The sequence below is a fragment of the Microcoleus sp. AR_TQ3_B6 genome (assembly GCF_036702785.1).
Lineage (GTDB): Bacteria > Cyanobacteriota > Cyanobacteriia > Cyanobacteriales > Microcoleaceae > Microcoleus.
Window position 1 is genome coordinate 4,145 of sequence record NZ_JAUBVJ010000052.1, and the last position, 42,922, is coordinate 47,066.

28 protein-coding genes are annotated in these 42,922 nt (G+C 46.0%); 19 read left to right on the forward strand and 9 right to left on the reverse strand.

Annotated elements, in window-relative coordinates; translation table 11 throughout:
- Positions 1–6: 6 nt before the first annotated feature.
- Positions 7–771, reverse strand: coding sequence for an aldolase/citrate lyase family protein (locus QUB56_RS22605; protein ID WP_332958298.1), 765 nt, complete (start codon positions 769–771; stop codon positions 7–9).
- Positions 772–860: 89 nt separating this feature from the next.
- Positions 861–1,343: a hypothetical protein gene (locus tag QUB56_RS22610; RefSeq protein ID WP_332958299.1), complete on the reverse strand. Its 483-nt coding sequence runs from the start codon at positions 1,341–1,343 to the stop codon at positions 861–863.
- Positions 1,344–1,535: 192 nt separating this feature from the next.
- Here QUB56_RS22610 and QUB56_RS22615 point away from each other — a divergent pair, with 192 nt between their 5' ends.
- The 12 genes from QUB56_RS22615 (at position 1,536) to QUB56_RS22670 (ending at position 27,259) form a co-directional block, all read left to right on the forward strand.
- Entirely contained in the window at positions 1,536–3,653 is a 2,118-nt protein-coding gene (locus tag QUB56_RS22615; protein ID WP_332958301.1) for an FAD-dependent oxidoreductase, read from the forward strand.
- Between the two features lie 742 nt (positions 3,654–4,395).
- Positions 4,396–5,667, forward strand: coding sequence for an RNA-guided endonuclease IscB (gene iscB, locus QUB56_RS22620; protein ID WP_332958302.1), 1,272 nt, complete (start codon positions 4,396–4,398; stop codon positions 5,665–5,667).
- Positions 5,668–5,756: 89 nt separating this feature from the next.
- Positions 5,757–11,573, forward strand: coding sequence for a HAMP domain-containing protein (locus tag QUB56_RS22625; protein WP_332958303.1), 5,817 nt, complete (start codon positions 5,757–5,759; stop codon positions 11,571–11,573).
- Entirely contained in the window at positions 11,554–11,715 is a 162-nt protein-coding gene (locus tag QUB56_RS22630) for a hypothetical protein (protein ID WP_332958305.1), read from the forward strand. The genes QUB56_RS22625 and QUB56_RS22630 overlap by 20 nt, the downstream gene beginning before the upstream one ends.
- Before the next feature lie 203 nt (positions 11,716–11,918).
- A complete protein-coding gene (locus tag QUB56_RS22635) occupies positions 11,919–12,746 on the forward strand; it encodes a protein-glutamate O-methyltransferase CheR (RefSeq protein WP_332958307.1) in 828 nt (275 codons plus the stop codon).
- Positions 12,700–13,425 carry a chemotaxis protein CheB gene (locus tag QUB56_RS22640; protein WP_332958310.1) on the forward strand — a complete coding sequence of 242 codons (726 nt, stop codon included), beginning with the start codon at positions 12,700–12,702 and terminating at the stop codon, positions 13,423–13,425. The genes QUB56_RS22635 and QUB56_RS22640 overlap by 47 nt, the downstream gene beginning before the upstream one ends.
- Before the next feature lie 7 nt (positions 13,426–13,432).
- The gene (locus QUB56_RS22645) at positions 13,433–15,475 is read left to right on the forward strand and encodes a response regulator (RefSeq protein ID WP_332958311.1); all 2,043 of its coding nucleotides are present in this window, start codon (positions 13,433–13,435) and stop codon (positions 15,473–15,475) included.
- Positions 15,476–15,992: 517 nt separating this feature from the next.
- Positions 15,993–16,820, forward strand: coding sequence for a type I methionyl aminopeptidase (map, locus tag QUB56_RS22650; RefSeq protein ID WP_332958313.1), 828 nt, complete (start codon positions 15,993–15,995; stop codon positions 16,818–16,820).
- Positions 16,821–17,145: 325 nt separating this feature from the next.
- Complete coding sequence (locus QUB56_RS22655) at positions 17,146–17,838, forward strand: response regulator transcription factor (RefSeq protein ID WP_332958315.1); 693 nt, start codon at positions 17,146–17,148, stop codon at positions 17,836–17,838.
- Positions 17,839–18,570: 732 nt separating this feature from the next.
- Positions 18,571–18,930, forward strand: coding sequence for a hypothetical protein (locus QUB56_RS22660; protein ID WP_332958316.1), 360 nt, complete (start codon positions 18,571–18,573; stop codon positions 18,928–18,930).
- 523 nt (positions 18,931–19,453) lie between these two features.
- Positions 19,454–24,667 (forward strand): nSTAND1 domain-containing NTPase, encoded by a 5,214-nt coding sequence (locus QUB56_RS22665; RefSeq protein ID WP_332958317.1) that lies wholly within the window; start codon positions 19,454–19,456, stop codon positions 24,665–24,667.
- Between the two features lie 318 nt (positions 24,668–24,985).
- Positions 24,986–27,259, forward strand: a complete 2,274-nt coding sequence (locus QUB56_RS22670; RefSeq protein WP_332958319.1) for an FdhF/YdeP family oxidoreductase — start codon at positions 24,986–24,988, stop codon at positions 27,257–27,259.
- A gap of 82 nt (positions 27,260–27,341) precedes the next feature.
- Here the strand turns inward: QUB56_RS22670 and QUB56_RS22675 are convergent, their stop codons facing one another.
- From QUB56_RS22675 to QUB56_RS22690, 4 genes are all read right to left on the reverse strand, one after another.
- Entirely contained in the window at positions 27,342–28,913 is a 1,572-nt protein-coding gene (locus tag QUB56_RS22675; protein ID WP_332958320.1) for a M10 family metallopeptidase, read from the reverse strand.
- Between the two features lie 168 nt (positions 28,914–29,081).
- Positions 29,082–29,294: a hypothetical protein gene (locus QUB56_RS22680; RefSeq protein ID WP_332958321.1), complete on the reverse strand. Its 213-nt coding sequence runs from the start codon at positions 29,292–29,294 to the stop codon at positions 29,082–29,084.
- A 273-nt stretch (positions 29,295–29,567) separates the two neighbouring features.
- Complete coding sequence (locus tag QUB56_RS22685) at positions 29,568–29,672, reverse strand: hypothetical protein (protein WP_332958323.1); 105 nt, start codon at positions 29,670–29,672, stop codon at positions 29,568–29,570.
- Between the two features lie 43 nt (positions 29,673–29,715).
- Positions 29,716–30,192: a glycosyltransferase gene (locus tag QUB56_RS22690; RefSeq protein ID WP_332958325.1), complete on the reverse strand. Its 477-nt coding sequence runs from the start codon at positions 30,190–30,192 to the stop codon at positions 29,716–29,718.
- A gap of 789 nt (positions 30,193–30,981) precedes the next feature.
- On the opposite strand from QUB56_RS22690, the gene QUB56_RS22695 reads away from it, so the two are divergent.
- Entirely contained in the window at positions 30,982–33,483 is a 2,502-nt protein-coding gene (locus tag QUB56_RS22695) for a protein kinase domain-containing protein (RefSeq protein WP_332958326.1), read from the forward strand.
- A 14-nt stretch (positions 33,484–33,497) separates the two neighbouring features.
- Here QUB56_RS22695 and QUB56_RS22700 read toward each other — a convergent pair whose 3' ends face one another.
- Positions 33,498–34,910: a hypothetical protein gene (locus tag QUB56_RS22700; RefSeq protein WP_332958327.1), complete on the reverse strand. Its 1,413-nt coding sequence runs from the start codon at positions 34,908–34,910 to the stop codon at positions 33,498–33,500.
- 178 nt (positions 34,911–35,088) lie between these two features.
- Between QUB56_RS22700 and QUB56_RS22705 the strand changes: the two genes are divergently transcribed.
- Positions 35,089–36,117 carry a hypothetical protein gene (locus tag QUB56_RS22705; protein WP_332958329.1) on the forward strand — a complete coding sequence of 343 codons (1,029 nt, stop codon included), beginning with the start codon at positions 35,089–35,091 and terminating at the stop codon, positions 36,115–36,117.
- Positions 36,118–36,690: 573 nt separating this feature from the next.
- On the opposite strand, the gene QUB56_RS22710 is transcribed toward QUB56_RS22705, so the two are convergent.
- Positions 36,691–37,008 carry a TMEM14 family protein gene (locus QUB56_RS22710; RefSeq protein WP_332958330.1) on the reverse strand — a complete coding sequence of 106 codons (318 nt, stop codon included), beginning with the start codon at positions 37,006–37,008 and terminating at the stop codon, positions 36,691–36,693.
- Positions 37,009–37,134: 126 nt separating this feature from the next.
- Between QUB56_RS22710 and QUB56_RS22715 the strand changes: the two genes are divergently transcribed.
- The 4 genes from QUB56_RS22715 to QUB56_RS22730 all read left to right on the forward strand — a co-directional run bounded on the left by QUB56_RS22715 (position 37,135) and on the right by QUB56_RS22730 (position 40,784).
- Positions 37,135–38,439 carry an ATP-binding protein gene (locus QUB56_RS22715; protein WP_332958331.1) on the forward strand — a complete coding sequence of 435 codons (1,305 nt, stop codon included), beginning with the start codon at positions 37,135–37,137 and terminating at the stop codon, positions 38,437–38,439.
- 235 nt (positions 38,440–38,674) lie between these two features.
- Positions 38,675–39,121 carry a tellurite resistance TerB family protein gene (locus QUB56_RS22720; protein WP_332958332.1) on the forward strand — a complete coding sequence of 149 codons (447 nt, stop codon included), beginning with the start codon at positions 38,675–38,677 and terminating at the stop codon, positions 39,119–39,121.
- 177 nt (positions 39,122–39,298) lie between these two features.
- Positions 39,299–39,715 carry a thioesterase family protein gene (locus QUB56_RS22725; protein WP_332958347.1) on the forward strand — a complete coding sequence of 139 codons (417 nt, stop codon included), beginning with the start codon at positions 39,299–39,301 and terminating at the stop codon, positions 39,713–39,715.
- A gap of 97 nt (positions 39,716–39,812) precedes the next feature.
- The gene (locus tag QUB56_RS22730; protein WP_332958334.1) at positions 39,813–40,784 is read left to right on the forward strand and encodes a putative 2-dehydropantoate 2-reductase; all 972 of its coding nucleotides are present in this window, start codon (positions 39,813–39,815) and stop codon (positions 40,782–40,784) included.
- Positions 40,785–41,027: 243 nt separating this feature from the next.
- On the opposite strand, the gene QUB56_RS22735 is transcribed toward QUB56_RS22730, so the two are convergent.
- On the reverse strand, positions 41,028–42,473 hold the full coding sequence (locus QUB56_RS22735) for a 2-succinylbenzoate--CoA ligase (RefSeq protein ID WP_332958348.1): 1,446 nt from the start codon (positions 42,471–42,473) through the stop codon (positions 41,028–41,030).
- A 176-nt stretch (positions 42,474–42,649) separates the two neighbouring features.
- Here QUB56_RS22735 and QUB56_RS22740 point away from each other — a divergent pair, with 176 nt between their 5' ends.
- Positions 42,650–42,778, forward strand: coding sequence for a hypothetical protein (locus tag QUB56_RS22740; protein ID WP_332958335.1), 129 nt, complete (start codon positions 42,650–42,652; stop codon positions 42,776–42,778).
- Positions 42,779–42,922 lie beyond the last annotated feature (144 nt).

Below are 42,922 nucleotides of genomic sequence, written 5' to 3' on the forward strand. Positions count from 1 at the left end.
TAAAATCTAAAATCGATGGACCGCTTTCACCAGCGACTGACAGGCATGGAGGAAAACGGCAACATCGACCCCAAGTGCGACGTACTGAACGCCAGCATCAATCCACTGCTTGGCGATTTCGGGGTTATCCGCAAAAGTACCCGCAGCTTTGCCTGCTTTGCGGATGGTTTGCACTGCTTCCTGCATCATGTCGATGACTCGGGGGTCGCGGACTTGGCCGGGAATTCCGAGAGACTGTGAAAGATCGTAAGGTCCCAGAAAAATCACGTCAACCTGCGGCACACTAACAATTTCTGCCAGGTTGTCGATGCCGCCTTTGCCTTCGACATGAATCACAACTAAGGATTCTTCGTTAAGTTGGTCGGTGATATTTGTACCTGCTGCGGTGTAAAGTCCGGCCCGCGTAGCGAAGGAAAGGCCTCGCGTGCCCAGAGGACTGTATTTAGCGCTTTTGACAGCGGTTTCGGCATCGATTTTGCTTTCAATTTGAGGTACTTGAACGCCTGCAGAGCCGATGTCGAGAGCTCGTTGAATTTGCGGCCCGTCGTTTTTGCGGACGCGAACAATTGGTGCAATTCCGCTGCAGTCGGCGGCGCGACACAAATCTTCAGCAGCCAGCGGGTGTAGGGGACCGTGTTCCATGTCGATAACCGCAAAGTCGAATCCAGCGTGACCGCATATTTCCATGAAAGCGGGATAAGCGCAGTTGATAAATAAACCGAGGACTGTTTCGCCTTGTTTAATTTTTTGTTTGAGTTGGTTTTGACGCATAATTTTAATTTTTTTTTACCGCCGATGAATACCGATGAACCCAGATTGTTCTTAATTATACAGCTCAAATACTGCTGTTATAAATTACTTTAGGTTAACAGAATAGACAAAAATTTTGTAGCTGCTTTTGCTTCGATTTTAAATGGAATCAAGCACAAAAGCCAGCCAAAAATAAACATTCCTAATATTGGTAAAAATATTGCTCCCACGGAGGGTTCGACTAACCAAGCAAATAAAGAAAACAGTCCTATACTGCCAGTTGTCCACAGCCAAAGAATCAGAAATGCTATGACTAGTTTAGGTAAATTCATGCGAATTTTGATGGAACACCCGAAGGGTTGAGGATAGATAACTCCTTGTATAATTGGGAAAATTAAATGGCGACCGATGATGATGCGATTGATTTTGAAGGTATTGCCAGAAATTGTTCCTTCATAAAGTTTGGCAGGTGGGGGAACCAAGGGTATAATTATTCTAAAAAGTTTGGGGAAAGTGACAACTTCGTCCAACCTGCGCAAAACTTCCGAACAAGTTAAACTGGTGGTAATTGTTAAACTTTCAAAAGGAATCAATAACCTAAAAAATTTTCCTATTTTGAGCATAAGGTTGAGCCGACTGTTCAATAGTTGTTGCTGGTATTAATGCCTCTTGTCTAAAAAATTTTTGCCCTGACATCACCGCGAAATACCAGTATACTGCAAAATAAACATTTGGATGGGATGAGTGTTTTTCGCGCTATGTCAAAATTAATTCCACAATCTCCGATGAAAGTTCGACGGTATCTATTTTCGCTCAAAGGTCGATCGCTCGTTAGCCTCACCCTCAGCATAATTTCCGCGATGGGGAGCATTTCGCCAGTATTTGCCGCACCTGGGCGTAATCCAGACAATGCAGAAACTTGCGACATTCTAGTAGCAGGCGGCGGGCTCGCAGGTGCTGCTACCGCTTACGAAGGTTTGCTGGCGGGGCGCACAGTTTGCCTCACAGAAATTACTGACTGGGTAGGCGGTCAAATTTCCTCCCAGGGAACTTCCGCACTCGATGAAAGAGAGACTCAGCGATCGCTCTTATTTTACCCCCGCGGCTACCTAGAATTGCGGCGGCGGATCAAGGAACATTACGGCAGGCTAAATCCCGGAGGCTGTTGGGTTAGCTATTCGTGTTTCATGCCCTACGACGGTCACAAAATTCTATTTAACATCTTGCAGGATGCGGCTAAAACAGGCAAAGGCACGCTGAAATGGTTTCCCAATACGGTTATAAAAGAACTAGCAATTACTCCTGCTGTGGCGGGGAATACGGTAGGGGGTCAACAAATTAAAAGTGCGATCGCCATTCAACACAAACCTGCAGCCAACACCGGGCCAATCAACACCGAAACACTTTCTCAGACTATCGAAGATGCCTATCGCTACGAAAATTCTGCGCGATTTAACAAAACTATTATTCGGTTTATTCCTAAAGGATCTGGAACCCCCCCTAACCCCAGAAGAGGGGGGAATTCCACAAATTCCCCCGGTTTACAAGGAGGAGCTAGGGGGGGTGCTGATTGGTACGTTGTAGATGCCACAGAAACAGGCGAATTGATCGGACTTGCCGATGTTCCCTACCGCCTCGGAATTGACCCGCGTTCCCCTCTGGAACCTTCCTCCGCCAGCCCCAGCGGCGACCCTTACTGCACTCAAGGTTTTACCTACACCTTCGCGATGGAGGCAACGAAGGAACCGCAGCAGCATCAAGTGCCGTCTTTTTATCAACAATACGCTCCTTACTACAGTTACGAATTGCAGAGATTGGCGAGCTTTCCCTTAGTTTTCAGCTACCGCCAAATCAGAACCGTGAGGCCCGGAAAGCGACCTTCAGACCCCAAGCAATTCCCGATTTATCCGGGGGATATTTCGATGCAAAACTGGACTTGGGGCAATGACTACCGTCCCGGCAATTCTCAAGATAATTTAATTTACACTCGCGAGCAGTTGGCAGCAGACGGTCAACTGCAACCGGGGGGATGGATGGGCGGTTTGCGAACGGAAACTTTGCGCAGGGGCGAGGAAAATGCTAAAGGATTTTTCTACTGGCTGGTAACAGGAACTACTGACTCGCAGCTAGGAGAGGGAGTGAAAAAGCCTGATCCAAACAATCGTTTTTTGAGCGGGTTAAATTCGCCGATGGGGACGGTGCACGGACTTTCTAAATATCCTTATATGCGGGAGGGCAGGCGCATTATTGGGCGGCCGAGTTTCAATCAGCCTCAAGGCTTTACGGTGTGGGAAGTTGATATGTCTCGCACTGACTTTAAGGCTGATTTTTACCGCGAGAATTTGTCCGAGGAAGAGTATCGCAATTTGTGGTTGGCTGTGGGTGGTTTGAATGCGCCGGCTTTGGCTGTGGGAAGTCAATCTGTTGAGGAGACAAAATCGCGATCGCGCGCTACGATTTATCCTGATTCTGTGGGTATTGGTCATTATGCGATCGACTTTCACCCCTGCATGACCAACAGCCCGCCGGAAGCACCGGGAAATACCGAACGCGAAGGCACTCGCAAAGGTCAAGGGCAAGCTTATCCGTTCCAAATCCCCTTGCGGGCAATGATTCCTCAGAAAATTGACAATATGTTAGTTGCGGGTAAAAGTATAGCTGTTAGCCACACAGCGGCCGCTGCTTATCGAGTGCATTCTTTTGAATGGTCTGCAGGTGCGGCGGCGGGAGTTACGGCTGCTTTTTCCCTAGAAAAGGGGATTATACCTTATGAATTAGTGGACGAATTGCCGTCCCGCGAGCCGAACTTGGAAGTGTTGCAGTTGCGGTTGCAACAAAATGCCAATCCGATCGCATTTCCGGGTACTTCTATTTTCAATAGTTCGTGGCAAAATTGGAAATAATCGCACTTGTTAATCTGTAGGGTACCCGAACGGCCGCGCACCTTACCCCATAAACTGCTGCGGGATGTCGTCCGCGACAGGCGCACTCCGGGCTTCCGACTTTCCCAATGGTTTAACAAGGTTTTTTGACTTACCTGTGGTGTCTCCCATTATTCCAGACTCCAATTTGACACCTCAAGAGGGTAATTGCAATAGCCGACTTTTTGTAATCCGGGGGAAGGGAAACTTTTTATGCGATCGTACATCAAAGCTGTTGTGGAGTAAGCATCCTGTAGCGCTTGACTTTATTTTCGCTCCAGGTATAATGTAAAACCCATTACCATAATAGACACCAATTTGTCATCCACCTTTTGACAGAAGCAATCTAAGCTGTTACGCATTTAAACTTTATATTCTAGCAACCGAGGACGCTTGCACTACCCGGGATTCACGATTACCCAACAACCTATTTAGATGCTTAACAGCTTACCACTAATTTAGTCAGATAATAGCAATACCATCCGCTCGGTAAAACCAACAAGCGAGTTGGACATTTATTGACAACTCTACCGAACGTGCAGACTAAGCGAAAGCTACGATTTTTGAGTCATGACACCAACGAATGAACGCCAGTTTGTTGCTCTGTCGATTGTCATTAAGGCACGGATTAACGGTTTATAAATCCGCGTGTGGCAGTCCAAACAAGCTCTTAAATCATTGTCGAGGCAAACTTTACTTAGTAATAAAGTTGATTGAATAAATCATGTCAAACCACGTATTTCTCATAGACAGTAATAAGACACCGCTCAATCCAGTTCATCCAGCACAAGCTCGCAAGTTACTCGATTCCGGGAAAGCCGCTGTGTTTCAGTGTTATCCATTCACGTTGATTTTGAAGCGAGTCATTGAAAATCCAAATGTATATCCGTTAACACTCAAAATAGACCCTGGTTCAAAGTTGACTGGCATTGCGTTAGTTACGAATCAAGGCAATGTTGTCTGGGGAATGGAGTTGCAGCATCGCGGACAACAAATTAAGGACGCTCTCTTGCATCGTAGAGCGGTACGTAGAGCGCGCAGGAACCGCAATACTCGTTATCGCCAAGCACGATGCCTCAATCGTAAAAGACCAGATGGGTGGGTAGCTCCATCTTTAAGACACCGCATTTTGACAATAGAAACTTGGGTAAAACGACTGCAAAAGTTTGCACCACTTGATTCAATTGCTCAAGAACTTGTTAAGTTCGACACTCAAGCAATCCAGAATCCAGAAATCTCGGGGATTGAATACCAGCAAGGAACTTTGAAAGGTTATGAGTGCCGTGAGTACCTGTTGGAAAAATGGAATCGTCAATGCGCTTATTGTGGTGTCAAGGACGTTCCGCTCGAAATTGAACATATCCAACCAAAATCACAAGGTGGTTCAGACCGTATTTCTAATCTTTGCTTGGCTTGCCACAAGTGCAATCAACGCAAAGGAAATAGAGATATAAAGGACTTCCTCAAAGGTAAGTCAGATGTGTTGAACCGCGTTTTGAAACAAGCCAAAACGACCTTAAAGGATGCGACATCAGTTAACTCAATTCGCTGGGCATTGTTCAATACTTTGAAGTCTTTTGGATTGCCTGTGAGCAACGGGACTGGTGCTCAAACAAAGTTCAATCGGATGCGATTTTCGTTGCCAAAAGCTCATTGGATTGATGCGGCTTGCGTTGGCGTGGTCAATGCCATCAAACTTGTTACAACCAAGATTCTCAAGGTAAAAGCAACAGGTTTTGGTGGTCGGCAGCGATGTCAAACAGACAAGTTTGGCTATCCGCAAAAACATCGCCCGTTGCGTCCAATTCTGGGATTCTGTACAGGCGATATAGTTCGCGCTAATGTTCAAAAAGGTAAGTACAAAGGTACTTTTACCGCACGAGTCTGTCCCATGTCGCATGGTTACGGAGAATTTGTGATCGACAAAAAACGGAGGTCAATCAAACTGGACTACTTAACATCCATTCATCGAAAGGACGGATATGAGTACGCTTAATACTTGCCCAAACAGTAAGCAATGTACAGAGATATCAAACAATTCAGCTACAGTTTCTTACCCCTTCAAACTCGCCAAAGGTAACGGTCATGTCAACTGCACAGATAACAAAGCCCAATTCAAGTAATGGTTATGCCAAACAGTTACTCAGAACCTTAGTAGCTGTCAAAAAAGGGGACTTTTCAGTTCGGATGCCCATAGACCAGACCGGTCTAGCGGGGAAAATTGCTGACGAACTTAACGACATTATCGAGCTCAATCAGAAAATGGCCGCCGAACTCGAGCGCATCGGCACAGTTGTCGGTAAAGAAGGCAAAATCGCCCAGCGGGCCACCATCGGCAACGCCGAGGGGTCATGGGGAGCTAGCGTAAATTCTGTCAACACCTTAATTACAGATTTAGTACAACCAACCTCTGAAACCGCCAGAGTAATTCGGGCCGTAGCAAAAGGAGATTTATCGCAAACCATCGCCCTAGAAATAGAAGACAGACCCCTCAAAGGAGAATTCCTCCAAACAGCCCAAATTGTTAACACAATGGTAGACCAGTTGAGTTCCTTTGCGTCGGAAGTAACCCGGGTGGCTAGGGAAGTAGGAACCGAAGGGAAATTAGGCGTGCAAGCCCAAGTGCGGGGAGTGGCAGGAACCTGGAAAGATTTAACGGATTCAGTTAACTCAATGGCGGGCAATCTTACGGCCCAAGTCCGCAACATTGCGGAAGTGACAACGGCGGTGGCAAATGGCGATTTATCCAAGAAAATTACAGTAGATGTTAAAGGCGAAATTCTCGAACTGAAAAACACGATTAACATCATGGTGGATCAGTTGAGTTCCTTCGCATCAGAAGTAACCCGGGTGGCGAGAGAAGTAGGAACCGAAGGGAAATTAGGCGTACAAGCTGAAGTGCGGGGAGTGGCAGGAACCTGGAAAGATTTAACGGATTCAGTTAACTCGATGGCCGGCAATCTTACCGCACAGGTGCGGAACATTGCCGACGTGACGACGGCTGTGGCAAATGGTGACTTATCTAAAAAAATTACAGTAGATGTTAAAGGGGAAATTCTCGAACTGAAAAACACGATTAACATCATGGTGGATCAGTTAAATTCCTTTGCGTCGGAAGTAACGCGGGTGGCGAGAGAAGTAGGTTCCGAAGGCAAACTCGGCGGTCAAGCAGAAGTTAAAGGAGTTGCAGGAACTTGGAAGGATTTAACGGATAGCGTTAACTTCATGGCAGGCAGTTTGACAGCACAAGTCCGCAACATCGCTGAAGTAACAACCGCTGTGGCAAAGGGCGATTTATCCAAGAAAATTACAGTAGATGTTAAAGGGGAAATTCTCGAACTGAAAAACACCGTCAACACGATGGTTGACCAGTTAAATTCCTTCGCTTCGGAAGTAACCAGGGTTGCTAGGGAAGTGGGAACCGAAGGGAAATTAGGCGTACAAGCAGAAGTGCAGGAGGTAGCAGGAACCTGGAAAGATTTAACGGATTCAGTTAACTCAATGGCCGGGAATTTAACCGCACAAGTCCGCAACATTGCTGAGGTGACGACGGCGGTTGCTAACGGTGACTTATCTAAAAAAATTACAGTACAGGTTAAAGGCGAAATTTTAGAACTGAAAAACACCATTAACGTGATGGTGGATCAGCTTAATTCCTTTGCATCTGAAGTAACCAGGGTTGCTAGGGAAGTGGGCTCGGAAGGTAAACTCGGCGGTCAAGCGGATGTTCGAGGCGTAGCAGGAACTTGGAAGGATTTAACGGATTCAGTTAATTTTATGGCGGGTAGTTTGACAGAGCAAGTACGGAATATTGCTGCTGTTACGACTGCTGTGGCTAATGGCGACTTGTCGAAGAAAATTACGGTCGATGTTAAAGGTGAAATTCTGGAGTTAAAAAATACCGTCAACACGATGGTGGATCAGTTAAATTCCTTTGCTTCGGAAGTAACTAGGGTTGCTAGGGAAGTGGGAACCGAAGGGAAATTAGGCGTGCAAGCGGAAGTTAAAGGAGTTGCAGGAACCTGGAAAGATTTAACGGATTCAGTTAACTCGATGGCGGGCAATCTTACCGCCCAAGTGCGGAACATTGCGGAAGTGACAACGGCGGTGGCAAATGGCGACTTGTCGAAGAAAATTACAGTAGATGTTAAAGGGGAAATTCTCGAACTGAAAAACACGATTAACATCATGGTGGATCAGTTGAGTTCCTTCGCATCTGAAGTAACCAGAGTTGCGAGAGAAGTGGGAACGGAAGGTAAATTAGGCGTGCAAGCTTACGTGCGGGGTGTAGGGGGAACTTGGAAAGATTTAACTGATAATGTTAACTTGATGGCCGGGAATTTGACGGCGCAGGTGCGGAATATTGCGGAAGTGACGAAAGCGGTGGCAAATGGCGATTTGTCTAAGAAAATCACCGTCGATGTTAAAGGCGAAATTCTGGAGTTGAAAGATACTATTAACGTGATGGTGGATCAGCTTAATTCCTTCGCTTCTGAGGTGACGCGGGTGGCGCGGGAGGTGGGAACTGAGGGTAAGTTGGGCGGTCAAGCTGACGTGAAAGGAGTTGCGGGAACTTGGAAAGATTTAACCGACAATGTAAACTCGATGGCGGGGAATTTGACAGCGCAAGTGCGGGGTATTGCTAAGGTTGTGACGGCGGTGGCGAATGGCGATTTGAAGCGCAAATTAATGCTGGAAGCTAAGGGAGAAATTGCGACTCTGGCAGATACGATTAACGAGATGATTGATACGCTGGCGACGTTTGCCGATCAAGTTACTACTGTGGCGCGGGAGGTGGGAATTGAAGGGAAATTAGGAGGCCAGGCGAGGGTTCCGGGCGCGGCGGGGACGTGGCGAGATTTGACGGATAATGTGAATGAGTTGGCGGCGAATTTGACTACTCAACTGCGGGCGATCGCCGAAGTGGCAATTGCTGTTACCAGAGGGGATTTAACGAGGTCTATTTCCGTCGCGACTGAAGGAGAAGTTGCCATTGTTAAGGACAACATTAACCAGATGATTGCCAATCTCCGGGAGACGACGCAGAAGAATACTGAGCAAGATTGGCTGAAAACAAACCTCGCTAAGTTCACTCGAATGCTACAAGGTCAGCGGGATTTAGAAACTGTTTCTAAACTAATTCTCTCAGAATTGACGCCGCTGGTTTCTGCTCAGCATGGCGTATTCTTTATGATGGAAGGTGTGGAGCACGATCCGTTCCTCAAACTGTTAAGTACCTACGCATACCGCGAACGCAAACAGTTAGGAAATAGATTCCATTTAGGCGAAGGTTTGGTAGGACAGTGCGCCCTGGAAAAGGAACGAATTCTGTTGACGGAAGTGCCGGATAACTACGTTAAAATTGGCTCGGGGCTGGGAGAATCTACGCCGCTGAATGTCGTGGTTTTACCCGTACTATTTGAGGGACAAGTGACGGCAGTAATTGAGTTAGCTTCGTTCCGCCGCTTCAGCGAAATACACTTGACATTTCTCGACCAACTTACAGAAAGTATCGCGATTGTTTTAAATACAATTGCGGCGAGTATGCGGACGGAAGAGTTGCTGAAACAGTCGCAGTCTTTGGCCGAAGAGTTGCAAACTCAGCAAAAGGAATTAACGGAAACTAACAAGCGTCTCGAACAACAAGCGCAGTCGCTCCGCACTTCAGAGGAACTGTTGAAGAGGCAGCAGGAAGAGTTGCAGCAGACGAATGAAGAACTAGAAGAACAAGCTGAATTGCTAGCGCTGCAAAATAAGGAAGTTGAGCGGAAAAACCGAGATATCGAACAGGCGAGGGGTCTGCTGGAAGAAAGAGCTGAACAGTTGGCTCTAACTTCCAAGTATAAGTCGGAGTTTCTGGCAAATATGTCTCACGAGTTGCGAACTCCGCTGAATTCGCTGTTGATTCTGGCTCGATTGCTTTCTGACAATACTGAGGGTAATTTGACTCAGAAGCAAGTTGAATACACGCGCACAATTTACTCGGCGGGAACCGATTTGTTAGGGCTGATTAATGACATCTTGGATCTCGCTAAGATTGAATCAGGTACGATGTCGGTGGAAATTGAGCAAGTGTTGTTTGCCGACTTGCGAGAGCATTTGGATCGAACTTTCCGCCAAATCGCTCAGGATAAGAAGTTGAGTTTTAAAATCGACCTTGAGGTTGGGCTGCCAAAAGGTCTCTATACTGATGCTAAACGGCTGCAACAAGTTTTGAAGAATCTCCTCTCTAATGCGTTTAAGTTTACAGAGCGGGGTGAGGTGAAATTGCGTGTCGAAGTGGTGCGGGAAGGGTGGAGTTTAGAGATAGACAGTTTAACGAGTTCCGCTACTGTTTTGGCTTTCTCAGTTAGCGATACGGGGATTGGGATTTCGGCTGAAAAACACAGGGTTATTTTTGAGGCTTTCCAACAAGCTGATGGTAGCACTAGCCGCAAATACGGGGGCACGGGTTTGGGTTTGTCAATTAGTAGAGAAATCGCTAATCTGTTAGGCGGAGAAATTAAATTGACAAGTCGCCCTGGTGAGGGTAGTAAGTTCACGCTTTATCTGCCCCAAACTTACCAGGAATCGCGAATAATGAATGATAAGGACTCGGGAACGGGCAAGCAAACGCCTCAATTGCCTGCTGCTATTTCTTCCCCACCTCCGGCGCCGAATTTCAACTTGCCGATCGCCCCTTATCCATCACCTATTATCGCTGATGACCGGGAAGATGTCGATCCGGGCGATCGGGTGCTGTTGATTATTGAAGATGATGTGAACTTCGCTCGGATTCTTTTGGATATGGCGCGGGAACAGGGTTTTAAAGGTTTAGTGGCTTTGCGGAGCGATATCGGTTTGGCGATGGCGCGAGAGTTCAAGCCAACTGCGATTATGCTGGATCTAAATTTGCCTGTGATGGATGGCTGGACAGTGCTCGATCGCTTGAAGCATGACCCAACTACGCGCCACATTCCGGTTCACATTGTATCAGTTGAAGAAGGGCGGCAGCGCAGTTTGCAGTTAGGGGCGATCGCGTACTTACAAAAGCCTGTCAGTCGCGAAGCTTTGAGCAAAGCTTTGAGTGATATTAAGGGTTTTGTGGAGCGGCCAGTGAAGAATTTGCTAGTTGTGGAAGACGACGAAACGCAGCGCCTCAGTATTGTGGATTTAATCGGCAATCACGATGTTTCTACCACGGCTGTGGGGAGCGGTGCAGAGGCGCTAGAAACTTTGAGGTTAGGGCGTTTTGACTGCGTGGTACTCGATTTGGGACTGCCAGATATGACTGGTTTTGAACTGATCGATCAGATTAAGCAAGAGGCAAGTTTGAAAACTCTGCCGATTATTATTTATACGGGCAAAGAGTTGACGAGAGCCGAAGAAACTCAACTGAAGCGCATGGCGGAAACCATCATTGTTAAAGATGTGCGGTCCCCTGAACGTTTGTTAGATGAAACAGCTTTGTTCCTGCACCGAGTCCAAGCAGATTTGCCGCAACCGAAGCGCGAAATGCTAGAGCAATTGTATCAAACAGATGCGACGCTCGCTGGCAAAAAAGTCTTGATTGTTGACGATGATATGCGGAATATTTTCGCGCTGACGAGTCTGCTGGAACGCCATAAAATGGAAGTTGTGTATGCTGAAAACGGCAGACAGGGCATTACTACATTGCAAACTACGCCTGGGATAAATATTGTGTTGATGGACGTGATGATGCCAGAGATGGACGGTTACGAAACAATGCAAGCAATTCGTAATATGCCTCAATTCGCTTCCATGCCAATGATTGCTCTGACTGCGAAAGCTATGAAGGGCGATCGGGAAAAATGTATCGAAGCTGGGGCGTCAGATTACATTACCAAACCTGTTGATACGGAACAGTTGCTCTCGCTGCTGCGTGTTTGGCTTTATCGATAATCGAAAGAAGGAAGAAGTAAGAAGTAAGAAGGAAGAAGGAAGAAGGAAGAAGGAAGAAGGAAGAAGGAAGAAGGAAGAAGGAAGAAGGAAGAAGGAAGAAGGAAGAAGTAAGAAGGAAGAAGGAAGAAGTAAGAAGGAATAAGTAAGGAGTAAGAAGTAAGAAGGAAGAAGGAAGAAGGAATAAGTAAGAAGGAAGAAGGAAGAAGGAAGAAGGAAGAAAGAGCAATTATGAAAGAACCAAGGCCCAAGTCCCAATACTTCGGCTACGCGAGCGTACTTCCAAGTCCCAATTACCCAATCCCAATTACCAATTACCAATGACCCATTACCAATTACCAATTAAAAATGCCCGAAACCCATGAACTTGAAACAATCGAAATTAAACTGCTACTAGAGGGAATATTTCGCTATTACGGATTTGATTTTCGCAATTATGCTCTTGCCTCTCTCAAGCGCCGCATTTGGAACACTATTCGCTCGGAACAGCTCACCACTGTCTCGGCACTTCAGGACAAGCTACTCCACAATCCTGCCTACCTAGACCGTTTCCTGCTGGACATTTCTGTGAATGTAACGGCGATGTTTCGCGATCCCACCTTTTACCTTAGTTTCAGAAATAAAGTGGTGCCAATGCTGCGTACTTATCCTTTTATTCGGATTTGGCACGCTGGATGTTCAACGGGAGAAGAAGTCTATTCTATGGCAATATTGCTGCAAGAAGAAGGACTTTATGACCGCTGTAGGATTTACGCTACTGACATGAATGAATTAGTTTTGAAAACAGCAAAAAATGGTATTTTCCCGCTGAAATCCATGCAAGAATATACGCAACTATACCACCAAGCAGGAGGCAAAAAAGCGTTTTCTGAATATTATACTGCTGCCTATGAAAATGCGATTTTTCGCTCTTCTCTTAAAGAGAATATTGTCTTTGCTCACCACAACTTAGCAACGGATACTTCTTTTAATGAATTTAATGTTATTTTGTGCCGGAATGTGATGATTTATTTCAATTCACACCTCCAAGCTCGGGTACACAAGCTTTTTTATGAGAGCCTGGGAATGTTTGGAGTTTTAGGGCTGGGACATCAGGAGTCTCTGATTTTTACACCTTATGAAAACCACTATGAACCAATTGAAATTAGCGAGAAGCTCTACCGCCGAGTTAAATAAAAAAAATTTTGAAATAGTGGTTGTTGGCACGTCTTTGGGAGGGCTACAGGCTTTGACAGTCCTGCTGGGAGATTTGCCAGAAAGCTTTCCTTTGCCTGTAGTTATTGTCCAACACCGCCATAAGAGTTCTCAGGATAGGCTTACTGATTTTTTACAACAGCAAACCTCTCTCCAAATCACTGAGGCAGAAGACAAAGAGCCGATCGCCCCGGGACGGGTTTATTTGGCTCCTGCTGACTATCACTTGCTCATAGAATTGCCCCGAGAGTGGGATCCGAGCGAGTCTGAAAACGACTTTACAGACTGGGGGACGGTTGCAGTGGAGCCGATCGACAATTCAAACTCCCCAATCCTAAGTCGCCCAACTCCTACATTTGCACTCTCAACAGAGGGTCCTGTCTGCTACGCGCGGCCCTCAATCGATGTGCTGTTTGAGTCTGCTGCGGATGCCTTTGGGGAGAAAGCGATCGGGATAATTTTAACGGGAGCTAATTCTGATGGTAGTCAAGGGCTGGCAAAAATTAAAGCTGAGGGAGGATTGACATTCGTGGAGGAACCGGCGTCGGCTCTATGCCGGACAATGCCGGCATCCGCGATCGCAAATGTTGAAGTAGACTGGATTTTACCCCTCTCTAAAATCGCTCCCTGTTTAGTCAAGTTGCTAAGAATTAAAAATTAAAAAATTTATGGATGTGCAGCGCCCGGAACAAGTAAATGTCCTTTTAGTTGACGATCGCCCAGAAAATTTGCTGGCTCTAGAAGCTATCCTCAACAGCCCCTCTTATAATCTAGTACAAGCTAATTCCGGCACGGAAGCTCTCAGATGTCTGCTCAATCAAGATTTTGCGGTAATTTTACTTGATGTGCAGATGCCGGGAATGGATGGATTTGAGACAGCAACATTGATTCGCTCAAGAGATCGATCGCGATCGACTCCGATTATTTTTATCACAGCATTCAGCAGTAATGACACCCACGTGTTTAAAGGTTATTCTCTGGGTGCGGTGGATTACCTGTTCAAACCCTTGAAACCGGAAATATTGACATCGAAGGTGCAGGTATTTGTGGAATTGTTCCAAAAAACAGTCGAGGTGAAGCAGCAAGCAACACAGTTAGCTGCTGTTAATAGTGAACTAAGCAAAAGTGAAGAGCGGTTTCGCACTTTGTGTGCTTGTTCGCCGCTGGGAATTTACTTAGCTGACGTTGAAGGCCGCTGTACTTACATGAATCCCCGCTGTGAAGCGATTTCCGGGTTAGTTTTGGATAAAAGTTTGGCAGAGGTTTGGCAGCGGTCGGCTCATCCAGAAGATCGCGATCGCGTAGTGGCACATTTGTCAGAATGGATTAAAGAAAGCCAGGAATATTCAAGTGAGTTTCGATTAGCTGGTAGCGAAAATGTGCGTTGGATTCACGTGCAGTCGTCGCCAATGTTTTCGGATTTGGGAAAACTGATCGGTCACGTGGGCACGGTGAGAGATATCACAGACCGCAAGCAAGCAGAGGAAGAACGCGGCAGACTAATCCGCGAACAAGTGGCCCGGCAGGAAGCTGAGAGAGCTAACCAGATGAAGGATGAATTTCTCGCGATTCTTTCTCACGAACTCCGCACTCCTTTAAATGCAATTCTCGGCTGGTCTAGGCTGCTTCGGGTGAAAAAATTTGACGAAGAAACTATTGATAAAGCTCTAGAAACAATTGAGCGTAATGCTAAATCTCAAGCTCAACTTATCGAAGATATTTTAGATGTTTCGCGGATTCTGCGGGGGAAACTAAATTTAAATAAGCATCCGATTCGGTTGGAATCTGTGATCGAGCTGGCAATAGATTCTTTGCAACCGCTGGCTGAGGAAAAATCAATAGTCCTAGAATTAACGTGCAGTCCAAAGGTAGGTGAAGTGATCGGCGATTCCGATCGCTTGCAGCAAATTGTGTGGAATTTGCTGTCAAATGCGATTAAGTTTACTCCGGAAGAGGGTAAAGTAGAGGTGCGGTTGGAGTCAGTTGGCGATCGAGCTCAAATTGAGATAATTGATAACGGCATTGGTATCGAGCCTGATTTTTTGCCTTATGTTTTCGATCGCTTCCGCCAAGCCGATAGCAGCACAACTAGGTCTTACGGGGGTTTGGGACTGGGATTGGCGATCGTCCGTCACTTGGTAGAACAGCACGGCGGTAAGGTATATGCAGAAAATAATCCGGGCGAGGGTGCGAAATTTACGGTGACTCTACCTCTTGCACAGAGGAACGCCCTCGCGGCTGACGATGCTTGGTCCGAGCTCTCGAACCAGGTAGGAACCCTCCCAAATCTGGTTAATTTGCAGTTGCTGGTGGTGGATGATGACGATGACACGCGGGAGTTTTTGATTGCTTTACTCGAGGAGGAAGGAGCTATGGTGCGATCGGCCTCATCGGTGGCAGAGGCTCTAGCTGCACTCGAGAGCTCTTGGCCGGATGTGCTGCTGAGCGACATTGGAATGCCGGGAGCAGACGGCTACGAATTGATCGCGCGGGTGAGAGAAATGGAAGTGCTCAGGGGTGGAATGATGCCTGCTATCGCCCTGACGGCCTACGCCAGAGAGTCCGAGCGCCAGCAAGCGCTGGAAGCTGGTTTCCAGATGCACTTATCTAAACCAGTTGAGGTAACTCAGTTAATTGCCGGAATTGCTAACCTCGCAGGAATGCTCGCCGATCCCGAGCCGGCGGACTCGGCGGTTGAAACCGCTTTTTAGACCCCCCAATCCCGTGCCGATTACTGAGAAAAATATTAAGCTAGCTTAAAGGACAAGCGATCGACCGAGAGGAACAAGACATCCGTTTTTCCCCAAAAAGCCGGATATTTGCGGTTTTTTTGCTTCAACCTGCCGTCAAAGTACAAAATTACCCGACTAATACGTCAGGAACCTCAGCCCTGACGGCATGAGGCTGGAAGGAGAAATCTAACAAGCCGTTCCCCGGCGGCCGAGCGTCTTAACTGACTCGGTTTTTTGAGTCACGACAGCCGCGCCAAGGCGTAGCTAGTCATGAGCTCTGTCGCCCGTGAGTTAAACAGTTCTAAGGTAACGCTCAACAGTGCTGTTTGCCGGGGCCGCGCTCACTAAACAAAGGCGCGTGCTAACTTTACTCCGAAAAGAGACTGAGGCAACCATACCTCACGCCTTGGGGCAACCATACCCCTCCACCCCGCGAGGGGATTCAATTCAACGTAAAGCCGTCCTAAAAGGACGGGGTTTCAAACCCATTTTTCTGATGAATATTTTTAGCAGTCTGCTTTCTGGACCAACTCAAGAACCCCAAGTCAAAAAACAGCGTCGAGGCATTGAAATTAAGTCGGAACGCGAAATCGAAATCATGCGGCAGGCAGCGAAAATCGTTGCAACGGTACTCAAAGAAATTTCCCAAATGGTGAAACCGGGAATGACTACTGCTGATTTGGATGCTTATGCGGAAAAACGTATCCGTTCTATGGGTGCAACTCCGAGTTTTAAAGGCTATCACGGTTTTCCGGGCTCGATTTGCTCTAGCATTAATAACGAAGTTGTTCACGGCATCCCCAATGCCAAAAAGGTAATTCGGACAGGAGATGTTCTTAAGGTAGATACTGGGGCATATTATCAAGGTTTTCACGGCGATTCTTGCATCACGATCGCAGTTGGGGAAGTAACACCGGAATCGGCAAAATTAATCCGAGTCGCCGAAGAAGCTCTCTACAAAGGCATCGAACAAGTCAAAGCAGGAGCCTATTTGCTCGATCTCGCTGGTGCGATCGAAGATCATGTCAAAAGCAACGGTTTTAGCGTCGTTGAGGAGTTTACCGGCCACGGTGTCGGGCGAAATTTGCACGAGGAACCGTCGGTTTTCAATTTCCGCACCCGCTCCATGCCAAACGTGAAATTGCGATCGGGCATGACATTGGCGATCGAACCGATTCTGAATGCGGGTTCTAAGTACACTCGGACGCTTTCGGACAAGTGGACTGCTGTAACCGTTGACAATGCTATGTCGGCTCAGTTTGAGCATACTGTGTTGGTAACGGAAACTGGCTATGAAATTTTGACCGATCGTTCAAAAGTTTAAGTAGAAGGGTTCAATAATAATTTTGAGTTTTGAGTTTTGAGTTTTGAATTAAAGATTTAATCAGTTTTTAATCCTCAGATCAAAACACAACTCAAAACTCTTGAGTTTAACAACAATTTATTGAGAGCCTTCGATGGATGGAGTGATAATAAGAGTTATAGCCTTTCGAGCGTAACATGAGGTACTATCTGGCCCACGGGCTCACGGGCATAGGTCTCCGTGGTCATAGGCCCGCGCAGGGCATGGGGCATACCTCACCACGCTTGAGAACCGCTATAAATTCGACTAAAGTAAAAGATACTGGTAAAGTTTAAGGGTAAGAGATATGTCAGCACGCTTATTATTGGTAGATGATGAACCGGGCTTGCGGGAAGCGGTACAAGCTTATTTGGAAGATAGCAATTTTGCGGTTGAGGTTGCCAGTAATGCTCGGGATGGGTGGGAACTCTTGCAGCAGACTAATCCAGATTTGGTGATTTCAGACATTATGATGCCGCAGGTGGACGGTTATCAGTTTCTCAAGCAAGTGCGGGAAGATCCTCGCTATAAGGCCTTGCCGGTGGTATTTTTGACGGCTAAGGGGATGACGAGCGATCGCATTCAAGGCTATCAAGCAGGCTGCGATGCTTATCTTTCTAAGCCCTTCGATCCCGACGAGTTAGTAGCAATAGTAACGAATTTGCTGGCCCGTCGCGCGGCTGCTAAGGAAACGAGCGAAAATGCTGAAAGTCCAGATATTGCTGCTTTGACAAGCCAAATGGCGAGAATAGAGTCTTTGCTGAGCGGGCGGAGTTCGATCGCCCAAAGTCCTTCGCCGATTAAAATTGATTTGACTCCGCGAGAACAAAGTGTTTTGGATTTGGTTGCTCAAGGTTTGATGAATAAGGAAATTGCCCGCCGCTTAGAAACTAGCGTGCGCAATGTCGAAAAATACGTCAGCCGTTTGTTTAGCAAGACAGGTACTAACAGCCGTACTGAGTTGGTTCGCTTCGCTCTCGAACACGGCTTGACTAAGTAGCATCCCTCTCGACTTTGCGTTACCAGGCTCTTCCTCGCCGATTTGCGTTACCAGGCTCTTCTTGGTAACGATAATTCTGCAAAAACCTAGAAATGTTAAGATATAAGTATTGACAGAGATCCGATAGCTGTGGTAAGGCACATCAGCTTGCTGGCAGCGGGGGAGTGGGAAAAGTGGTGTGCTCACAAACTTCTCAGCGCTGGGAGTCGGAGATGAACACTCGTAAAGGCTCGGGAATTACTTAAGGTAACAGGAAAACCAGACTGTTTAACAGCTTTCACGTCGTAAAAATAAAGAAGAACAGTTGGGCGGATATGCTGCGTCAAGCAAACTTGCCACGAAGTGTCACACATCAGGTTCTATCCTGTGGAAAAACAAGCCACTATTAATTAATGACCAAAAATTTCAAAGGTGGTACCCGCCACGTGATAAATCCGTGCAATCAATCCCTTTTCGAAAATCGAAAATCCTCAAGCCCCCGCATTTATCCGTGGGGTCAATCTAAAATCTAAAATCTAAAATCTCAAATCGATTGACTCTGCTCAAAAACGGATACAAGCCCGCGACACGAGTGGTAAGCCGCCCACAATTTTAGACTCTTGCCCAATCTCAGATTCATCTGTGGAGTAAATCTAAAATCTCAAATCTCAAAGTGACTTACAGCGCCAGACAGTAGCGGCGGATGTTGAATTTATAGCATCACTAAAGTTTAGTTTATACCAGGAGGATAGCATGAGGAAAATCACGGCGCGACCAACGATAAGTGCCATAGTAGCACTGCCACTCCTACTAATGGCCAATACAACTCAAGCTTTTGCCGCTGATACCAGTCAGAAAATAGATCCAATTAAGAAAGTTTCGGATTTTGGCGATGAGCTGGATTTTGATATGGCGACACCAACAACAATTAGCATTGAAGAAAGCGAGGATTGGGATGAACCTGATTTTACAGCTACTTTAGATATCGAGATTAGTAAATTTATGACAAACAATCTTCAAGCTGTAATTGATGAGCCGCCGCCGGTAGTTTATCTCAGTGCGGCCAGGGGCCAGTCAACCCGGGAATGCCGGATTTCTGGGATCTGCGAATAACTGAATCGGATTTGTGCGATTTGGACCCGCCCGCCCGTCCTCGCCCGTGCTACGACTCTTTTTCTCGTATAATTATCGCTGTGCGAGGGTAAAACTTTTACTAAAATCCGGTAGATTTGCCTGAGAATAGGCGAATAACAGAGTATGTATTTTTTTGGGTATGCTTTCGATCGGCTAAAACAATAAGTATGCAGGCTGAAATAAACTTAACTAGGTGATTGTTTGCTGTGATGGGAAATCGCAAAAACGGGCTGAAATAAACTTAACTATGTGATTGTTCGCTGTGATGGGAAACCGCAGATGAAAGTAGATGAACGCAGATGAACGCAGATGTATTTAAAGATTGTTTGCTGAGGGCTTCGGTTCAAGTCTCATATTTATCCGTTAAATTCCGTACATTGCTTGTAGCGGAACTGCCTGACATCCGTGACATCCTCTCCAAGCGAATCCTTGGCCGAACTGCCTTCTTTATTTCCTCGGCAGTTGACAGCACCTATTATGAGAAACTTTTTAAATATTAATTATGATTAATTCGCACTGCCAGCAAGACACCGCAGCACAGCAAAACAAAAGTTCGCTGCAAACTCTCTCCCGGGCTCTGAAAATGTCTCAGGGGCAATTTTCGCTGATTTTGGTGCGGTGCAATTACAGCGCTATGAGAGAGGAAACTGTACGGCAATTGCGGGAAGAGTCTGGTATCGATATTCGAGAAATTGTTCTCCCGCCATCTGTTAAAACTCTTTACACGACGATAGAAACCAAACTTTCCTGCAACCATCCGGCAGCTTTAATGGTGTTTGGCTTGGAATCGGTAAGTGCGATCGATCGACTGCTGACTTCTACCAACTACGTGAGGGAAGAATTTCGGAATAATTTTCCATTCCCAGTGGTGCTGTGGGTGACAGACAAAATATTAAAAAAAATGAGCCGGTTAGTAACAGATATCGAGACTTGGACGACCACTGTTGAATTTGTCCTCGGCCCAGATGAATTGGTGGATTTCTTGGGCAAAAGTGCCGAGCGCATTTTTTCCAACATTTTAGAAAGGGGCAATTGGCGTTTAAGTAATTCTGCCATCCTCGGAGCCAATTCTGTGAGTGAATTAGAGGCGGCTACCCAAGACTTGCAAACTTGCAATATCAGGTTAGAACCTGCTCTTGAAGCGAGTTTGCAATTTATTCGCGGTCGGCACGAATATGCTTGTCACCGCATCCCGGCTGCTCTTGAATTGTATCAAACAAGTCTCAGTTTTTGGAAGTATCAAGTAGCATTTATTGAAGGGAAAACAGAATTTAGCGATTTGTTATTTACGGTTTACCCTGCATCGGTATTAGAGGGAATTCTGCTATTTCACATCGGGCTTTGCTACCGCTTCCAAGCAGAACAGCACCGCAGCGCTAACCGTCCTTACTGGACGGAAGCTAAGAATTATTTTCAGGAATGTATTGAGGTATTAGAAAGCGCGGGACGGTCCGATGCCGTTGCTATATTCATTAATCAACTCGGCGAAGTATTGCAGCATTTAGAAGATTGGGATGCACTCTGGAATTTAGCTATTAAAGCTCGGAGATTGCATAAAAATATGGAAAATTCAGCAGTGAATTTGGCTCAAGATTACGGCTTTTTAGCTATAGTAGCCTTAGAGCAAAAGAACTGGCAAGAGGCGAAAAAATGGGCTTTAGTCGCTCTAGATGTTCTCAACTCAAATTTAGAAACGACGGGACAGGGAACGCCTGTAAAGTCGCAGCATCAAGGCTTGTATCTGTTGATTTTAGCAGAAGCTAAGAGTCAGTTGGGTGAGATTCAGGAGGCGATCGCCCATTTAGAGCTGGCTCGCTCGGAAACCGAAGCTTGCTACAACCCGCAACTGTATTTGCGGGTTTTAGAAATGCTGCGATTGCTCTATTTTCAGCGGGGAGAATATCTCGAAGCATTTCAAATTAAGCAAGATTATCGAGCGGTGGAACATACGTATCGGTTCCGAGCTTTTATTGGAGCCGGAAAGTTGCAGCCGCACAGAGAAGCGGTTAATCCCGTCGCCGAAACTGTTGCCGGCGCTGCTACTATTGCTGATGAAATTACTGCTTCCGGCCGAGAACAAGACCTCAACCGTTTGATAGATAGGATGAACAATACCCAAGACAAACTGACAGTAATTTATGGTCAGTCTGGAGTTGGCAAAAGTTCAATTGTCACCGGGGGATTAGTACCGGCTCTCAAACAAAAAAAAATAGAAAGGCGAACTGTTTTGCCGGTAGTGCTGCAAGTTTACAACAACTGGCCGCGGGAATTGACCAGACAGTTATCTGCTCTTAAAGCTGAAATATTCGATCCGGAAATTTCCGACGCAGTACCGGAAACTGCTCCGGTAGATTTGACCGTAGAAGCAGGCGCAGTCAAGGAAAATCTTATTTCGGGATTTAACGGCGGCTCGGCTGGGAAAAATGAGGATAAAATTGAGCAGTCACAGCCTGTACAATCAATCATAGAAATAGAAAAAGAGGATATCGCATACGAAACAATTATCAAGGAGCTACAAATAAATTCCGAACATCTAATGACCGTTCTGATATTCGATCAATTTGAAGAATTCTTTTTCGTGTGGAAAGAGTCAGCCCAAAGGCAGAGATTTTTTGATTTTTTGCGGGAATGCTTGAACATCAAGTATTTAAAAGTCGTCCTATGTTTGCGGGAAGATTACCTGCACTATTTGCTGGAATTTGCCCGACCAAAAAACCCGACAGGATTTATTAACAATGATATTTTGGGCGACATTCTTAGCAAAAATATTTTGTTTTATTTGGGTAATTTTTCCCTGGGCGATGCGCGAGCGGTAATTCGCACTTTAACTGAACGAGCGCAGTTTTACTTAGAACCGGATCTCATCGAAGAATTAGTCAAAGATTTAGCTGGAGAATTGGGAGAAGTTCGCCCGATCGAACTACAACTTGTCGGCGCTCAACTGCAACAAGAGGACATTAGAAGTTTAACTCGATATCAGGAACTAGGCAACAATCCTCAACAAAAATTAGTCGAAAGATTTCTCGAAGAAGTCATCAAAGATTGCGGCCCGGAAAATCAAGTAGCGGCGCGGCGAGTTTTGTATTTGCTGACAGATGAAGAGGAGATTCGTCCCCTCAAAACCCGCGCCGAATTAGCTTCGGATTTAGCGACATTTGCCGAAGCTGACAAATTAGATTTGGTCTTAGAACTGTTAGTAAAATCTGGTTTAGTTTTTCGGTGGACGGAACTGCAGGCACAGCTTTACCAGCTCGTTCACGACTATTTAGTTACCTTCATCCGCCAGCAGCAGCAATTAGATAAAAATGCAGAATTCGAGGAACTGCGAAAGCAAAATCAAATTAACCGAGATGAAATTGAACAAATTCGCAAAGATAGAGAGCGAGATGCTTTGCTGTCGGAAGCTAGAGACAAACAGCGCCAAGCTAGAGAGAAACAGCACCAAGCGGAAGCTAAACTTTACCAAACTCGGAGATGGCAATTGCGGGCGGCGGTTCTAGGATTGCTTGTACTCGGAGGTGTTTCGACGATGGCATTCGAGCAAGCAAAATTAGCAGAAAGCGCGCGGCAGGAAGCAGAAAAAAGTCGGACTGATGCCCTAAATTCGGCGTCGGAAGGTTTAGTGCTTTCTAATGAAAAAAATCAATTAGGAGTGTTGGGAAATAGTATCAAAATCGCTCGTGATTCTCTGAAAAGTACAGCCCTGCCTGCGGACACTAAAAATCAAATTGCTGAAAGACTCAGACACGCAGTTTCTGGGGTGCAAGAACAAAACCGTTTCGAGCAGCACAGCAAGTTTGTTTTGGATGTGAGTGTCAGCCCCGACGGCAATTTAGTTGCTTCGGCAAGTACGGACAAAACTGTTAAATTGTGGAGCAAAGAAGGTAAGTTATTAAAAACTTTTAATCACCCGGATGGCGTGACGAGTGTTAGTTTTAGTCCTGATGGGACAACCATCGCTACTGGTTGTGCCGATCGCACAATTAGAATTTGGCAAGTAGATAATGACAAAAGTGCGATCAGCATTTTATCCGGCCACCGCGATATCGTCACCAGCGTCAGTTTCAGTCCAGACGGCAAAACCCTCGCTTCCGCCAGTCACGACAACACCGTCAAAATCTGGAACCTTGCGAACAAAAAATTGCTGCAAACCTTAACCGGACACAAAGACTGGGTGCTGGGCGTCAGTTTCAGTCCCGACGGTCAAACAATTGCCTCAGCAAGTGTTGACAAAACTGTCAAACTTTGGAACCGAGAAAGTAAAACCCAGAAATTTAAAATTAATCCCAAAACATTAACCAAGCATTCTGGCATTGTTTACAGCGTTAAGTTCAGTCCAAACAATCGAGAAATCGTCTCAGCAAGTGCCGACAGCACAGCCAAAATTTGGAACCGAAACGGTGAAGAAATCAGAACCCTCAAAGGACACAACGATGGAGTTGTCAGCGCGAGTTTCAGTCGCGACGGCGAAAAAATTGTCACCGGCAGTGCAGACGATACGGTGAAAATTTGGAGTCGCAGCGGCACTTTGCTCAACACTTTTCGAGGACATCAAGACGACGTGAGGGCCGTAACTTTCAGCCGCGATGGCACTATTGCTTCCGCAAGTAAGGACAAAATAGTGAAAGTTTGGAAACCGGACAGCACTCCGTTGAATAAGATTTTATCGGGACACGGAGACTGGGTTTACAAAGTCAGTTTTAGTGCTGACGGCAAAACAATTGCTTCTGCTAGCGGGGACAAAACAGTGAGACTTTGGCGCAGTGACGGCAGTTTATTCAAAACCTTAGAAGGTCACAAGGATTCTGTTACCTGGGTGAGCATTTCCCCTGATGATAAAACTGTTGCTTCGGCCAGCGATGACAAAACCGTGAAAGTCTGGAGTTTAAACGGCCAACTGTTAAGTACCCTAAGCCACAGCGGCATTGTTAAAAGCGTGACTTTTAGTCCAGACGGAAAGATAATTGCCGCCGCCAGTGCCGATCGCAAATTGTACCTCTGGCGCTGGAACGGTTCTAAAGCAACTTTGCTGGCAAAACTCGATCACAGCAATCCAGTAATTAGCGTTAGCTTCAGTCCCGACGGCCAAACTATTGCTACTGCTACCGCTGCTGAGGACAAGGCAAGCGGGAAGAAAAAGGCTTTTGAAATTTCCGGAGAAAAGAGAGTTTACCTCTGGCAATTTAACGGTTCGTCGGCGAAGATTCTGACAACTATCGACCACGACGACAGCGTTAAAAATGTGAGTTTCAGTCCCGACGGCAAGACTATTGCTGCTGCTTGCGCTGACAAAAAAGTTTACTTGTGGGGGTTTGATGGCAAGGCGGTCAATTTAACTGAAAAACTCGACCACAGCGATACTGTAGAAAGCGTGAGTTTTAGTCCCGACGGCAAGTTGATTGCGGCGGCGAGTGGGGTAAATACTGTTAAACTGTGGAATTTTGACGGTCAGAAGGCGCTGCTATCTAAGACTTTGGAATCGAGCGATCGCGTGTTGAGCGTTACTTTTAGTTCTGACAGCAAAGCTCTGGCTTTTGCTAGCAGCGATAGGACTGTAATTCTGTGGCCTTTGGAGAATTTTGAACTGAATAATATCATTGCTCGGAGTTGCGAATGGTTGGGAGATTATTTGCAGAATGACCCGAATGTTGCTGAGGGCGATCGACAGCTTTGTCTTGGCTTTGGGAAGCAGGCGTTAAATCAGAGTAAGCGATAAAAGTTGAGTGAATTAAATAGGACTTACACACAGCAACTATTCGTAGGGTGCGCACCTGCCGCGCACCCTACCTTTATTGATAGTGCAATATCTCAGTTAAATCAACTTGTAAGGTGCGCCAGATATTGATTATTTCGATGTGAACAGGTTTTCCCGATCTGACGCACCCTACGCATCTGCCTTTAGTCGATTTCCCAATTCCCAATTCCCAATTCCCAATTCCCAATTACTCTGAAAAAATATATCTAGTGGCTAATTTTTATAATCGTAAATTTAAGATAAAATTTTAGTAATAAATTCAAACAAAAGGTAAACCGCATGGATGTCAACTCCCAAGAAGTCCAACCCGTTCCGCCATTGGGCGACACAAACGAGGAAACACCAGAGATAGGTGGCGGTTTGCCCGTAATAGAATATTGGGCAGAACATACATTGTCCGCGGAAGGGCCGAAACTTTGGAAAACTTTGCTGCACAAAAGTGCTTGTTTGTCCTGTTCTTGGGGCACTGGCGGGCAGAAAGGAGGTTTTACGAATGAAGAGGGCGAAAAACTTCAGCGGTGCATGAAAAGCGTGGAAGCAATCTCTGCTGAAATTAAACCGCCTGTCTCGACTCACTATTTTAAACAGCACAGTATTGCAGAACTCCAGCAATTAAATTCAATGGAAGCAGACAGGCTGGGAAGGCTGAGTTTTCCGATGATTTTGCGGGCCGGCAAGTCTCATTACGATCGCATTTCTTGGGAAGAAGTTTATCAAATTGCCGAAGCTGCCTTTCGCAAAACCCCCGAACGAGTGGCATCCTACAGTTCCGGCCGTTCTTCCAACGAAGCGGCTTTTCTGCTGCAATTGATGATGCGGGCGATGGGTTCCAATAACTTAGCAGATTGTTCCGATCTCTGCCACGCTCCCTCGACAATGGGGTTAAGCGAAATGTTTGCCACCCGCACCTCGGTAGTGAGTTTAGAAAACTTGAAGGAAGCAGATTGTGTCGTGCTCGCGGGCAGTAATTCTTCCTACAACCACCCCCGCTTGATGAACGAATTGATTAAAATTCGCGACAAAGGCGGTAGAATAATTGTCATCAATCCGGTGAGGGAAATCGGGTTAGTGAAGTTTGGTTCTCCGGCATTTCCTGTCAAATCGCTCATCCCCGGTTCCGAGATTTCCTCGCTATACTTGCAACCCATTCCCGGTAGCGATACGGCGCTATTTGTGGGGCTTCAAAAATCTATAATCGAACAAGGATTGCTCGACGAAAAATACTTGCAAGCTCATACAGAAGGCTGGCAAGCAGTAGTACAGCACGCCCGCGAAACCTCTTGGGAAACTATTACTAAAACCTGCGGAGTTTCCCAAGCAGAGATTGAGGCCGCAGCCAGAATTATTGGCACCTCCCAGCGAGTTGTCTTTGGTTGGGCGATGGGAATTACCCAACAGGAGAACGGTGTAGATAATGTTTTCAGCATTGCCAATACTGCTTTAATGACAGGAAATGTCGGCAAAGAAGGTGCTGGATTAATGCCCGTGAGAGGACACTCAAATGTCCAAGGATTCGGCTCTATGGGCGTGACTGTCAAGCTGAAAAAAGAAATCCAGACCGCTCTCGAAAAACTGTTAGATCGTCCCCTCAGCCGCGTTAAGGGCTACGATACTCGATCGCTCATTGAAGCAGCAGATGCAGGCAAAGTCGATACGCTGATCTGTGTGGGCGGCAACTTGTATGGGGCAAATCCAGATTCACATCAGGCCAAACGGGCTTTAGGTAAAATTGAAACTATTATTTACCTCGCAACTAAACCGAATTTAGGGCATTTTAGCGGATTGGCCAAACACAATACAATTGTGATTCCTGTACTGAATCGCTTTGAAAATCCCCATAAAACAACGGTGGAATCTGGGAATAATTTTGTGCGTTTAAATGATGAGGGTGAAACTCATCTCAAAAATGCCGATCTGATTCCCGAGGTACAATTTTTGACGGAATTAGCCAGCAGAATTCACGGCGATTTTCCCGTTGATTGGCGCCAACTTCAAGACACAAAATACGTTCGGCAATTGATTGCTAAAACTATTCCTGGCTATGAAAAAATAGCGACAATTGACGAAACTAAAGAGGAATTCACCATCAGCGGTCGCATTTTTACGGAACCTAAATTCCCTACAGAGTCTGGGAAAGCGAAGATGTTTGTCGCGCCTTTACCTAAGCTGAAATTACCGGAAGCGAAAGAGTTTGGAGTATCGGAATCAACAAAGGGTATTGTTGTGGCATTGATGACGGGACGCAGCTATTCTCAGCACAATACTGTTGTCTACAAAATTGATGACAAATACCGGGGAATGCCGCACCGCAACTGCATTATGATGAACCGCGCGGATGCAGAAAGCGCGGGTTTGCAAGAACATCAGCGGGTTACGGTGCAGGGAAATGCGGGAAAAATGGAAAATGTCGAGGTGATTTACGGGGCTGTTCGCGCGGGTGCTGCTTTGATGTTTTATCCTGAAGTTAATGTGATTTTTCACCCGGAAATTGAAAGGCGGTCGGGCACGCCTGCTTACAAGCGCGTACCTGCTTTTGTTTATGCACAAGCGTAATCAGAGTGGACACGGCAGTGCCGTTCCCCTACCCAATTAATGGTAGGGAAACGGCATTACCGCGTCCACCGTTTCTATCACTTTAAACAACTAAAAAATCAGATTCCCCGATCGAACTTAACGCCATTCCCGGTAACAGCGCCAAGACTTGTCCGGTGCTGCCGATCCGAATTTCAGTATCGTTGCCTGAAGGTACGATCGACAGTTGCTCGAATCTCAAACCATCAACTAACACTAACCAATCCACACCAGGAGTAAAATCAACAATCGTATCCGTACCCCCATCCGGCTGCAACACAATGTCATCGAAACCGACACCGCTGATAATAGTATCGTTTCCCCGACCGCCCCGCAGAAAATCCCCCCCGCCCCCGCCAGTTAACAGGTCCATGCCTTTGTCGCCGTAAATATAGTCACCGCCTTCGCCACCGTCCAAACTATCGCTTTGCCGCCCCCCACTAATCGTGTCGTTCCCCGCACTGCCTAGAATACTGTTAGGTAATTCATTTCCAAGTACCTGGTCATTCCCGGGCGAACCCACCAGATTTTCGATATCCGCGCCAAAAGCAATGTACGTGCCAAAGGTTTCAGTTGTATAAAGCCGATCGAGATCAGTACCTAGCCCCACCTGCGAAATTTCTAAATAGTAGCTTAGATCTCCCAGAGCGCTCTTTGCCGTCAGCGGCTTACCCTGATTCAGGTCCAAAGAATAAACGTTGTTGGCAGGCAGTGCCGAAAAGTCCAAAGTATCGCTGCCGCCGCCGTCCCAGATAGTTTGAAGGGTATTGAAATTACTGCTGTCGAATCTGTAAACATTATTGCCGCCGTTAAAATCGCTGCGGGCGCCGTAGAGATACTGCAATGCCCGGATGTCATAAGCCATCAAACTCCGGGGATTTTCGCCGTTGGGATCGCTAAATCTGCTATATGCGGCATTGTAGGACATGATCGTATTTCTCGTATTGTCCTTGTCAAACGGAAGATACGGAGGCTGTCCGGGGTTGTCTATTTGATCGCTGCCGAAGCTGTAGTTGCCGGGGTGCTTCAAACCCATCGCGTGACCGATTTCGTGAATTAAAGTAAAGTGTCCGTAACTGCCCGGACCTGAGGAAAAAGCTGTTTCCGGATCGTTTTCATAGAGCTTTTGGAGGTGGATGGCGCCGCCGCGCAAAATACCAGGCTGATAAGTGTAGGCATAGCCGTCAGCACCCGGCCCGTCAGAAAACATAATTCTGATGTTGCTTTGGGCCGAGTCTGGAACTTCTACAAAGTTGAGCGGCAAGACTGTGGCATAATTGTCCCGGAAGATTTGGCGGACATTCTGTTTGATCGCATCGTTAACTTCCTCAATATTGGTTTCGTCTCTATATGCAAAATAACTGTCCGAGCTCTCAGCAGTCACAAAACTGTAGGTGATAGTGCCGCCGGGAGCGACGTTCCATTTGGCTGGCTGTCCGGGGTTTGCTCTACTTATTCGGATCAGAGCATCAATATCGTTAGAGTTGCTGAAGGCGGAAGCTTGAGCGGCCGATCGTTCGGCGCTGGAATCTGAGGTTTGAGCGCGGCTGCTGCAGATCGGGCAGCTATGTTTGGAAGCACCTTGCAACAAATCTGAATTGTTATTAGTTAAATCACTCAGAGTGTAAACAGACATGAGGTTCCTTCCAATTTTAGGCAAGAGGATATTGATTAATATTATTAAATAAACAGAGCTGAAAGTCAATTCATAAAATTTATGACTTTGACTTCATAAAAATCCTATTTATTAATAAAGGTTACCAACAAACGATCGGTTGTCACGAATGATTTGAGCTGGCTGCTATTAACTCTTAATTTGCAAAGCTCTACCCCGCCAAATCCATCCCCAGCCGGTTTCTCTTTTAATCGCAGAGGCGATCGCCACCGCCGCCGGTAACGCACCTCCCACACCTCCCAACCACCAGTATTTCGTCGGACAGTCAGAAATCTCGGCACCCAAGCGGCGCAAATTGTAATGCTGCCAAATTACGATTACGGATAAACAAATAGTTAACAAGGTAATTGGCAATTGGTAATTGGTAATTGGTAATTGGTAATTGGTAATTGCTGATTGCCTGAATTTCTGCGAAGTCCCCGTTAGCCAGCAAAATAGCTAATGCCAACCACGGCATAGGATAAAGAAATAACATAATTGCGGCAATGTAAACCATCATGCCCCAACTGCGGTTAGCGCCGAGATAGAGATTCTTTGTCCAGCCTTCCCACAAGGGGCTCCAAGACCGATACATCCGCACGAATGCCAAATTTGACCCGGAATAAAGTCGGAGTTTTAAACCCGCACGTTTGATGCAGCTAATTCCACATCTTCAACAATAACGCTTGCAACTGCTTCGTGACCGCCGATTTTTTCGTAGCCCGATCGCCTAAATAACATGAACGGGCCGCCGGCAAAAGCACTGTCTGTTTTCGAGGGCTCGTTAACGGCGGTAAAGTCGTAGCAAACTGCTAAGTGATTGAAGATTATCGGCTGCACTAACCACTCGGCAAAACACTCGCTTTCCCAGCGCTGGCATACAGGTTAACAAGTCTATTTTCTCGGTTTCGGCTGTGGCGATAGCGGTTTCGATCGCCCCCGATCCGGGCCGCACGCCGGCATGGATAAATAATAAGAAGTCTCCGGTTGCTACCTCAACAGCTTGGGTTCCGATCCAGTTTTTGCCCGCCCAATATTGGTTCGCAGATCGCGGCTGACCTGCTAATATTTTGAGGCGGGGGTCCCCCGGCTGCTGTTGCAGGGTTGGCCCGATCGCCTGGGTGTCGTCTGTCGATCGATCGTCTACAATCAAAACCCCTAGGTTGTCCGCAGACAGCGGTGTAATCTCCCTCATTGCGATCGCGCCATCCCGAATATTCTCTGCTTCGCTGTATGCTGGTACGATTAAGCTGCCGTGCATCTAATTTAACAGTCAATTTTTCTACAATTCTTGTGGAACGGGCCCTCCTAGCCCGTCTATGCATTCAATGTGAAATGCTCCGCAGCTTACCGAAACTTTGGGGAAGTGCGCGGCTGGCCCTGGTGAGGGCCTGGCTGAAATTCTCTCGGTTCGAGGCGCATTTTTGACCGATCGGCGCAAATTCTTAGTGTAAGCTCTACTTAACTATGATAGAAAAAATTAGCAGGGTTAACAATATCAAAAGGAACTGACCTCAAATTTTGGGTAGACGATTTGTCTCCCTAAATATTAAAAAATCTTAAAACAAAAAGCTAGTCGATCGCCCGGAAAGTTATTTTGACCGCCTCTTTTGCTATAATTTGTGAGCATCTTTCGGCTCGCCCGCAGCGAGGGGCAAGACCACTCACCCGGTCAGCGACCGAAAAGCTGAGGATAGATATCAGTTGTCAGAGGAGATTGCAATGGGCGAATTTTTTACAGTCGATGTGTTTACGAACGGGATACTGGTAGTCGGCGCTATGGGTTTTTTCTTTTTGGGATATCAAGCTTTGCAGATATTGAAAAAATAAAGTATTTAGTAAATAAAGCCAAGTTGGCAGTGGCGATCGCATCAACTTAAATTCTTGTGAGGTGGGCATCGGGCCCGCCCAAATAGGCAATTTAAATCGATCGCAGCGATACATGGAGAGAAAGTAAAAAGCGAGGCTGCGAAGGGTAAAAATAGCAATTCCTGCCGACAGTGCAACTGTTTCTTGCGAAAATCAACCAAAAAAAGGCTGCGTTATTATCATGGTGAGCCAACTTTTAGATGGACGCTATCAAATCATTGAAGTCATAGAAACAGGAGAATTTGGACAAACCTATCTGGCCAAAGATATTCGCCGTCCGGGACAACCGCAGTGCTTTGTCAAGCACCTGCGTCCCGGAACCAGCGAACCGAAATTAATTAATACTACGCGCCGTCTTTTTCAAAAAGAAGCAGAAGTTCTAGAAAAGCTCGGTCAACACGACCAAATCCCTCAGCTATTCGCTTATTTTGAAGAAAATGAAGAATTTTTCTTAGTTGAATCCTTTGTTGCCGGTCACTCGCTATCAACCGAGATTGTACCAGGCAAACCTCTAACAGAAGAAAAGATGATTCCTTTGCTGAAGGAACTGTTAGAAATTTTAGTGTTTGTACACGGACAGGGAGTAATTCACCGAGATATTAAACCAGCAAATTTAATCCGTCGCTATTCAGACAACAAGTTAGTTTTGATTGACTTTGGCTCGGTGAAAGAAATTCACATCGCTCAAAGACAAGCGCCGGTAACGGTGCGGATAGGCACGCTGGAGTATATGCCGATCGAACAATTTCAATACAACCCGCAACTCAACAGCGATATCTACGCTTTGGGAATGATGGGCATCCAAGCAATAACCGGTTTGCCCGCTTACGATTTGCCGAAACTGCGGGATTTGAAAAATTCTAATAAAGGCGAAATTGTTTGGCGGCATTTAGCCGCGTGTTCCCAAGCGTTGGCTGATGTTTTGGACAATATGGTGCGCTACGATTTTCGGGAGCGTTACCAGTCGGCGGCGGAAGCTTTAGCTGATTTGAGGAAAATTGGCGATCGCTCGCGGGCGCGGGTTCCCCAGCTCACAATATATCGCGAAGAAGTCGATCGGCGCAGCAGCATCCGCGGCGACATTACAGTCGTCGGTCGTAGAATATTAGATGAACTGCGCGTCAGTTTGGAATTGCTGCCAGAAGAAGCAGAGGCGATCGAAGATGAGGTATTGAACCCTTACCGCAAATACAGGCAAAAAGGTGAACGCTACGAACAATCACTGCAAGAAGCAATGCAGCAAGAATATCCCTTTTCTGTGGAAACTCGCGACGAGTTAAAACGCTTGCAGCAAGTTTTAGGGCTTACTGACGAAGATGCCGCCAGAATCGAAGAATTAGTCATTCCTAAATCTTTATTCGCTAAATTGTACAAGGCGGTCGCCACAGTTTTGGAGGGACACCGCAACCCCAATCCGCGAGCAGCGAGCAGCGCCCCTCAACTCGAATTGCAGGCAAGTCCGGCGGTATCCCCCCAGGTAAATCTGAACGGAAAAACCGATTTGTCGAGTTCGGGCACAGCAGCGATTGTTCCCAAAGAAACTCGCAAATTCAATGCTTATCTCGCCGGGGCAACAATTGCCACTATCTTAGCTGCGATCGGCGGAATTTACGGATATCTCAAGTTGCAAGAATGGCAGCAGCGAGTCCAGAAAGAATCCCAACAGCTCAATCAAATTGAAGCTCTTTATAAAGCCAGCAATTATGAAGGCTGCATCAGCCAAATACCAACAATTGCCAACACTTCCAGCAGCTATTCGTCCGCTCAGGAGTTACAGCAACAGTGCCAATCAGGTCTCCTGTGGAAGAACGCCAAAGTCAAAAATTTCGCTCAGCATGAAGATGCCGTTGGGTCTGTTGCTTTCAGTCCAGACGGCTTAATGTTAGCCAGCGGTTCTAAAGACAAAACCATCCAAATTTGGGATTTAGCTACAGGCAAGTCGCTCCGCACTTTTATAGGAGATTCATCCACCATTTGGTCGGTTGCTTTTGACTCAAACGGTACGAGACTCGCGACTGGAACCGGTTTTTGGAAAGTCATGCTGTGGGATTTGAAAACAGGGCAAGTGATTCGCAGTCTCGACCACACTGCTTCTGTTTGGTCTGTCGCTCTGAGCCCCGACGGACAGCTCATTGCTAGCGGCAGCGGAGACAAAACCACGAAGATTTCGGATGCCACAACTGGCGGTTTGATTCAGAATTTCCCCGACCATACAGATTTTGTTTATTCTGTTGCTTTCACTCCCGATGGAAAAAGTTTGATTAGCGCTTCTAAGGATAAAAAAATTACAGTTGTTGATGTAGCCACGGGAAGGTTGCTCAAAACTATTGAGGGACACGGCGACGCGGTGAGGTCGGTTGCTGTTAGCCCGGACGGCAAGACAATTGTTAGCGGTTCCTACGATGAAACTATTAAAATCTGGAATCTCGAAACAGGAGATTTAATTCGCTCTATCAAGGGGCATTCTGACGATATTGTCTCGGTTGCTATCAGCCCGGACGGGAAGTTTATTGCGAGCGGGAGCAAGGATAAAACTATTAAAATTTGGGATTTCGCTACCGGAGAATTGCTGAATACTTTGACGGGACATTCAGATGAAGTTTATGTGGTAACTTTTAGTCCCGACGGCAAAACTATTGCTAGCGGTTCTAAAGACCATACTATTAAGTTGTGGCTGAGGTAATTGTCACCTGTCATTTACTTGCTGTAATTAAGCTCGTTTTTTAAGGTTGTGGGAAACTGCCAATAAGGCGTTTCTAATTCGTCTTCATTTGGAGAATTTGCAGTTGAGTGCTCTCGGATTTGAAAAAAGTAGTAGAGGTTAGCCACCGTTAAATCGGATATTTCTTGCCAATTCGAGGCAGCTAAAGCAAGATAGCCCGTCGCGCTCGCCTGCTGGCTGACATAAAATTCGTATCCCCGGCGGATTTCCGGCGACACAGCGAAGATTAGCTGGTCGCGCAAGGAGAGAAAGTGAGACTTTTGCTTTAAAGTTTCATAAAGTGAAGGTTCCGCAGCTAATACCGTGAATGTAGTGTACATGCTGCTTTTTACACTCTCGCCGCTGAGTTTATCTAAACTAGCTAACTGGTGCTGAGCTTTTGGAGACAAAGTTTGCATCCAATCAGCCTCAGTTTGCCAAAAGTCTATTACACTTAAGTCATGACCGAGAATCCTAGTAACTTCGGGAAATAAAAAATCTAGTTCTGGTTCCGATTCACATCCTTTAACAACAGTTAGAATATCTTGACGAATTTTTGATTGGAGTTCCAGCAGGCGCTGGCTCACCATATCGTAGGCCCGCTGCAAGTGAAACGTGACGTCTATCGCCTGCTCGATCGCCCAAACACATTCCCTGTGCCTGAGCTGTGCGGCAGAACACAGCCCCTCCAACAAACTGGGATTGTCATAAATTTTTAAAGCCTCAAACAGCATATCCCGCCCGCTATTAATTTCGGAATTCCGAAGTTTAAGATCGGGCAATGTCAGGGCTGACTGACAGCGTTTGATAGCTTTAGAAAAAATATCGTAACCGTTAACCAGTTTCTGGCGGTGCATTTCAAAACTCGAGTCGTGAGCCACCTTAAAAATCTGCTGGATCACCTCTACTCCCCTATCTTTGAGGATGTGTCTGAGATCGATAAACCCGCCTTTAATTTTTAGCTTCTGGTGCTTTGCATCTTCTCTGATTTTTAATACTTGGTTGAGGTTTACTGCTGACAAAACTGTGCTCGATACAGTGCCAATGCCAAAGACTGCGGCAGTTGCTTGCATCACTGCCAAATTAATTTTCAGAGAGTTAAGCATTCTATATATTTTTTGAAACCCCTGATGAGTTTGAGCAAGCTGCAACGGGGCCAGTGTCACGTACACGGGAGCTAGCAGCGGCTGTACGGGGCCACCTCCGGCTAACTGTGCGAGCAATCCTAGAACTGAGCGCGAGGATATAGTTCCAGTTGTTGATGGATAAAAGATTTGTGCAAGCTCCACAAACTCCCCTGTCACCGGATCTCTAGCTGCCGGGAGCAATTTTCCTGTTTTGGCACTAGGCTGTACCAGGTTGCCAGTATTGAGTAGAGCCTGAGTTGCAGGGGTGAATAGATAATCCATGTTGTCAGACCAGTTTCCAAAAAAAATGCAACTGTAAGCCCGCGGTCCAAACCACGATAGTCATCCGTCATTCCCAATTATTCAATTCTTTAATCTAAAATGGTATGACTCACTTGGTATTCAAAAAGGCAGATGTTCTGTATTGTATGCTATTTAGGGGAACGAGGGATAAAAGTAAATGAATGAGTATCTCAAGGTATTCCAGGCTCTTACCCAGTTTAGCGATCGACTGCTGGCCGACGAACATCAATCCCTAGAGATTAAACAGTCAGCTACCCAACTCAGCGTAGATGTGGAACCTTGTATTCAGGAAATTAAGCAATCAGCCCTCAGACTCAAAGGGTTTCTTCAGGTATGTTTCAAAGATTTATCTCAGGCTGAGGATGTCTGGAATAGCAAGCCCAGAATTGCTCGCGCATCTCCTATTGAGGTGTGGCAGCAAATTGGCGTACTAAGCGGATGCGATTTCAGAATTCGCTCTTTAGGAAAACAGGCCCAATATGATGCTCTTGCTAAAGTTCGCAAATCGTGGAGCGACAAGTCTACAAAGTTGAAAAATCAGTGGTTTTTGTGGGATAATAACCATCAAATCTTTCAAAGAGATACTCTAGGTTTTTATGAAAAAGAGCATTTGCACAAAGAGTTTCGGAATGAAGTTGATTACCAGGCAGAGCGAGTGGTTTTAATTATGGAGAATGAACTCCATTTGATTTTTAAAGAATTAGAATCTATTGATATAGAAACAATTGAATTTTGTATTGAATGCTTCGATCTCAACAGTCAAGCGAGATTTAGAGAGCGAGTGCAATCAATAGGCAGCGAGATTGTGTCGAAGTTTACGGAACCTCTAAAATATTTGCCTGACTCTTCTTCTGTGAAGACTTTTAAAGAAACGCTGAAAGCCCCTGTAGAAACTCTGGTTCATAAAAGCAAGATGGGAATCAGTTTGGTCGATTTTGAAGAGTCCTGTAAAGTGATTGGCTCAATCATGGATAGTTTGATTTTAGCAATTTTTCATGAGCGCATGAAACTGGCAATTCAGACTGTTGAAAAAGCGATTAAGTTCTACAATAATTTTTTAGAGAAGCAGGCGCGGTATCAGCAAGAGACGCCCCAACAGCGAGCGGCGGAAAAAGATTGGATCGAACACCAGCGGCAGCAACTCAGGGAAATTCAGCAGTATATTGAAACACTCATCAGTCATTAGTTATTGGTAATATCATTTCCGGTTACACCGTCCGTGATGTTGACTGTTGACGGTTGACTGTTCACGGCGTCAACAGTCAACAGTGAACAGTGAACTCGAATTTACTATTCCGATGCTAACGGATTTGATATCATTGGTAGTTGGTAATTGGTAATTTGTTATACAGCCTGATACCAAATCCCGCTTTAATGCTGCCTTCATTCTTTAGTCCCCCTCGGCTCGGACGAAAGTTTGTGTAGTGAGGGTTTCAAGGGCAAAATCTTATATTTATACCAATTCTTAAAAGTCGCCGAGACCAGCCCCGGAAACGGCCAAGCCTAAATCCCTACTGATAATCGCGTACAATCTATATGTCTCCCTAATTTTTAGAATTGGTATAATATCGTTTCCGGTTGCATGGGCAGGAGCGATTCAAGGTCAATAATTCCACATTCTCCCACGGACTATCCCGAACGGTGTAACCGGAATTGGTATAAGTCGTGGAGATAAAAAAGCTTAGACTTTAGTTCAAGCTCCCAGTAAAATCTGTGAAGTCAATCTAAAATCTAAAATCTAAACTCTCACATCTCAAATCTATTGACCGCTGATTTCGTAAACGATCGCGCCCAAAGATGCCAAACTAGCTAGAATGAGCATCCCGGCCGGCATGAATTTGCGAGTTTTTACAAGCCGTAAAATAAAGACTATTACCAAAACAGCGGAGATGACTGCTGCTAATGTTAAACCCCAACTTTGTCCCATGAGTTGTGCGATGCCGGCAAAAATTAGCAGCGAACCGCTAAGGAGGCCCGAAATTAGCGAGGCTTGGCTTTTGGCCTTGATATAACCCATGATGCCGCCAACGAGTGTTAAAATGCCGTAGCCGATCGCCGCTGCTGTACCTAAATTCATTTTTAATCCTCCAGATTTCACTGTTTGCATCTAAATTTATACAGCGCGGGCTGCAATTAGTGTCACGAATTGTTAGAAAATTTATTAAACCCAGTCAGGATATCTAACTGTTATACAATTGCCATTATGTCAGCCCTAACTTCTGGTGCGATCGCCCAAATCCGTTACCTGCAGCGCCAAGCAGCATCCCTGCTGCTGTATCAATCGGTTTTCAACACCCCTGCCGGTCAAGCCTTTCTCGACTTGCTGCAAGCTCTCCACCACAGCGAAGTCAGCGGTTTAGACTGTCTGACAGCTTACGGCAACTGGTTCAAAGTTCAGGCGGCTTTAAATCAGAACTGGAAAGATTCTCTGATTGCCGAAATTCTCAAAAACGAAAACCCCTTTTCTCGCCGAGCACAGCAAACAGATTTTGGGAGTTTGCCGAAGGCTTTGGTGGAAGCAGCGCGACATGATTTACAACTGCTGCAAAATATTTACGACTGCAGCAGCGATCAGTTGAGCAAGTGGGTGCGGGTAGCGGGTCAACTTGACGCTGTGCCTCCGATTTGGCATTCAGAAAGTGTCACAGAAAATGGCGATTTGCCGCTGCACGGAAAACTGGAAAAATGGTCGAGCGCTACGGAATCTTTGGCCGCTTATTACCGACAGTTTGGCACGGGTTTGTTTGCAGAATATCGCGCTTTTGCGTGGCGGAAAGGGCAGTTTGCGAGTATTTCCCATCCCGATCCGATAACTTTAAAAGAGTTGGTTTGCTGCGATTGGCAGCGGGATGCTCTTGTGAAAAATACGGAGTTTTTGCTGGCAGGTTATCCGGCTTTGCACGTTTTGCTGTACGGGAGCCGCGGTTCGGGCAAATCTTCTTTGGTGAAGTCGCTGTTAAATGAATTTGGCTCTCGCAATCTGCGCTTGATTGAAGTCTCTAAATCCGATTTGCAAGATTTGCCGCTAATAGTTGAGCAGTTGCGGGGAGTTCCTCAAAAGTTTATTATTTTTGTGGACGACCTTTCCTTTGAGGAAGATGACGATGCTTTTAAAGCTCTGAAAGTTGTCTTGGAGGGGAATGTAACGGCAAGGTCTCAAAATGTAGCGGTTTACGCCACATCCAACAGGCGACATTTAATCCGAGAGTTTTTTGACGACAGGCCTCGCCCCCGCGACGGGGATGAAGTTCACGCTTGGGATACTGTGCAGGAAAAACTTTCATTTAGCGATCGATTTGGCTTGACTTTAACTTTTGAACCTGCCGATCAAAACACTTATTTAACAATTGTCCGACATCTGGCAGAACTTGCTGGAATCAAACTCCCTCCTGAGGATTTGGAGCACCGCGCTAAAGAATGGGCAACTCGCCGCAACGGTCGATCGGGCAGGACGGCGCGGCAGTTTGTTGATTTCCTGAAAGCAGATTTAGCCATTTTTGACAAGTAGCTCGTCTGCGCTGGGAGGGCGGGTTTTACCTGACCTATGGGAAGGCAATTCAGGATCGGAATAAACCCGCCATTGCAGCGCCAAAGGGCGAAATAAAAATTCTTAATTTTTTCATAATTTTATTGAGTATAAATAACTAACAAGATTTGATATAATTATCAAAATTCCCAAAAAAATCTCCAGAGCCAGAACCCATCCTGACTCTATAAATCCACCACTAAATGAGGAAAATATCATGGGTTTATTTGATAAAGTATCGCAGACTCGCCAAGAAACGGACGTAAGGTTAGGGCCTGCCGAAGCATTTGCGGCGATCGCGCTAATTGCCGTAGCAGCCGACGGTTACATCAATGACAGCGAAAGTAAAGCGATTAGCATGACGCTATCTCGGATGCAACTGTTCCGCAGCTATCCGGATGACGTGATGAGAAAAATGCTCGATCGCCTGCTGATGATTCTCCAACGGCAAGGAGTTCAGGTACTGTTTAATGCGGCTTTGGAAACCCTTCCCGACGAACTTAAAGAAACTGTTTTTGCTGTGACAACTGATATCGCTTTAGCAGATGGCGAGGTTTCAGAAGAAGAAGAAGAACTTTTGAACGATCTTTACGGTGCATTGGGGATTTCCGAAGAAGTGGCCCTCAATATTATAGACGTGATGTTGATTAAGAACAAAGGTTAAGAAATAAGGGGAAGGAGTGAGGAGGGCAAGTTTTACAATATAAAAAATTAGCGCCTACTTACTTAGCTGATAACTTCCCCCAAAGTGCGGCTTTACCGATAAAATGGTTGGTAAAATTCCGAGCCAATTTGCGTGAAGCGCAGCTATCCCGCAGGGAATCGCCCGCTACTACCTCAAATGCCTTTCGCTTACACCCGCACTGTTCACTTTCAAGATACCGATGCTGCTGGAGTCGTTTACTTTGCTAACGTTTTAGCGATGTGCCACGAAGCTTACGAGGCATCTCTAGCAGCATCGGGAATCAATCTCAAAGCATTTTTCAGCAATCCCGAGGTTGCCTTTCCCATAATTCATGCTAGTGTAGATTTTTATCGCCCCATGTTTGCCGGCGATCGGCTGATGATTCAATTGACGCCGAAACAAGTTACTGGCGATGAATTTGAAATTGCCTATCAAGTCTTTTTGGCGGGGGAACTGGCAGGAAGAAGCGCTGCTAAAGCTCTGACCAAGCACGTCTGCATCGATACAGTGACGCGAACTAGAAAACAGCTATCTGAAGACTTGATGCAGTGGATGAGAAAACTTGAAATCTGAAATTTGAGAGTTGAGATTATTTCTATCTTTAAATAATAACAGGGAATGACAATCAAATTTCAGTTGTGTTGATAATTATTTCTAACTTTTTGATATTATGTCAAATCGCAATTATGCCATTGTCGGCACGGGAGCTTTAGGCGGATTCTACGGTGCTAGACTGCAACAAGCAGGTTTAGAAGTCAATTTTTTGCTGCGCAGCGATTACGATCGCGTCAAAAAACACGGTTTGATTGTCGAGTCTCCCGAAGGCGACTTCACCCTTCCCCACGTCCGCGCCTACCACGACGCGCACAAAATGCCTCAGTGCGATGTAGTAATTGTAGCGCTGAAAACAACTCAAAATCACTTGTTGCCCAAAATTTTGCCTCCTTTATTAAAGGATAACGGCGCGGTTTTAATAATGCAAAACGGATTGAATACGGAACCGGAAGTAGCTAAAATTGTCGGTGCAGAACGAGTGGTGGGCGGGCTGTGTTTTCTCTGTTCTTATAAAGTTGGGCCCGGCCACATCTGCCACCTAGATTACGGCACTATCACGCTGGGAGAATATGCCCAAGACTACAAACCCATCGGTATTACTAACAGATTGCAGCTAATTGCTGAGGATTTTAAACGTGCTCATATTCCTATTAAAATGAGCGAAGATTTGCTACTGTCAAGGTGGAAAAAGCTGGTATGGAATATTCCTTATAACGGACTGTCTGTAGTGTTGGATGCGAGAACTGACCAACTTATGGCTAATCCCGATACTCTGATTTTAGTCGAGGAAATCATGGCGGAAGTGTTAGCGGGAGCCAAAAGTTGCGATCGCCTTATTCCCGATGACTTTATCCCACAGATGCTCGAACATACTCTGAAAATGAAGCCTTACCGCACGAGCATGAAAATCGATTATGATGAATCGCGGCCCCTGGAAGTTGAGGCGATTTTTGGTAATCCGATACGGATGGCGCAGCAAGCAGGTATTAAGTTGCCGCAAATAGAGGTACTTTACCGAATGTTGAAGTTTGTGGACGTTCACAGACAAGAAGCTGAGAGGACGAGAAGGCTGTTAGCTTTGCAGTAATTGGGCATTGGCCAAACAGGGCATTGGCCAAACAGGGCATTGGGCGGGGCGGGTTTGTGAGATTTCTCACTCGTGTTGTAGATATTGGTGAACCCGCCCCTACAGGAATTACTGTCAAATCCGGTTAATACAGCGGTTCTCAAAAAAGTGAGGTATGCCCTATGCCCTATGCCCTATGCCCTATGCCCTATGCCCTATGCCCTAGAGCACCTCATGTTACGCTCGAAAGGCTATACTATCGATTCACCGACGATGAGACATCGCAATTTCTTGCAATTGTTCGCGATTGACTTTGCCTTGAGAATTGCGGGGCAAGTGTTCGACGATAACCCAAGATTTCGGCCGCTTAAACTTGCTCAACTTATCTTCTATTGCCGCTTGCAGATTTTTGACAGTAACTTCGGAATTAGCGGGAACGTAGATAGCCGTAACGACTTGACCCCAATCTTTGTCTGGCACGCCAATTACAGCAATATCCGCAACTAAATTAGTCGATCGCACAACCGCTTCGACTTCCGCCGGAAATACATTTTCTCCGCCTGTTATAATTTTGTCGCTGCTGCGTCCGACGATATTTAAGCAGTTATTTTTATCGAAAAATCCCAAATCATCTAATTGCAAATATTGCCCCTCGCTAAATTTTTCAGGATAATAACCCAACGCCAAAGATTTAGCATTAATCGCAATATTTCCGACTTCATTATAGCACAAAATATCGCCTTTGGCACTGCGAATAGTTATTTGAGCATGGGGTAAAGTTTGACCGGAACTGTTATTGCCCGCGAGAAAATCTTCTGGTTTGAGTGTAGCAATTTGCGAGGCGGTTTCTGTCATGCCGTAACTGGGCGCTAATTTGATTTGATAGCTTCTAGCTGTTTCTAAAAGTTCCGGCCAAGCGGGAGCACCGCCCAAAAGTACAGCCCGAAACCGTGCAAGCCAATTAGCTGTATCTGGGTTTTGCAGCAGCCGTTGCAGTTGAGTGGGAACTAAAGAAATGAAAAATTCTTCTGGTTCGATATCGCATTTTTCGCCTGCTTCCAGTGCTTTGAAAGACCCAATTGCCAGTTTTCCTGCCGTCGTAAACGAACGCATGAATTGCATTAAACCGCTGACGTGGTATAATGGCAAAACGCAGAAAGAGTTGATTTTGTCAACTTGAAAATATTGTTGAAAACCTTGTACTGATGCGGTTAGTGTGTCCCAAGTGTGGATGGCAAAACGGATTTTTCCTGAAGAACCGCCGGTGGGAATCACGATCGCACTTAATTGGTCAATTTCCCGGGATTCCGGCGAAGGGAATTCCCTAGCAACGCGATCGCACGAACGAAGTCCGGCGGCGCGGAATGTAAGGAAGGGGAATTTTTGTTCTAACTCAGCAACTTGTCCCAAAATTAAGTCTGGTTGGACTAAATCAAAGACTTGTTGCCATTCTGGTTTTACCCAGTTGGGATTGCAGAGAAAAATCGGGCATTTGGCGGCGCGGGCGGCGGTGAAACTGGCCAGAAATTGCACGGGTTCGGGTTCGGCGAGGCAAATTTTTGGGGGTGTTTCTCGTGCTTGATTTTGGGTGATTTCTTGAAATAGCCGATCGACAATTCGGGAAAATTCGCGACTGTCACAACCGATGAGCCAATTATCGGGCAAGCGATTCGCGATATCCAGAATATTTACTGTTAAATTTGTTGCCATAGATGCTTTCATCAACTTTCTCGATTTAAAACAATTACAGTCGTGGACGCACTTTGACTCATAAATCGGTTTTTTTACCTTGGGTGCCCGCTGCAATCTTTGTATTTTCGCCCATCAACCCGGTTGCTGATCCCCCAGGAGTAATCTAAAATCTAAAATCTAAAATCTAAAATCGAATGAGCCAATTATCGGGCAAGCGAGCCGCAATATCCCGAATATTTACTGTTAAATTTGTTGCCATAGATGCTTTCACCAAGTTTCTCGATTTAAAACAATTACAGTCGTGGACGCACTTCGACTCATAAACCGGGTTTTTTACCTTGGGTGCCGGCTGCAACCTTTGTATTTTCGCCCATCAACCCGGTTTCTGAGCCCCCAGGAGTAATCTAAAATCTAAAATCTAAAATCTAAAATCGAATGAGCCAATTATCGGGCAAGCGAGCCGCAAT

Coding starts and splice junctions, on each gene's coding strand:
- QUB56_RS22605 (WP_332958298.1), bottom strand. CDS start 771: ATGCGTCAAAACCAACTCAAACAAAAAATTAAACAAGGCGAAACAGTC.
- QUB56_RS22615 (WP_332958301.1), top strand. CDS start 1,536: ATGAAAGTTCGACGGTATCTATTTTCGCTCAAAGGTCGATCGCTCGTT.
- iscB (WP_332958302.1), top strand. CDS start 4,396: ATGTCAAACCACGTATTTCTCATAGACAGTAATAAGACACCGCTCAAT.
- QUB56_RS22625 (WP_332958303.1), top strand. CDS start 5,757: ATGTCAACTGCACAGATAACAAAGCCCAATTCAAGTAATGGTTATGCC.
- QUB56_RS22635 (WP_332958307.1), top strand. CDS start 11,919: ATGCCCGAAACCCATGAACTTGAAACAATCGAAATTAAACTGCTACTA.
- QUB56_RS22640 (WP_332958310.1), top strand. CDS start 12,700: ATGAACCAATTGAAATTAGCGAGAAGCTCTACCGCCGAGTTAAATAAA.
- QUB56_RS22645 (WP_332958311.1), top strand. CDS start 13,433: ATGGATGTGCAGCGCCCGGAACAAGTAAATGTCCTTTTAGTTGACGAT.
- map (WP_332958313.1), top strand. CDS start 15,993: ATGAATATTTTTAGCAGTCTGCTTTCTGGACCAACTCAAGAACCCCAA.
- QUB56_RS22655 (WP_332958315.1), top strand. CDS start 17,146: ATGTCAGCACGCTTATTATTGGTAGATGATGAACCGGGCTTGCGGGAA.
- QUB56_RS22660 (WP_332958316.1), top strand. CDS start 18,571: ATGAGGAAAATCACGGCGCGACCAACGATAAGTGCCATAGTAGCACTG.
- QUB56_RS22665 (WP_332958317.1), top strand. CDS start 19,454: ATGATTAATTCGCACTGCCAGCAAGACACCGCAGCACAGCAAAACAAA.
- QUB56_RS22670 (WP_332958319.1), top strand. CDS start 24,986: ATGGATGTCAACTCCCAAGAAGTCCAACCCGTTCCGCCATTGGGCGAC.
- QUB56_RS22675 (WP_332958320.1), bottom strand. CDS start 28,913: ATGTCTGTTTACACTCTGAGTGATTTAACTAATAACAATTCAGATTTG.
- QUB56_RS22685 (WP_332958323.1), bottom strand. CDS start 29,672: ATGTTATTTAGGCGATCGGGCTACGAAAAAATCGGCGGTCACGAAGCA.
- QUB56_RS22690 (WP_332958325.1), bottom strand. CDS start 30,192: ATGCACGGCAGCTTAATCGTACCAGCATACAGCGAAGCAGAGAATATT.
- QUB56_RS22695 (WP_332958326.1), top strand. CDS start 30,982: ATGGTGAGCCAACTTTTAGATGGACGCTATCAAATCATTGAAGTCATA.
- QUB56_RS22700 (WP_332958327.1), bottom strand. CDS start 34,910: ATGGATTATCTATTCACCCCTGCAACTCAGGCTCTACTCAATACTGGC.
- QUB56_RS22705 (WP_332958329.1), top strand. CDS start 35,089: ATGAATGAGTATCTCAAGGTATTCCAGGCTCTTACCCAGTTTAGCGAT.
- QUB56_RS22710 (WP_332958330.1), bottom strand. CDS start 37,008: ATGAATTTAGGTACAGCAGCGGCGATCGGCTACGGCATTTTAACACTC.
- QUB56_RS22715 (WP_332958331.1), top strand. CDS start 37,135: ATGTCAGCCCTAACTTCTGGTGCGATCGCCCAAATCCGTTACCTGCAG.
- QUB56_RS22720 (WP_332958332.1), top strand. CDS start 38,675: ATGGGTTTATTTGATAAAGTATCGCAGACTCGCCAAGAAACGGACGTA.
- QUB56_RS22725 (WP_332958347.1), top strand. CDS start 39,299: ATGCCTTTCGCTTACACCCGCACTGTTCACTTTCAAGATACCGATGCT.
- QUB56_RS22730 (WP_332958334.1), top strand. CDS start 39,813: ATGTCAAATCGCAATTATGCCATTGTCGGCACGGGAGCTTTAGGCGGA.
- QUB56_RS22735 (WP_332958348.1), bottom strand. CDS start 42,473: ATGGCAACAAATTTAACAGTAAATATTCTGGATATCGCGAATCGCTTG.
- QUB56_RS22740 (WP_332958335.1), top strand. CDS start 42,650: ATGAGCCAATTATCGGGCAAGCGAGCCGCAATATCCCGAATATTTACT.